The sequence below is a fragment of the Bradyrhizobium sp. SMVTL-02 genome (assembly GCF_051853005.1).
Lineage (GTDB): Bacteria > Pseudomonadota > Alphaproteobacteria > Rhizobiales > Xanthobacteraceae > Bradyrhizobium.
Genome location: NZ_CP182469.1, coordinates 3,914,432 through 3,972,102 on the forward strand (window position 1 = coordinate 3,914,432; position 57,671 = coordinate 3,972,102).

Genomic DNA, 57,671 nt, shown 5'->3' on the forward strand with positions numbered 1-57,671 from the left:
GCACCGATGCGCTCTCCATCCGGTCCGGCGTCATGGGAGGCAGTCCGATCTTGGGAAGGATAGGTCTCGCCGCTATCAGACACAACGCGCGTGCAAAGGAAAAATTATGGCGGGATCGGCACACGATGCGCGACACGGCGCTGTCGCGCGATCGCTTTGAATCCCCTGGCACCGAAACAGCCGGCGACTGCTTCCCCAGGCATCCTTGCGACGTGCTATGCTGTCGCGGGAGGAACCGCAATGAGGGTCCCTACCGCGATATTCGCCCTGCTGCTTGCAAGTCCGGCCGCCGCCCAGGAGTGCCAGACATGCTCAATGGCGGACGCCTGCATGAAGGAATATGCCAAGGCGACGTCGGAGGCCCAGCGGGCCACCAGGCAAGGCATTCGTGACTGGAAGCAGAACCTGGACAGAAAGGCCTCCGCTGAATTGTCCAGCAGGGGCATCCTCGCATTGCAAGACGCCATGGAGGCACAGGTTCGTACCGAGCTGGAGCGCCTGAAGGAGTGCCTCGCGAAGATCAGGTAGGGTGCAAAGGAGGATCCGATGAAATCGCTTTTGCTGCTTACGGCGAGCGGCCCGCTGCTTGTCCTCACCTCGCATCAGTCCCTCGACGATCTGAAGCTTCTCGGGGTGCTCAGGCAGAAAGGTATCGGCAAGTTCGTCGCGTTCGAGGTTCCCTTGTCGCTCGCAAGGGAGCGTTACGGCGGGCACTTTCAGGCGGTTGAGAGCAACCTGCACGAGACCGATGATTTGAGAGTGCTCGACTTCAATGGCCAGCGGGTGTTTCAGCTCTTCCGTTTCGAAGAGCTCGGTTCACCGATGCTGATCGAACCGTCGTGACCGGTTTTGCCTTGCGGCATGATCCGTTTCGAAAACCCGTTCATGTCGTTGCGGCAGCGATAGGGAGCAGTTGCGCCGCGCGGGTCTCACCACGAACGTTCCGCTTGGGGGAACAGGCGCTGGTTCAGTCCGTTTCCTCTGCGGGGCTTGTGAGAGGAGGACGACATGAAAACCAGCATCATTGCGCTTTCAGCCGCCGTGGTCATGGCGACAGCCCCAGCCGTGTTTGCTCAGGGTGTATCGAGCAAGACGCCGGGTCATGAGATGCAGCAAATGGGTTCCAAGACAGGGCAGCCGGGCGCTTCCAGCTACGCTCCCGGACATCAGAAGAAACATCACGCGAAGGCCGCGAAGAGCACCAGCCCCGGGGCGTCGAGCTACGCTCCAGGACAAACCACAGGACAAACCACCGGCGCGAATACAAGGCCGAGCACCGGCTCGACCACGAGGCCGACCGCCGGCTCGAAGTCAGGGTACTGAACTCCAGGCGGTCCTCAGGTCGAGGCACTGATGGGACACAACGGCCGGTCGGACGCAGGATGGGTCGAGCCCCTCGAGAGACCCCACACGTCAAATGGTGGGTAGGGCTTCCGGTCGTCAGTGACGAGTCGCGCGGATTTCGAGCGTGGTCTGGGTGAGCCTGGCCACGAACCCCTCGAGATGCATGACCCTTTGTCTGGCCAGTTGTTCATGCAACACGGCGATCTTCTGGGATTCGGCAACAAAGGAGTCGCACGCCTGTTTCGCGTACTCCATCTGAAGCTCAAAGGCCTCGACGGGTGAGCGCGCCGTCGCGAGCTTTCCCAGGAAGGTCCAGGCGCGCTCAAGCGACGTCTTGATGTAGCCGCTATAGGCATCGGCAATCGCCTGCGTGCCGGCCGGGGAGGGCTCCGCCGGTACGACGGGCGCGCTGGCATCGATCTCTAGCCCGGAGGGCAAGGCTGCAGCCGAGGGCACCTGCGCATCGACCGCTCGGCTCGTCTCTACCTCTTGCTCGGTCTCTTGCCTGTTTTCTTGCCTGTTTTCTTGCCTGTTCTCTTGCGGTTTCTCCTGCTCGTTCTCCTGGCTGATCTCCACCGCGGCATCCGGCAATGGATGCGCCGCAGTTTCGTGTTGCTCGACGGCCCCGGTCCGTTGCCCGGCCTTCTTCTTCCCGCCGCGCCGGCCGGATTTTTTCGTTGGCTTATTTTCTACCGTACTCAACATTGCAAATAGCTCCTGAATATCGCTCAAGCCGCAAGCCTCCGTCGCGTTTGCGCTGAAATCGCGATTGCGGGTTGTCGCTTGCGTGGCGGCCATGTGGTGAGATTTGGTCGGGCATGGGCAGGGCCGCGCGGAGCGCAGTCCCTTGGCGGCGTGCGCAGAGGTGTTGGGTTACGCCGCGCCGGGCCGCGCTTCGCGCGACCGCCAGCTGATCCACCCTGCGGATCTACGGATCCGCCGCCGCAAACCGCAGAAATTGCCGCCTCATCGCGTTGACCTTCCCGACATAGCCCGCGACGAGGTGATCGCCGCAGCGTTCGCCTGCGATCATCTGAAACTTGCGGCGCGCATAGGCCGCGGCGGGACCGGCGCCGCAGAGATGGATGAAGGCGGCCAGATCCTGCCTCTGCTCGCGGCTGGCCTTCACGTCGCCCGCGAGGCCGAGAACCATGGCCACCTGGCGGTCCAGATACACCGACGTCAGCTCGATGGCATGGCTCGGGATCGCGCGAAAGTAGAGGAATGCAGACCCGCATCCGGTCTCCGTGACCGCGTTGCCGCGGACACAGGACCGCGCAGCTTCACGGTAGGCCGGATCGGTCATCTGGAAGAGCCCGACGGCGCTGGAGGCAGGGCGGTAGATCGCGAGCGGATTGAAACTCCATCGCCAGCGCCAATACGTGCGCGCCACCGGATTGCCGGAACTCTCGACCTGCGCAAGTGCTGCCAGCAATTGGGGTGTGATGGTGGCGGTGGAATAGGTGCGGAAGAGGGGGCCGTAGTGACGCCAGGTCTCGGCGGGGTCCTTGTCGAGGGTGTTGCCGATGAGGACGAAGAGTTCGGTTGGCTTGCGGGTGACGTGGTAGGCGATGTTCAGGAGTGCGAGGGCTGCGAGCAGGATGGCTGCGACGGTTGGGATACGAACCAACCGTGGTGCGCGCGAGAATTTCTTTCGTGCCCACCCGGCTCGCCACCTAAAGCTGCGCAGGCGAGGAAAGAGTGGACGATTGAAAACGGACATTCAGGCGGACTGTGCGGGTGTTGGCGGGCGTAGCGGCAGGTTTAACGGCAGTGCGCCCAAAAAATGTCATACCGCAATTGTGAATTACGCCACAGACGGCGGCCGTCCAGTCTGTTTATCTGCCGCCAACCGGCCTCTCATGCGCGCGTTTGGCATTGCGCATCTGGCGGCTTCGCATTTCGAAATTTCTGGGTGATCGCTATGGGCGTTTTTCATCGCACGGCCATGCTTTGCAGCTGCTTCATCGAGTCCACCATGAGCGGGTGTACCGAGAGATTTCGTGTGCGCTGAACAAGTCGCACAGGATTTTGTCGAGGCCCCGCCGGTAACGGACGGGGCTTTTTCATGTTCGCAAGCTACCCATTCCGCCCGGCGGAGCCTTCGCGAGAAGGAGGCAGGGTCGTGTGGGAGTATTTTGGACCCGATTTCGCTTTCGACCTGGTGAAAGGAATGGTCGCCGGAATCGCCTCAATGGCATTCCAGGTCGTGGCACCACGAACTCTTCGTGCCGCGAAGCAGTTTCGCGCGCGCTGGGTTGCGAGGAAAGCGGCGAGGCGACTTGCGAGACGGGCACGCAGCAATGCGGTGGCCGATGATGAGCGGTGAGGAGCGAGTCGCCCGACGCATCAAGCGGATGAGATTGCTGAAACAAAAAGGGCGGCCTTTCGGCCGCCCTTTGCATATGTCATGTCCGGATCCAACGACCCTTGAGACGTTCTACCGCCTCACGAACACCCCGTCGTGCTTCCACACGTATCGCACTTCATGCACGTCCCGTTCCGCACCAGCGTGAAGTTGCCGCACTCCGAGCACATCTCGCCTTCGTAGCCCTTGGCCTTGGCTTCGGCGCGGCGCTCGGCCTTGCTGGGGACTATGGTCTGCGCGGTGCCGGCCTTGCTCCACTGCAGCTGCTCGAGCTTCTCCGTGGGGGAGAGATCGTGCTGGGCCTCCTGCTTCAGGGCGACGGCGCCTTCGATGGCATCGCCGACACGAGCCGATGCGCCGTGCGAGGCGAGAGCGGTGACCTTGTTGCCGCCGGCGGGGGCGCTGTCGTTGCCTTGCGAGACCGCGGTCGAGCCGCCGCGCATCACGACGAGCTTGTCGGTCCGCGAGCGGGTGAGGCCGCGCGAGACCAGCTTGGTGGCATGGTGGCCGCCGTCCTCGTCCGGCTCCTTGCCTTCCTCGACGCCCTTGCCGAGCGCGTCAAAGCCCGTCTCGTTGGGATCGACGTGGGCGAGGTCGAAGCGGGACAGATAGCTCACGGCCAGCTCGCGGAAGACGTAGTCGAGGATCGAGGTCGCGTACTTGATGCTGTCGTTGCCCTGCACGGGGCCCGCCGGCTCGAAGCGGGTGAAGGTGAAGGCGTCGACATATTCATCGAGCGGCACGCCGTATTGCAGACCGAGGGAGACCGCGATCGCAAAATTGTTGATGAAGGAGCGGAGCGCTGCGCCTTCCTTGTGCATGTCGATGAAGATCTCACCGAGACGGCCGTCATCGTATTCGCCGGTGCGCAAGTAGACCTTGTGGCCGCCGACGACCGCCTTCTGGGTGTAGCCCTTGCGTCGGTCAGGCATCTTCTCGCGCTCGCGCATCACGATGATGCGCTCGACCAGCTTCTCGACGATCTTCTCCGAGACCTGGGCGGCGCGCGCCGCCATCGGCTTCTCGTAGAGATGGTCGACCGCATCGTCCTCGTCCTCATCCTCGCTGATGAGCTGCGAATTGAGCGGCTGAGAGAGCTTGGAGCCGTCGCGATAGAGCGCGTTGGCCTTCAGGGCGAGCTTCCACGACAGCATGTAGGCGGACTTGCAGTCCTCCACCGTCGCGTCGTTCGGCATGTTGATGGTCTTGGAGATCGCACCCGAGATGAAGGGTTGGGCCGCCGCCATCATGCGGATGTGGCTCTCGACCGACAGATAGCGCTTGCCGATCTTGCCGCAGGGATTGGCGCAGTCGAACACCGCGTAATGTTCGGCCCTGAGGTGGGGAGCTCCCTCGACCGTCATCGCACCGCAGATGTGGACGTTGGCCGCCTCGATCTCGCGCTTGGTGAAGCCGACGGCCTGGAGCAGGTCGAAGCCGGGAGCCGCGATCGCCTCGGCGCCGATGCCGAGCTGGTCGCGAATGAAATCCTCGCCAAAGGTCCACTTGTTGAAGGCGAACTTGATGTCGAAGGCGGTCGGCAGGGCCTTTTCGACCTTGGCGATGGCTTCATCGGTGAAGCCTTTTGCCTTCAGCGTCGAGGCGTTGATGCCGGGCGCGTTGGAGAGCGAGCCGTGGCCGACGGCGTAGGCCTCGATCTCCGCGATCTCGCTCTCGCGATAGCCGAGCGCGCGCAGCGCGGACGGCACCGCACGGTTGATGATCTTGAAGTAGCCGCCGCCAGCCAGTTTCTTGAACTTCACCAGCGCGAAGTCCGGTTCGATGCCCGTCGTGTCGCAGTCCATGACGAGGCCGATCGTGCCGGTCGGCGCGATCACCGTGGTCTGGGCGTTGCGATAGCCGTGCCTCTCGCCGAGCTCGAGGGCCGCATCCCAGGCGGCCTTGGCATGGGTGACGATGTCTTGTTGCGGGCACGAAGCGTGGTCGAGCGGCACCGGGTTGACGCTGAGCGCCTCGTAACCGGAAGCCTCGCCATGGGCGGCGCGGCGGTGGTTGCGGATCACGCGCAGCATGTGCACCGCGTTCTTCTTGTAGCCGGGGAAGGTGCCCAGCTCGGCCGCCATCTCCGCCGAAGTCTTGTAGGTGATGCCGGTCATGACCGCGGTCAGCGCGCCGCAGAGCGCACGGCCTTCCTTCGAGTCGTACGACAGGCCCATGGTCATCAAGAGGCCGCCGATATTGGCATAGCCGAGGCCGAGCGTGCGGAACTCGTAGGAGAGCTCGGCGATCGCGCGCGAGGGGAACTGCGCCATCATCACGGAGATTTCGAGCACGATGGTCCAGAGCTGGCAGAGGTGCTCGTAGCCGGCGACATCGAACTGCTTCGTGGTGGTGTTGTAGAAGGTGAGCAGGTTGGCGGACGCCAGGTTGCAGGCGGTGTCGTCCAGGAACATGTATTCCGAGCACGGATTGGACGCGCGGATGTCGCCGGACGCCTTGCAGGTGTGCCAGTCGTTCATGGTGGTGTTGAAGTGCAGGCCCGGGTCGGCCGACGCCCAGGCGGCGTAGCCGATCTTCTCCCAGAGGTCGCGCGCCTTCAGCGTCTTCGTCACCTTCTTGGAGGTGCGGGCGTTCAGGTTCCAGTCGCCATCCGTTTCCACGGCGCGGAGGAAGTCGTCCTTCAGCGAGACCGAATTGTTGGAGTTCTGGCCCGAGACGGTGAGATAGGCTTCGCTATCCCAGTCGGTGTCGTAGGTGTCGAACTGGATGTCCTTGTAGCCTTGCTTGGCGAACTGGATGACGCGCTTGATGTAGTTATCGGGCACCAGCGAGCGGCGAGCCAGCTTGATTTCCCGGCGCAGGGCAGGGTTCTTCTCGGGGTCGAAGCAATCGTCGCCCGAGCCTTCGCAGTTCACGCAGGCCTTCAGCACCGACTTGAGATGCTTCTGGTTGATCTTGGATCCCGTGACGAGGGCGGCGACCTTCTGCTCCTCCTTCACCTTCCAGTCGATATAGGTCTCGATATCGGGGTGGTCGACGTCGACGACGACCATCTTGGCGGCGCGGCGGGTGGTGCCGCCCGACTTGATCGCGCCGGCGGCGCGGTCGCCGATCTTGAGGAAGCTCATCAGGCCGGACGAGCGGCCGCCGCCGGAGAGCTTCTCGCCTTCGCCGCGCAGGCGGGAGAAGTTGGAGCCGGTGCCGGAGCCGTATTTGAACAGGCGGGCCTCGCGGACCCAGAGGTCCATGATGCCGCCCTCGTTGACGAGGTCGTCACCGACGCCCTGGATGAAGCAGGCGTGCGGCTGCGGATGCTCGTAGGCCGACTTGGACTTGGTCAGCTTGCCGGTGAAGGGGTCGACGTAATAATGGCCCTGGCCGGGGCCGTCGATGCCATAGGCCCAGTGCAGACCGGTGTTGAACCATTGCGGGGAGTTCGGCGCGACCATCTGCATGGCGAGCATGTAGCGGAGCTCGTCATAGAAAGCCTGGGCGTCTTCGTCGGAGGTGAAGTAGCCGCCTTTCCAGCCCCAATAGGTCCAGCAGCCGGCGAGGCGGTCGAACACCTGCTTTGCCGAGAGCTCGCTGACGAAGCGCTCTTTCTCGGGCAGGAGGCTAAGCGCCTCGGTGTCGGGCACGGAGCGCCACAGGAAGGAGGGGACGGATTCCTCCTCGACCTTCTTCAGGCGCGCGGCGACGCCGGCTTTCCGGAAGTATTTCTGGGCGAGAACGTCGGAGGCGACCTGCGACCACTCGGTCGGCACCTCGACGTTATCCAGCTTGAACACGACCGAGCCGTCGGGATTGCGAATCTCCGACGTGGTCAGGCGGAATTCGATTCCCGCATAAGGTGACTGTCCCGAAGTGGTGTGGCGCCGCTCAATCCGCATGGTCTTGCCCCGTCCTTTTCTTTGACCGGTCCCGCCCCTCGTTGGGAGCGTGCCGGGTCGTCATTTCGCTTCGCGAGTCCTCCCGGGCCATTCGGCCCTTGGGCATCGCAGTTCAGCCGGTGGTTCCGGCCCAGTTTCTCCCGGCGCTATTCATCGATGCGTGCATCGATCATCCGCCGGCATGTCCACGCCCATCCGCCCCAACGGGATGCGCGCGACATGCGTTCAACGCCCCACAACGTCACTTCTTCAACCGATGCCATTCGAGCCTTTTGCCGGCCCGTTCTGGCGCCCGAAAAGTCCGCTTTCACAGGGCAGACAAGCCCTTATTCCGCTGCCTCTGGCTGGCCGGCGGAGTGGTGATTGCGAGACCCTTTGGGGGAGTGCCGGCGGGACGCAAACTCACTCGCGCCGAACGGACCGAAAGCTAGGACTCTCCGTTGCGCCCGTCAAGAACTAGTGCGAGTTCCTGAATCAAATACTAAATATGGTGGATTGCGGGGGATAACAGGGGGCAAGCCCGCGCCTGTTGTTGTGCCAAGTATCAGTGAGTCCTCAGGGATTCCCAACCGAAATAATTTGCATGCCGTGATGATGCGGACCTTCATCCCGCTGTTCACAGGGCAGCTATATTTTCGAGCGATGGGATTGCGTCAGCCGGACTCACGTAGCCCTACGGTGGGCGAGGGCAGGCATGCCTGCCGCGGTGGTGGTCGCCCAGGCGAATCCGGGCCAAGCTGACCTCGATTTTGCCGGACTGCCCACATGCATGATTCGACTCGCCGGGATGCGCGACCGCGCATCGCGCCGGCCGGCCTGATGTTCCTCGCGATCACCTCGATCGGCTGGGGCTTCAACTGGCCGGTGACCAAATTCCTGCTCGCAGAACTGCCGCCGCTGACCCTGCGAGGGGTTACCGGCGTGCTCGGTGCCGTGCTGCTGGCGGCGCTGGCGCTCGTCCGCCGGCAGAGCCTGAAGGTGGAGGGCGCGACCTGGCCGCGCCTGCTCACCGCCGCCCTGCTCAACGTCACCGGCTGGATGGTGCTGATGGGGCTGGCGCTGCTCTGGCTGCCGGCCAGCGAGGCGGCGCTGATCGCCTACACCATGCCGGTCTGGGCCTCGATCATCGCCTGGCCGGTGTTGGGGGAGCGGCCGACCCTGCTGCGCACGCTGGGACTGGCGATGGCCTTTGCCGGCCTTGCCTCGATCATGGGCGGCAACGGCATTGCCGCCAGCGCCGAGAAGCTGCCGGGAATCATCATGGCGCTGGGCGGTGCGTTCGGCTTTGCCGTCGGCACGGTGTTCTCGAAGAAGTACCCAATCCACCTGCCGCCGATCACGGCCGCGGCCTGGCAGATCGGGATCGGCTGTCTGCCGATCTCGGTCATCGGCCTGCTGGTCGAGACCACGCATCTGGGCAAGGTGACGACAGTCGGCTGGTGGCTGCTGGTCTATTCGACCGTGGTGCAGTTCTGCATCGCCTATGTCAGCTGGTTCGCCGCGCTGTCGCGCCTGCCGGCCTCCGTCGCCGCGATCGGCACCATGGCGGTGCCTGTCATCGGCGTCGTCGCTTCCGCGATCGCGCTGGGCGAGCCGCTCGGGGCAGGGCAGATCGCGGGGCTGGTGTTCACGCTGGCCGCCGTGGTGCTGGCGACGCGCTAGCCGTCCGGCCGCCCGGGTATCAGTGGTCCTGAGGCTCTTTCTCTCGCCGGCGTTGTCCCGAGCCCGGCGGTTTCAACGGCAGGTCAGCGGGTGCGACGGCAAAGCCTTCGAGGGCCTGGTCGTAGCCTTTGATGGCCCGCTGTCCGAGCGATACCAACGCAACGCTATCCCTGACCCTTCCAGCGATGGTGGGATCAGCCAGGATCTGCCCGTCCTTCGCGAGATTGCAGAGCCGCGACGCCAAATTCACCGCGGCTCCCATCGCCGTGTAGTCCAGTCGACCGTTATAACCGACCGTTCCTACCGTTGCCGGTCCCATGGCAACGCCGACACCAAAGCCGATCGCGTGGCCGGCGTCGCACCATTTGCCGGCAAGGAACTGCACCGCCCTTTGCAGGTCGATCGCGAGCCGGACCGCTTGAGTTGCCGGCTGTTCGCATACGACCGGGGCGTTGACCAGGAGCATGACTCCGTCGCCATCAAAGCCGATGAGCGTTGCCTCGTGACGGGTCGTCACGGCGCCGACGGCCTCGTAGTACTCGCGCATGACGGCCATGATGACGTCGGGTTCGTTGCGCGTGGAGAACGCCGTGAAGCCGCGCAAGTCGCCGAAAATGACGGCCACTTCACGTCGCTGTCCTTCGAGCAGTTCATGAGAATGCTCGACCAATTCGGCGACCTGTGATGGCAGGAACTGCTTCAGCCGTTCGATCCGCGCAGATTTCTGCTGCGAGATCGCCAGTTCAGAAGCCATTTCGTTGAAGCGCAACGCCAGTTGCTGGAACTCGTCACCGCTGAAGATTTTGATGCGATGCTCGAATTGTCCGGTTCTGATCCGCTCCACGCCCTCTTCCAGTTGCTTGATCGGCCCGGACATTCTGTGCGCGCGCCAATAGGCGAGCGCCAGCGCGATAAGAACACCAAAGGCAATGAGAATTGACGAGCGCCACAACGCCGCGCGAATTGATGCAAAGGCTTCCGAGGCCGGCTGCATCGCGATCACCGTCCATCCCACATCGGCGGCCTGAACGGATAGCGCCACCACCGGGCTGCCTCGATCCCCGGTTATCACCGCCGCTCCGCTCGCCGCGCCAACGAGATGCTTGATCCGCCCGAAACTGCCCGAGCTGGCGCGGCCGCGCAGAACCAGACTGATATCGGGATGAGCGATCAGATGACCGGAGTCATCGACAACAATGGCATAGCCGGTCTCGCCGATTCTAATGGCTGCGATGACATCCCAGATCAGCTTCAGATTGACCTCTGCGATCGCAACCCCCGCAGCCGGCAGGCTCCCGGCAACCGCGATCCTCATGTAGGGCTCTGAATCTTGCTGGTACTGAACCGGTCCGTACCAGACCTTGTTGGCGCGTGCGCCCAGAACAGCGGGATCCATAGACATGTCAATGCCGCGCCCGGTCCTGTTCAGAAGCAGCCTGGACACAAAGACCCGTTCGGTGCCGGTCTCATCCAGAAGCGAAACCGAAACGATTGCAGGCACCTGCTGGAGGAGGCGCAAGGCATCGATCTTATGTTGCGCATCGTCTCCGGCAGACCAGGGAAGCTGCACCATCCAACCCAGCTGATCCCGGATGCCATCGGTGAACGCCTCGATCCTGTCGGACGCCGCGCGAGCATCGGCCTGCAGCACCGCGCTGATCTGGCGGCGCTGGTCTCGGTAACCGAAAGAAGCCTCGACCGCCGCGCCGAGTATCAGAGGCACGACCGCAGCGACAAACAAGGTCGCAAAGTACTTGCAGAACAGCGAGCGACGCGGGGGCATCGTCGAGGAAGAGGACTGTGCAGCACCGTCCGTCATAACTACTCTCAGGAGATCACCTTGCTGGCGCGAAACAGGATCGACGACACATTCAGGTCGATACCCAGAAGCCTGGCTGTCTTCAGATTGACCGCAAGTTCAAACTTCTCGGGGCGCATCACCGGAAGATCTGACGGATTTTCGCCGCGCAGGATGCGATCGGCGTAAGTAGCAAGCCGAAAATAGGTCGTGCGCTGGTTTGCGCCGTAGCTCAAGAGACCTCCTGCGTCACAATATTCAGACCAGCCAAACATCGAAGGCAGCCGGTGCGCGATTGCAAACTCCGCAATCTTCGCACGATGCACCAGCGTCACCGCATCGGGAAACACGAGGAGAGCATCCGCATCCAACTTGCCGGCAGCCATCAACCCATTCTCGATGTCGCCAGCGCCACAGAAGGGAACGTAGGCTGTCTCAATGCCGAGATTCCGGCACGACTCCAAAGTCGCACGCCATTCCAGTGGCTCTCCCGGATGGTCCGTGTTCGATAAGACCGCCAGTTTTCGCAGCTTTGGATAAATGTCCTTGATTAGCTCAACGCGCTTTCCTGCCAGCTCGAGCGACAGGAATGTGCTGCCGGTGAAATTGGTGCCGGGGTGAGCAAGGCTCTTCACCACACCCAAAGCCACCGGGTCACCGCTCAATGCAAACAGCACGGGGATGTCGGCGACCGCAGTCATGACGCGTGTCGCCGGACCGCTCGAGACCACAAGGTCGATATCCCCGCGCTGCAACTCGGAGACGATCTTGCGCAGGGCCTGCGGATTTCCAGGGGCATAATGCGTCTCGAAGGTTACGGTCTTGCCCTCGACATATCCCAGCGCGCGCATGCCCTCGCGAAAGCCGTCCAGGAAGGGATCCGGTTCGGACTGAGTCGAAACCCAGAAGATGCGATGCAGCTTGGCTCCGCCCTGCGCCCGTGCGATCGCAGGCCAGGCCAGTCCTCCACCAATCAACAAGATGAACTCTCGTCGTTTCATGCGAGCACCTGTCGAAGCTGCGCCGTCGATTCCGGCCGCAGACCAAGATCCTGCTGTGCATCTGGTGACTGCGCTCGGTGTCACGCTCCGCCAGCGGACTGTCGCGACACCGGCTCCAACCTTTGTCGCCGAGAGCATGCTCAGAGTTGGGCCTGTGAGACGATTTGTCCTTGAGATGCGCTTGATTTTTGCTTGAGACCGGCCCGATCGAGATCAAAACGGCCTTACTCCTTGCATGGCGCGGTGTCACAACACCTCCGGCACGGATCCGGGGGAGCTACGGCGTCTCAAGAGGACAACCGGAACTCACATCGTGAGCCAGTGCCTCGACCTCCTATATGGTGCGACTGCAATGCGCCTTCGGCAGTTCACGCGCTAGCCCACCGCCATCCCGCCGCCGTTCAGCGCCTTCCGGATCATCTCGGCGAGCTGGTTGCGGCGATAGGGCTTTGTCAGCAGCAGCACGCCGTCGTCGAGCTTGCCGTGGTGGACGATGGCGTTGTCGGTGTAGCCAGAGGTGTAGAGCACCTTCAGCCCGGGGCGGAGCTTGGCCACCTTCTCGGCAAGCTCGCGCCCGCTGATGCCGCCGGGGATGACGACGTCGGTGAACAGCAGATCGAAGGTCTGGCCGGCTTCGATCAATTCCAGCGCCGCCCGGCTGTCGGGCGCGGCGATGGTCTTGTAGCCGAGGCTCTGCAATTGCGCGGTGACGAAGTTACGCACCAGCGAATCGTCCTCGACCACGAAAATGGTCTCGGCACCGCCCTCGGCCTGCGGCACCACATTCGCGGCCGCGTCCGGCGCGCCTTCGCCCGGCGGCAGATAGAGCTTGATCGTGGTGCCGTGGCCTTCCTCGCTGTAGATCTTGATGTGGCCGCCGGACTGCTTGACGAAGCCATAGACCATGGAGAGGCCGAGCCCGCTTCCCTTGCCGACCTCCTTGGTGGTGAAGAACGGCTCGAACGCCATCTGCTGGGTTTCGGCCGACATGCCGGTGCCGGTGTCGCTGACCGCGAGCATCACATAGGGGCCGGGCCGAACCTCCGCATTGGCCTGCGCATAGGCCTCGTCGAGCACGACGCGGTGCGTCTCCAGCAGCAGCTTGCCGCCGTTCGGCATGGCGTCGCGGGCGTTGATCGCCATGTTGAGCACGGCATTGGTGAGCCGCGACGGATCGATATGGGCCGTCAGCGGCCCCTGTTCCAGTACCGTCTCGATCTGGATCTGCTCGCCGAGCGTGGGACGCAGCAATTTGGCGATGTCCGCAATTGCGGCGTTGATCTCGACGTTGCGCGGCTGCAGCGGCTGCCTGCGCGCGAACGCGAGCAGATGCTGGATCAGCTCGGCGCAGCGCTCGGCGGCATCGTCGATCAGGCGCGCCACGCGCTGCAGCTCCGGCTGCTGCTCCAGGCTCGCCACCAGCGTCTCCGTGTTGCCGGAGATGACGGTCAGCATGTTGTTGAAGTCGTGCGCGACGCCGCCGGTCAGCTTGCCGATGGCATCCAGCTTCTGCGACTGGTGCAGCTGCCGCTCGGTCTCGCGCGAAGTGGTCGCGTCGTGATAGACCAGCACCGCGCCCGAGATCTCGCCTTGCCCGTCCAGCATCGGCCGGCCGCTGATCATGAGATGGCGCACCTGATTGCCGCTGTGCGGGCGGACGATCATCTCGAGGTTTTCGAACTCCTCGCCGCCGAGCACGCGTGACGACGGCATCTCCTTGGCCTCCATCGGCGTCACGCCGTCGCCGTGGAAGACGTCGGACAGCGCCCGCAGATTGCCGAGGTTCATGCCGGTGCGGTGCAGCAGCATGCGCTCGGCGGCCGGGTTGGACAGAAGAACGTTGCCCTCGGTGTCGATAACGAGGACCGCCTCGGCCATGCTGCGAAAGGTGCTCTGGAGCACGTTGACCGACAGCCGCAGTTCGTCATGCGCGGTGACCAGGTGCTCGGTGCGCTCGGCGATTGCGGCCTCGAGCTGCTCCTTGGCGGCGGTGGTCTCCAGCAACGTGCTCTTGAGTGCGAACTGGGTGCGCTGGCTCTCGCGCATCACCATCACGACCAGCAGCAGGATCACCAGCGCGCCGGCGACGTCGATGCCGAGCAGCACGATGCCGGTGCGGCGCGAATCCTGGGAGCGCGCGGCGAGGAGGCGTTCCTCCTCTGCGCTCAAGCGGTCGAGATTGCCCATCACCGTGTCCATCAGGCCGCGGCCCTCGGCCTTGTCGTTGAGCGCGGCAATCCCGGCCTGGTCATTTGCGGCGCGCAGGCGCATCGCCTCGGCGGCGATCCCGATCCGGCGCAGCGCCAGCGGCTCGGTGCCCTCCAGCAGCGCGACCTGATCGGGATTGTCGCGCAGGCCGTGCTTGAGATCGGCGAGGGCCGGCGCGATCTGGCCGTGTACCGCCTCGAACTCGTCCTTGAAACCCGGACTGCGATAGAGCTCGTAGCCGCGCGCGGCGCTTTCGGCGCGGCGCAGCAGCACGCGCAGATCGGAGATCTTCTTCTGTACCTGGACGGTGTGATTGACCCATGCGGCCTCGGACCGCGACTTCACGTCGAGGGCGATCGAGGTTGCGGTGATGATCAGGAGGATTGCAAGTCCAGCACCGAGAATGACGCGCTGCGTTGGAATCAAGGGGCTTCTTTCTTGTCCTTTGCGCTCTCGCCGGCGAGACATTCCCGAATGCTGGTCAGCAGCGCTTCCGGCGTGAACGGCTTGCGCAGGCAGCGGCTTGCGCCGAGCTCCAGCGCCATGCGCAGGAAATCGGGAGAGGGCGAGGCGGACGAGGCGAAGGCATAGCCGGACATCGCGATCAGCGGGATCGCCGGCGCGCGCTCGTGAAAGATGCGGATGGATTCGAAGCCGCGCATGTGCGGCATGAAGATGTCGATCAACATCACGTCGTAGGTCTGCGACTCCAGCGCAGCCAGTCCGGTTTCGCCGCCGTCAGCCAGCGTCACGTCGAAGCCCTGACGTTGGAGGAGGACCTCGATGGTCGCGCCGACCATCGGATCGTCATCTACCACGAGGATACGCGGCATGACACTTCCCAGTAGATCGAAGTCCCCACCGGCAATGGTGATATCCGCGAATCGTGGCTCGGGTCAATTTTGGATTGGATCAGGTAGATATGCACGGTGTGGTGAATAGAGGTTCCGTTGCGTCAGATTGTACGCAAGTTGCGCCGCGACGTTCGAACACGCGAAACAGGTGACGGGTGTGACACTCGCGAAAAAGGCGCCGCATCGCTGCGACGCCTCTTCCTTCAAACATGTTCGGTCCACTTACGGGCAGGGATGACGCAGACCGTCATAGCCGAGATAGGTGCCGGAGGCCGGATCATACGATCTGTAAAGCTGCGCGCAGTAGGCTACGGAATCTCCGCCACCGTCGGGCACCACCGCGACTGATGGCTCGTCATAGTAAGTGTTGCCATAGTAGTAGGGGTCATCGTAGTACCCGCCGCCGTAATAGGCATACGAGCCGAGGCCGCCGATCGCAGCGCCCGCCGCGAAGCCGGGCCAGAAGCCGCCACCACGATGATGCCAGCGGCGGCCGCTCCAATTGCCGCTACCGCCTTGCCAGTTGCCCGCCGTCGCAACGCTGCGGGTCCCGCTGAAGGATGGCGAGACGGTAGGACGGCTCGCCATGCCGCCTACGAAAGCGCCGCCGCTCGGACGTACCGCCGTGCCGGCCGCGAAACTGCCGCCGCTCGGGCGCATCGCCGCACCGCCTCCGAAATTGCCGCCGCCGCCGTGGAAGGCCGCCCCGCCGCCACCGATCCGCGCGCCGCCACCGCCGAAGTGAGCACCACCGCCCGCTGCAGGACGATTCTGTGCGAAGCCCGGGCTCGCCAACGGAAGAACCAACGCCACCGCCGCGGCGGCACCGAGAACTTTCAGACTTTTCATGTCAAAACTCCTTTCCCGGGGAGGCAAACCCTGTGCAGGGCGTGGAGTTCCTGGGATCACGCCGGTTTGCGCGTGAGGGAAGCGTCTCACCGGACCGCTGTACCCGGCATGAACGGATCAGGTCCGATTTGCGGCGGGCGGTTCTCCGAGGCAGCCATTTGCGGCGGGTCAGGCCGCACCCGGCGAACTGGACATTTCGCCGCCCGGATGGCATCAGGACCCGACGAAGCAGGGCCCTTGCCGCATGAAACAGTTCTTTCTGAAGTTCTTCACCTGGTGGAATGGCCAGACGTTTGGCACCCAGCTCTGGACCAAGCGGTACGGAGAGCTGGTCGGCCAGGACGAGCAGGGCAACCTCTATTATCGCAGCCGTGGCGGGGCGATCGATCCGACCCTTGGCTTTGAGCGGCGCTGGGTGATCTATAATGGCTATGCCGAGGCGAGCCGCATTCCGCCGGCCTGGCATGGCTGGATTCATCACGTCGTCGATACCCCGCCGACCGAGATCAACTACCAGCCTCGTGAGTGGGAAAAGCCGCACCAGCCGAATCTCACCGGCACGGCCAAGGCCTACCGGCCCTCTGGCTCGACGCTCGCCAGCGGCAAGCGTCCCAAAGCGACCGGCGACTACCAGCCCTGGACGCCCGGCTAGCTGCCTGCGATCTTCCCTCGTTCGACTGGATGCACTTGCATTCGCGCTACGCCGCTGTGGACAACGGGAACAGCGGGGATGTCGTTTGCGCGGTCGTTGCGCCGACCCGGGCGATGCGGCTCAATGATCCCATCTTGCGGAGATGGAAGACCATCGCGTTCGGTTCGGGCCACAGTTCGCGACTGTCCCGAAATGCAGCGGCCGCCGACAAGGACTCGATCGGGAGATAGGCCCCCGGTCCGGAAGGTCCGAAATCGCCCGATGTGAATGTGCAGCCGCCGTGAGACAGGAAAGGCCGCTCGGGAAACCGAGCGGCCTTTTTCTTTTGGTGCCGCGCGGCGCCCGAACCGGAGAAGGCGATTGCCGTGCTCCGCACCCCGACATGCGAGCGCAGCGAGGCAATCCAGACCGCCGGCGCAGAAAGATTCTGGATCTGTTTCGCTGCGCTCGCAATGACGATGCTGAGGCAGCTTGCCAAACTTTGCTGTCGGACCTCGCATGCCATGGCAGCAGCGCAAAGGGCGCTGCTGCGCGTCCGGACACCGAGCCGTCGTGCTCTACGACACCACCCGCTCAGCGGCACGCTTGACTGCATCAAGGCGGTAGGCCTGCAACGGTGCGATGCGCTCCTTGACGCGAGCAAGCACCTCGGCGGGCGCGGTATCGGGCGAGCCGGAATTGAAGGGCGGCGCCGGATTGTATTCGATCCCGAGCTGGATCGCCTCCGCCGTAGTGCGATCGATCAGGGTCGACACCAGCGTCAGCGCGAAATCGATGCCTGCGGTGACACCGCCGCCCGTCACGCGGTTGCGATCGACGCAGACACGCGTCTTGGTCGGCGTCGCGCCGAACTGGCTGAGCATCTCCATCGCGCTCCAATGGGTGGCGGCACGGTAGCCCTTCAAGAGGCCGGCGGCGCCGAGCGCCAGCGATCCCGTGCAGACCGAGGTGACGTATTTGGCGCCCTCGGCCTGCCGGCGCAGGAAGTCGAGCACCTGCTCGTCATTGAGCAGGTCGTCGGTGCCGCGGCCCCCGGGTACGCAGATCACGTCGAGTTGCGGGCAGTCCGCGAATGTCGTGGTCGGCGTCACGATGAGCGCGGAATCGCTGGGCACCGGCTCGATCCGCTTCCAGATCAGGTGCAGCTGGGCGCCGGGAACGGCGGAGAACACCTGCAACGGGCCGGTGAAGTCGAGCTGGGTGACGCGCGGGAACACCAAAAGACCGATCTGGAGCGGTGCCGACATGAGAACCTCCAAGGAAGAGCTTGACGGAGGCAAACTGGCATGATGCCCTTCTGTCCAAAATGGCGTAATTCCCTCACTTTCGGACATTTCGTTTGGAGCTGGCCCATGATCGGCATCCTGATCTTCCCCGACTTCCAGCTGCTCGACGCGGCAGGTCCGATCTCGGTGTTCGAGATCGCGGCGCGTGCGTCCGGCAAGCCGCTTGCGCTGCGGGTGTTGGCGGCGAAGGCGGGGCTCGTACGCAGTTCGTCGGGTGTCGAGATGATGGCGCGGGATCTCAAGTCGGCAAATGCCGTCTCGACGCTGATCATCGCGGGGGGTGCCGGCGTTGCTGAGGCCGCGCGCTGCGAGGTCACGCTGGCCTTCGTGCAACGGCTGGCCAGGCGCGGTGTACGGGTCGCCAGCGTCTGTTCGGGCGCCTTTGTGCTCGCCGAAGCGGGCCTGCTCGACGGTCGCCGCGCCACCACGCATTGGGGCCGGACGCGCGAGTTCGTCGCACGCTATCCCAAGGTGAAGTTCGAGCCGGACCAGATTTTCACCCGCGACGGCAATGTGTGGACGTCGGCGGGCATCAGCGCGGGAATCGACCTCGCGCTGGCGATGGTCACCGACGACCAGGGCGAGGAGATCGCGCAGGCGACGGCGCGGCAGCTCGTGCTGTACCACCGCCGCAGCGGCGGCCAGTCGCAGTTCTCCTCGCTGCTCGAGTTGAAGGCGCCGAACGGCCGCTTCGGCGCGCTGCTGTCCTGGGCCCGCGAAAATCTCGACGCGCCGCTCACCGTGGAGGAGCTTGCCGATCGGGCCGGGATGAGCGCGCGGCATTTTGCCCGCGCCTTCGCGGCCGAGACCGGCACGACGCCATCCAAGGCGGTCGAGCGGCTCCGGCTCGAAGTCGCCCGCGAGCGCGTGCAGTCTTCGCGCGAGGCGATCGAGCTCGTTGCGGAAACGACCGGCTTCCGCGACCCCGAGCGCATGCGCCGCGCCTTCATCCGAGCCTTCGGCCAGCCCCCGCAGGCGCTGCGGCGCGCGGCAAGGGCGGGATAGGGTGTGGACGCGTCATCCTTGAGCGCGTGCAGGAGGCGAGGTCCGCGTCGGCACAAAGGCGGACACCGATGGTGCAGAGGCGAATATCCGCCTTCAGATGGGCAGGAGCACGATTTCCGAATAAAGCCTGTCGAGCTCGCTGGCGGCGGTCAGTGGGGAGCGGAAGCACGTGCTCATCGGAAGTACCACGCCACGTGGCCGGACCGAAAAGAGCCGCGCCTCCGCGACGAGTGCTGCCGTTCGCTGCCGGCGCAGGATCGCCAGCTTGACGCGCTCGAGATGACGCACCAGCAGAGCCGGTGCACTACAATGCAGAATATCCGAATAGGGGATTTGCCGCGGCAGAAACCGTGCCAGCACTCCCAGCCGGCTCGCTGCAGGACGACGTTCGCGGCGTTTCACCACGAGATAGGCATGATCGGGCCCGTCGATGATGACGAGTTGCAGGCAATCGTAGGGCGCGTGATCGTCGAAGATTTGCTTTTGGTGGCTGGTCAATCTATCGCGGACCACGGCTGGATCGAAGCTGATCAGCGGCCGGGTCGAGGCGAACAAGGTCTCGGCCTGCAGCAATGGCGGCATGGCGATGCGCTGCGAGTCCAGCGGTTTGAAGCGTTGCGCCATGAGGGCAGCCCAGGATGACGGCTGTGGGGTGAAGCACGTATATGTGGCGTTCGCGTCATCCAGCATCGAGGCGAGCAGTGCCATGCCCCAGCCGCGGTACTGCGCGTTTACAACCCAGGAGGACAGGTTACGGACGAGGACTACCGCGTCGTTCACCTGCCGCGGGGCCGCAATGGCCCCGATGAACCCGACCAGGGCGTTGCCGTCGAAAAGCATGAAGCCGCGCCCGTGATCCGACCAGCCATGATTGAACAGGCGGCGCCATGTCGTTGCCTCGATGCGCGAGGCGCAAAACGTTTCCTCGAGAAAGTGGCAGACCGGCTCCACGTCCTCCGGGCCCACGGCACGGACATGCAGGCCCGATCGACCAAGCTGCCGGTCCGTCAGAGCCTCCGCGCCGGAGAGGACCGCGGACAGCCCTTCGATCGACGGCGCGCCCAAAAAGGCCGAAAGCGGCACCGGATGACCCGCATAGCTCTCGATCTCGAGGAGCAGGCTCACCACCGCCAGCGAGTCGGCGCCGGAGTCCAGAAGATTGTCGGACCAGCCGATGGGAGCGATGTCCAGCACGCGCTCGCAGATTGCCTGCAGGTCTTTCGGCAGCCGCTCGGCGTCGGGGATCATCCGACTGATGGCGGCCGGCTCCGGCGACGCGCTGACGGTTCGAGGCCCCCGGAGAACCGGATGGTTGCGAATGGCATCAAGGCACTCCGCGTTCTGCAGGGCATCGCGATTCCGTACAGGGCGGCCATTCACCGCATCCCGCGCTGCGAGTTCGGAACGCTTGCCGTTAAAAGTGACGGGAAGCGCCTCGACCTGCGCGATACGCGCCGGCACGAAGGCCGGCGAGCCGCAGCGTGCAAGCTTCGCGCGGATGTGCCCGGCCAGCGCCCTGTCGAGCACCACGTCTTTGCGCAGCACGAGCAACAGAACCATGCGCGTGCCGCCTGGCTCGTCTTCGGCTTGTTGCTCGACCGCCATCGCCTCGACGATCTGCTCGACGTCATCGAGGATGCGGTAGATCTCCGCGGTTCCGATGCGGATGCCGCGCACATTGAGGACGCCGTCTGAACGACCGTGCAAGCGCCAGCCCCCCTGAGGCGTGGCCTCGATCAGATCGCCATGTGTCCAAAAGCCGGGGTTCTGAGCAAAGTAGGCGGCGTGGAAGCGCGTGCCGTCGGCATCGCCGTGAAAGCCGAGCGGGCGCGAGGGGAAAGGATTGGCGCAGACCAGCTCGCCTATGCTTGCCTGCGGATCGTCAGGGGGCGGCAGCGAGCGGACATCGAGGCCGAGGCTGCGGCACTGTACCTCGCCGCGATGGACCGGCAGATCCGGATTGCCGAGGACGAAGCAGCCGATGATGTCGGTGCCACCCGAGATCGACTGCAGCGGGATTGACGTCTTCACCTTGCTGCTGACCCAGTCGTACTGGCGCGGATACAGGATGGAGCCGGTCGAGAGCATGGCGCGCAGGGCAGAAAGGTCGAACACTTGGCCGGGGCAGAAACCCTTCTGCTCGCAAAAGTGCAGATAGGCAGGATTGGTGCCGAAAACGGTCACGTGCTCCTCGGCAACGATCCGCCAGAACGTGTCTGCCGCCGCGAGCGGCCCGTCATAAAGGACAATCTCGGCGCCCGAAGCCAACGCGGACAGTTGCCACTTCCACATCATCCAACCACAGGATGTCTGGAAGAACAGCTTATCGCCAGGCCTGAGATCACAGTGCAGCCGGTGCTCCTTCAGATGCTCCAGCAAGGTGCCGCCGGCGCCGTGCTGGATGCATTTCGGCGGGCCCGTGGTGCCCGAAGAGAACATCGTGAACAGCGGATGGTTGAATGGATGACGGTGCCAGCCTGGCTCATCATTGCCGCCATCTTCATCACAGAGCAGGCCGGTAAGCCTGTGCAGCGGTGCCGTCTCCTCGTCGAGGTCGAGCGAGCCATCATCCAGCGCAATGATCGCCGCGAGGCTCGGCAGGCCGGCCGCCGCTTCGCGGACGCGATCGGCGACGGGGACTCCCGCATCCCATGGCTCCGCGCGAAGGCACCCGAAGAGCACCACGGGCTCGAGAGGGGCGAAGCGTGCCAGGATGGCGGGCACGCCCATGTCTGGCGCGCAGCTGGCGAAAGTCGCGCCAATGGCGGCGGTCGCCAGACACGCAATGACCGCCTCGGCATTGTTGCGTGCGATGGCCACGACGTGGTCGCCAGGGCGCACCCCGAGCCGCTGCAACGACTTCGCCAGTCGAGCAACCGTGAGGCGCAGCGCGCCACGCGTGAACCGGTCGCGGCTGCCGTTAGCGTGGCAGGCGGTCAGCGCCGGCTGGTCGGCAGTGCCGGTGAGGAGACACTCAACGTAGTTGAGACGGAGATCCGGGAAGAAGCGCGCGGTCTCGCAGGCATAACCGACGCAGACGGGCTCGGCTGCACCGTCCCGCGGCAAGTCCGACCACTCGAGGAAGAGGCGCCAGAAGCTGTGGTAGTCCTCGACCGAGAAGCGGTCCATCGCAGCGTGATCGCGCAGCTGTCGCCCCGTGCGGGCCTCGCACCATTGGCGGAAGGCAGTGAGCTGAGACTGTGCGACGCCATGCGCATCGGGACGGAACACTACTTCCTCCAACCCCGCTTTACGTAAGGCACGTGACAACCAAGCCTCTGCCAGCCACTGCGGTGCCTGAACGCCAGGATAGGCTTCGTATCCCGCGAAGAAATCATCCTGATGGGGTATATGGCGGATAGACGCAACGAGCCCCAGGTCGGCGGGAGTACTCCGTAATACCGACAGCAAGCCGCATTCCGGATTTGGTACAATCTTAGGTTGTTCGATTTGCCGCGGCCGCGCTGGCGGCGTCAGCAGCCCGCGCCGTCAGTCGCCGCGCGATCGGCGTCAGCAGATAGGGCGCAAGGTGGATCGGAAACTGCGTCAGCGCGAAATAGAGCCAGGTCCTGGCCGGCAACGCGCCGGCGGTCGCCGCCAGCATCAGGCCGAGATTGCGCTGTGACACCATCAGGCCGATCGCAAACGCACGCTCGGTCCCGGCGCGGCGGAAGATCAGTGTCGTCGCGGCGAGCAGGGTGAAATAGACCGCAAAGGCGAGCAGTGCGACGCCGATCGTGAACAGCGGATCGGCGACGAAGTCGTGCGCGAGGTCGCCCATCACGGCGGAGGCGAAGACCAGCAAAATCAGGATGTTGAAACCGTCGATCGGCCGCTTGTGGCGCCGGATCGCTTCGGCGCCGACGATCCAGCGGATCGCGGTGGCGCCAATCAGCGATATCGCGAGGATGCCGAGCAGCTTCAGGCCGAGCGTGAGCGGCGAGATGCTGAGCATGCCGCCGAGAAACAGGCTCGCGAGCAACGAGGCTGTGAACGGCACGAGCGCGGTCGCGCTGACCAGCGTGACCAGCGGAAGCGTGGCATCGAGGCCGATCAGCGCGGCGAGCGCGGGCGCTGCCATCATCGGCGAAGCCAAGGCCTGGAGCATAAGGGCGAGGAAGAGGCCGGGAGAGCTTCGGTCGAGCCCGCTGCCATGGGCGAGCAGACCGACGACCAGCGGCACGCCGATCGTGGTCCATGCCGTCGCGCCGGCGATCAGTGCGGGCCGGCGGAGATGGCCGTAGAGCGCGGCGAGATCGACCCGCATGAAGGAGATACAGAGCAGGCACAGGATCGCCTCGGTGACGTAGGGACGCAGCAGCGCGCCGAGCGGCGGCACCGCGACCGCGATGAACGCGACGGCCGCCACCGCGCGCGTGCCCTGGTCGCCGAGCCAGGTCAGGGCGCGCAGGGGGAGGGCGAAAGCGTTTCCAAGAGCGGAAGACATGCGAACGGCGTCTCAGCCCAATCCCTTCAACCACGCGCCGATCTCGCCGACGGCGACATTGGCCTGTCGCAACAGCTTGCCCATGGTGAAGAAGCCGTGGAACTGGCCGGGATAGTGCTTGTACGCGACAGGCACGCCGGCCTGCGTCAGGCGCGCGGCATATTCATCGCCCTCGTCGCGCAGGGGATCGGCGCCGGCGGTCAGCACGTAGGCCGGCGGCAGGCTCGCGAGGTCTTGCACGCGCGCCGGCGAGGCGCGCCAGTCGTGGATGTCGGCGGTGCCATTGAGATAGTGATCGCGGAACCAGCGTATCACCGAATGGGTCAGCAGAACGCTGGTCTCGGGATCGCGGTGCGAGCCGTGCGTCATTGCGAAATCGGTCGCCGGATAGATCAGCAGCTGGCCGGCGATCGCGGGGCCGCCGGCGTCGCGGGCGGCGAGCGCGACGACCGCGGCGAGATTGCCCCCGGCGCTGTCGCCGCCGATCGACAGGCGCGAGGCCTCGATGCCGAGCTCGCGCGCATGGGCGGCGATCCATCCGGTTGCGGCGATCGCGTCATCGGCGGCCGCAGGAAACTTGTGCTCGGGCGCGAGGCGGTAGTCGACCGAGATCACGATCAGCGCGCCTGAAACCGCGAGCTGGCGGCAGACGACGTCGTGGGAGTCGAGATCGCCGATCACCCAGCCGCCGCCGTGGAAGAACACCAGCGCGGGCGACAGGCCGTCGTGCCGGCGCGGCTCGTTCGGAACGTAGAGGCGGGCGGGGATCTCCCCGTGCGGCGCCGGGATCGCGAGCTCTGCGATGCGGGCGAGTTCCGGCGGCTCGGGGTTGGTGGCAAAGCGCGCCTGCAGGTAATAGGCGCGGGCCTCCGGTGCAGTCAGCGTCTCGTAGGCGGGGCGGCTGGCCTCCTGGAAAGCCTTGTAGACGGCGGCGGCGTCGGGATCGAGCACAACGGGCATCGGGGGCAACCTCTGAGCTGGTTTTGGTTGGTCTGTCCGGGAGGCGAATGCCCGGCTTCTTACCCGCCTTGCGCCCCGGGGAGGGAGTGTACGACTATCCCATCCGGGTGCCGGTCTGGCCAGATGGCGCCGGGAACGGCAGGGATGCCGCCCTTCCCCCGCCGTATTCGCCGTGTTAACCCGAGGGCCTGCGAGCGGCGGTATCCCCTGTAGAATGTCCAACAAGCCCGATTCGCTGTTGAAGCCGCGCGAGATGTTCAAAACCTTTACCCTGACGGGCCTTGCGGCACTTTTGGCCGCCACCGCGCTGACGGTTGCGACGCCTGCGCAGGCGCAGATCGGCACGATCTTCTCCGATCCGCCGCCGCGGCCGCCGGGCAGCATTCCGCGCGGCCAGCCGCAGCCTCAGATCCCTGATGACGACGAGGAGGTCCCCGAACTCCCGCCGCAGGGCCGCGTGCTGCCGTCGCGCCCCATGGCACCGCCGCCGGGCCGGCAGGGGAACGTCATGCCGGGACCGGTCGAGACCCAGCCTTTGGCACCGCCACCGGGCTCCACCGTCGCTCCGCCCAACCAGCCGCCCTCCGCCGCGATCGCTCCGCCCAGTCCGCAAGGCGCCCCGGCTGCGCCCGGTCAGCGCCAGCCGCAGCAGAAAGGCGGGCCGGGCGGCGCCGTGCCGCAGACGCCGGCGAGCCTGCAGCCGGGCGACGAGGTCGTGACCGAGCCGCCGGCCCAGAAGATCGTGAACAAGAAGGCGACCTTCTCCGGCCTCGACAAGATCACCGGGCGCATCATTAATTTCGACGAGGAGATCGGCGAGACCGTCCAGTTCGGCGCGCTGCGGGTGAAGACCGACGCCTGCTACACCCGGCCGGCGACGGAAGCCGCCAATACCGATGCCTTCGTCGAGGTCGACGAGATCACTTTGCAGGGCGAGGTGAAGCGGATCTTCTCAGGCTGGATGTATGCCGCAAGCCCTGGCCTGCACGGCGTCGAGCATCCGATCTACGACATTTGGCTGACCGACTGCAAAGAGCCGCAGCAGACCATTGCGACCGCGGCGCCCGATCCTGCGAACAAGCCCGCACCGCCGCCGCCACCTCCCGCGCAGAAGAAGGCCGCGCCCAAGCAGGCGGTGCAGCAGCGTCCGCCGCAGCCGTTGCCGCCACCGCCGCAGCAGCAGCCGGCGCCGCCGCCTCCGCAGCCGGAGCAGCGGCCGGGTCTGTTCGGTCTTCCCGGGTTCGGCCGCTAAGGCGCGACGAGATCGGGATGAATCTCATCGCGCTTCAGGTTGTTGTATGCGCATGATCATTTCGGAAAACCGCTACGCACTTTTCCGGATCATGCTTTAGGCGAGCTATCGATTATTGTCGCGAGGCGATGATCTCGAGCGCGCGTGCGCCCGGGATGGCGTCGCCGGACGAGAGCCTCAGGAAGTCGCCGGGATCACCAGCGAGCGCCTTGTCGAGCAGCGCAGTGTAGCGCCGCCGCGAAATCTCGACCGCACCAAAGCTCTTCAGATGCTCGGTGACGTATTGCGTGTCGAGCAGCTCGAAGCCGCCATGGATCAGCCGCGCCACCAGATGCACCAGCGCGACCTTCGAGGCATCGCGCGCGGTGTGAAACATGCTCTCGCCGAAGAAGGCGCGTCCCAGGCTCACGCCGTAGAGCCCGCCGACGAGCTCGTCGCCCTGCCAGGCTTCGACGCTGTGGCAATGGCCGAGCTCGAACAGGCCGCCATAGAGATCGCGGATGCGCTTGTTGATCCAGGTGTCCTCGCGCCCCGCCTGCGGCGCGGCACAGCCGGCGATCGTGGCCTTGAACGCGGTGTTGACGGTGACGCGAAAGGCATCCGAACGCACGGTGCGTGCAAGCCGCGAGGCCACGCGAAAACCGTCGAGCGGGATGACGCCGCGCAGCTCCGGCTCGACCCAGAACAGGGTTGGATCGTCGGCGCTTTCGGCCATGGGAAAGATGCCGCAGGCATAGGCGCGCAGCAGCACGGCCGGCGTGATCTCAGACGAGGCGGAATCGCGCGAAGTCATGGCTTGCGACAATAGCAGGATCGCAAAGCGGTTGCGATGGGGGGCGACTCAGCTCGCGGCGGCGCTGTTGGCCTTGTCCGGCGCGGCGGGGGTACGCTGGAACCGCAGCACGATGCGGGTTCCGGAATGGGTGGGGTCGCGCTCGACCGAGGCGTCGAGCTTGGTCGCCATGGCCGCGACGATGCGCTGGCCCATACCGGTGGAGCGCGGGTCGGCCTTGACGTTGTCGCCGACGCCGTCGTCGGCGATCGTCAGCAGGAGATCCTCGCCCTGCGAGGTCAGCTCGACATGGATCGGGCCGGCGCCGTCGGGATAGGCGTATTTCACCGCGTTCATCACCAGCTCGTTGACGATGATGCCGACGGCGACCGCGCGGTCCGGGTCGATCTCGATCGGCTCGGCCGTCAGTGTCAGGCGCGACATCCGGTTACCTTCGGCCGAGCGGCGCAGATCCTCGAGCAGCGAATCCAGATACTGGTTCATGACCACGCTCTTCAGGTCCTGCGAGGTGTAGAGGCGGCGGTGCACCTGCGCGACCGCAGCGACGCGGCCCATGGCGTTGGTCAGCGCGGCCTTGACCTCTTCCTGCGTGGCGGAGCTGGCCTGCAGGTGCAGCAGCGAGGCGATGATCTGGAGCGAGTTGCCGACGCGGTGATTGACCTCGCGAAGCAGGAGCTCGCGTTCGGCGGCCAGCGCGGCGTAGCGGTCGCGCGAGGCATGAATCTCGGCTTCCGCTTCCTCGCGTGCCTTCTGCAGCTCGGCCTGGCGCAGCGCGCCCTCGACCGCGACGTGGAGCAGGGGGATGAAGTCGCCCTTGACGTCCTTGACGAGATAGTCGGCCGCACCCGCCTTCAGCGCCGTGACCGCGATGCTTGAGTCTTGCGAGGCCGTGACGAACACCACGGGAGGGGCGTCCGGAATCGCCATGATCTGCTCGAGGGTGTCGAGGCCGTCGAGACCCGGCATGTACTGGTCGAGCGCCACGACGTCGATGCACCCACTGGCTCCCGCGCGGCGGATGTGCTCGAGGCCTTCCTCGCCGCTGGCGGCATGGACGACCCTGTAGCCGCGCCGCGTCAGGCCGCGTTCGACCAGGCGCGCCAGCGCTTCGTCGTCGTCGATATACAGCAGTGTCGGCGTTCGCTGTTTCATGGGGTGGCAGGCGGGACCTGGATGACCGAGAAGAACAGCCCGAGCTGCCGGATGGCGTTGGCAAAATTCTCGTAATTGACGGGTTTGATGATGTAGACGTTGCAGCCGAGCTCGTAGCAGCGCTTGATCTCCTGGGAATCGTCGGTGGTCGTGAGCACGACCACCGGTGAGGCCTTGAGATATCTGTTTTCCTTGATCTGCTTCAGGATGTCGATCCCGCTCATGTCGGGCAGGTTGAGGTCGAGCAGGATCAAGAGGGCATTGCCCTTCTGGGAAAGCCCGCTGCCGTCGGCGCCGAACAGGTGCCTCATCGCGTCGGTGCCGTTGGCGAACGAGACGATCTCGTTGTTGACGCCGGAGCGGCGGATATTGCGCTCGATGAGGCGGGCGTGCCCCTCGTCGTCCTCGATCATGATGATGGTGACTGGCTGCGTCATCGATCTGCGTTCCGGGTGCTGGCGTTCCAGGCGAGGGGCAGCGTGATGGTGAACGTGCTGCCCGCGTTGAGTTCCGACGATACCGACATGGTGCCGCCGAGACGGCGCACAAGTGCACGCACATGTGCAAGGCCTATGCCCTGTCCCGGCTTGTCCTGGGTTCCCGCACGGCGGAACAGGTCGAATATCCGCTGATGGTCCTTCGGATCGATGCCGCGGCCGTTGTCGCTGATCTCGAAGATGGCGTAGCCGAGCTTGGTCCGCCCGCGAATTCTGATCTCGCCGGGCACACCGTTCTTCAGGTACTTGATCGCGTTGTCGATCAGGTTGGAGAAGATCTGCTCCAGCGCAAGGCGGTCGCTGACGATGTCGGGCAGCGGCTCGACGTGGATCTCGGCTTGCGCTTCCGCGGCCTGATGCGCCAGCGTCGAGACGATGGCCTCGACGAACTCACGCATGTCGATCTTCTCCGGCTGGAATTCACGCCGGCCCTCGCGGGTGAGGTTGAGGATCGCCGAGATCAGCCGGTCCATCTTGGCGATCGACGATTTGATGAAGCCGAGCGCCTCGGCAAAATCTTCGGAAAGCTGCCTGTCTGGACTTTCGAGCACGATCTCGTCGGTGGGGCCGGCCACCAGAGGCGGTCCGTCGGCCGGGACGTGGGTGAGGCTGCTGACGCGGCGGAAGATGTCGCCGCCGAGCTCTTCGAGCTCGCTGGTGAAGCCCATGATGTTGACGAGCGGCGAGCGCAGATCGTGGCTCACGATATAGGCAAAGCGCTGAATCTCGTTGTTGGCCTCGCGCAGGTCAGCCGTGCGTTCGTCGACGAGGGCCTCCAGATTGGCGTAGGCATCGCGCAGACGGGTCTCGGCCTCGTCGCGCATGCGCGCCGAGCGCCGCAGCAGCCAGATCGAGATCAGCGCCAGCACCACCACGAGGCCCGAGCCGATCCCGGTGAGGGAGGCGGCCAGCGTCTGGCTGCGGTCGGCATTGACGGATCGCTGCCGGAATAGCCGTTCCTCTTCGCGGATCATCGCGTTGCCGAGATTGGTGATCGTGGTGGTGGTGTTGCCTGCAGCGGCCTCGCGCACGAGAGCCTTGGCATTGTCGAACTGGCCCTGTTGGACGAAATCCATCTCGCGCGCGAACTGGTCGAGCCGGACCTCGATCGCGGCACTCAGCTTCTCGACGTTGTCGCGCTGCACCGGACTGTCGCCGATCTGGCGCGTGAGCTTGTCGAGCGCGGGCACGGTGGCTGCGACGGCCCTCTCATGCTCCGACTGGAAATCCGGTCCCTGCGTCAGGAGAAAGCCGCGCGCGCCGCTCTCGGCGCGCCGGATCTCGAGCAACAGCGCGTTGACCTGGTTCTCCACCTCGATGGTGTGGACCACCCATTTGCTGTCGTCTCTCGCCTTGTTGACGAGGTAGACGGAGCCGGCGCTGATCACGGTCAGCACCAAAAGGCCCGCTGCGAACAGCAGGACCTGCCAAAATGCGCGCCGCCGCTGCGCCTCAGCCGTCACGACGGTGTCGCCCAGTCGAGATCAAAGGAAATCCAAGGCCCCTTTCCAAACAGCTACCAGCTGCTCAAAACGCCCGCGAGGGCAATGGGTTCCCGGCGCCGCCGGATTTATTTGGCGGCGGGTTCCGCCTTGCCGGCCAGATACTGTTCCAGCCAGTGGATGTGGTAGTCGCCGTTGATGATGTCGTCCTCGCGCACCAATGCGCGGAACAGCGGCAGCGTGGTCTCGATGCCTTCCACCACCATCTCGTCCAGGGCCCGGCGCAGCCGCATCAGGCATTCGGCGCGCGTCTTGCCGTGCACGATCAGCTTGCCGACGAGCGAGTCGTAATAAGGCGGAATCGTGTAGCCCTGATAGACCGCTGAATCGATCCGGACGCCGAGGCCGCCGGGCGGGTGATATTGCTGGATCCGGCCGGGCGAGGGGCGGAAAGTCTGCGGGTTCTCGGCATTGATGCGGCACTCGATCGCGTGGCCGATGACCTGGACTTCCTCCTGCTTCGCCGGCAGATCGCCGCCGGCGGCGATGCGGATCTGCTCCAGCACGAGATCGATATCGGTGATGCTCTCGGTGACGGGATGCTCGACCTGGATACGCGTGTTCATCTCGATGAAGTAGAACTCGCCGTCCTCGTACAGGAATTCGATGGTGCCGACGCCGAGATATTTCATCTCGCGCATCGCTTTGGCGCAGGTCTCGCCGATCTTGGCGCGCGCGGCGGCGGCCAGTACCGGCGAGGGGCCTTCCTCCCAGACCTTCTGGTGGCGGCGTTGCAGCGAGCAGTCGCGCTCGCCGAGATGGATCGCGCCGCCACGGCCGTCGCCGAGGATCTGGATCTCGATATGGCGCGGCTTCTGGAGGTATTTTTCCAGGTAGACGGAGGCGTCGCCAAAAGCGGATTTGGCCTCGTTGGCCGCCGTCGACAGCGCCAGCTGGAGGTCGGCCTCGCTGTGGGCGACCTTCATGCCGCGACCGCCGCCGCCCGCCGCGGCCTTCACCAGCACGGGAAAGCCGATCTTCTTCGCGATCGCCATGGCGTCATCGTCGGGGCCGACCGCGCCGTCGGAGCCGGGCACCACGGGGATGCCGAGCCTCTTGGCGGTCTTCTTGGCCTCGATCTTGTCGCCCATCAGGCGGATGTGCTCGGCCTTCGGACCGATGAAATGCAGATTGTGCTCGGAGAGGATCTCCGCGAAGCGCGCGTTCTCGGACAGGAAGCCGTAGCCGGGATGCACCGCATCGGCGCCGGTGATCTCGCAAGCCGCGAGCAGCGCAGGCACGTTGAGATAGCTGTCCTTGGACGCCGGCGGCCCGATGCAGACGCTCTCGTCCGACAGGCGCACATGCATGGCGTCGGCATCGGCGGTCGAGTGCACGGCCACGGTCGCGATCCCGAGCTCCTTGCAGGCCCTGAGGATGCGAAGGGCGATCTCGCCGCGATTGGCTATGAGGATCTTGTCGAACATGGTGCCCTTGAGGGACTGGCGCGCGGAAGGCGGTGAGGGCGGGGCTGGCCGCCCTCCACAATTACTCGATGATGACGAGCGGCTCGCCGTACTCGACTGGCTGGCCGTCCTCGACCAGGATCTGCGTCACTGTGCCTGATCGCGGCGAGGGAATCTGGTTCATGGTCTTCATGGCCTCGATGATCAGCAGCGTCTGGCCGACCGAGACCTTGCTGCCGACCTCGATGAACGGCTTGGCGCCGGGCTCCGGCGCCCAATAGGCGGTGCCGACCATCGGCGAGGTGACCGCGCCGGGGTGCTTCGACAAATCGGCTGCGGCGGCTGCTGGTGCGGCGGCACTTGCCGCCGTTGGGAGGGGGGCCGGAGCGGCTCCAAGCGGCATCGGCATCGTCGCGGCAACGCTGATGTTGCGGGCGACGCGCAGGCGCAGGCCCGCACGCTCGATCTCGATCTCGGTGAGGCTGGTCTCGTCGAGCAGAAGGGCGAGCTCGCGGACGAGCGCGGAATCCTCGCTGGAAAACTTTGCGGCTGCTTTGTCGTCTGGCTGGCGCGCCATGTTGTTTGATCCGAATGTTCTGTTGGAAGGGAGCGTCAGGCTTTGGGCTTGATGCCGAGCTTGGCGGCAAGGCCCTGGATGGCGAGGCGGTAGCCTTCGATGCCGAAACCGCACAGCGAGGCGAACGCGGCGCGTGCGGTGTAGGAGTGGTGACGGAAGCTCTCGCGGGCGTGGCTGTTGGTCACATGCACCTCGACCGTCGGGATCTGCACCGCGAGCAGCGCGTCGTGCAAGGCGATCGAGGTGTGCGAATAGCCGCCGGCATTCATGATGATGCCCTTCATCTTGCGCGCATGCGCCTCGTGGATGAAGTCGATCAGCTCGCCCTCGCGATTGGACTGGCCGCAGTCGGCCTTGAGGCCAAACGTCGCCGCCGTCTCGCGGCACAGCGCCTCGACGTCCGCCAGCGTCGCATGACCGTACTTTTCAGGCTCGCGCGTCCCCAACATGTTGAGGTTCGGCCCGTTGAGAACGAGGATCGTGTCGGTTGCTGGTTCTGCCATTCCAATCCCGGAAGAGGTGCTTCGGCGTGGCGGGTTATAGGTAACAAAGCGCCCCAGGGGAAGCCTTGAGGGGCCTCCGAGAGGCCTTCAGGTACCTCATCCAGGGTGCAAAAACCTGTGCGGAAGCTACGGAAATTGCTTGTTAACCAGTCCAAAGCATGGCTGCCGGCCAAACGCAAGGAGGCGGGCATTGCTGCCCGCCCCTTCGATAGTTGTCATCAGCCCTAGACGTCGAGAATCGCGACGATCTCGTAGGTGTTCGGATCCACGATCACGATCTGGTCGCGGACCATGACGTAGCGGTAGCTGCGCCACTCCGGATAGATCGTCGCAACCCGAGACGGCAGGGCGTGCAGCTCGATGCCCTCCCGCGGAATGCGGGTGCCGACCGAGACCGCGAAGTTCGCGTTGGTCACGGGCGCCACGCGCTGCTCGCGGATCACCGAGGTGATCTGGGTCCGCTGCTCGGTCGAGAGCTTGGCACCGGCGCCCGCCTGGCCGACCGTCGTATTCGTGCTGGTCTGGCCCTGGGCGTTCTGGTTGGTGCTGGTGCCGGTCTGACCCTGAGCGTTCTGGTTGGTGCTCGTGGTACCCTTCTGGGTCTCGGCATTGTTGGTCGAGGTGCCGCTCTTGCTGCCCTCAGCCTTCATGTCCTTGTCCCTCTGGCCGGACTTGGTGGTGTCCTGGCTCATGCTCTTGGACTTGTCCTGCTGGGACTTGTCCATCTGACCTTGCGCACGTTCGTCGGTGCGCTGGCCCTTGGTCGCGCCGGACTTGTCCTCGGCCGCGTTCTTGTTCATCTCGCGACCCTGGTGCTCGTCCTTCATCGCACCGGACTTCTCTTCGGAGGCCCGGCCGCCAGCCTGACCCACGGTGCCCTTGTCATGGCTCGAGGAATCGCGGCCCATCGAGCCGCCGCGCTCGGCGGCGCCGCCGGACGGCTGCGAATGCTGCATCTGCTGCGAGCCAGCGCCGCCACTGTCGCGGCCCTTGTCTTGTGCGTTCGCCAGACCGGTGCCGGCGACGAGCGCCAGTGCGGCAACCGAGATCATAAAGCGGTTCAACATTGAATTCTCCTCACGTGTTTCTCTGCGTCATTGCCCGCGCCGACAACGAAAGGAGATTTGAGTTGTTCCGGAACTTCGCTTGTTCCCGGGCATTTGTTTGTTGAATGCCGGATGAACGACCTGGCAGGATCGCGCCAAGGTTTCGCGCAGGAAAAAGGCCGGCTTTTCAGCCGGCCTTTCCGCGTCTTCGATATCCAAAAACGTGAGAATCAGCAGGTCGCCTTGCCGCAGCGGGCAACGCCGATCTTTTCCTTCAGGCCTTCGAGGCCGATCGCGCCGATCACGATCTGCTTGCCGATCACGTAGCTCGGCGTGCCGTTCATGCCCATCGCCTCCGCGAGCTTGAAGTTCTCCTCGATGGTGGCGCGCACTTCGGGGCTGGCAAGGTCCTTCTCGATCTTGGCGGTGTCGAGGCCGGCCTCCTTGGCCGCCTGCATGGCGCGCGTTTTGTCGGCCGCGCCGCGGCCGCCGAGCAGCTTCTGATGGAAGTCGAGATACTTCTTGCCGGAGGGGTCCTGCATGCGCACCGCGACAGCAACCTGCGCTGCTTCCACCGAGCCCTGGCTCAGCACCGGAAACTCCTTCAGCACGACCTTCAGCCTCGGATCGCCCTTCATGAGGTTGAGCATGTCGTCCATCGCGCGCTTGCAGTAGCCGCAATTGTAATCGAAGAACTCGACGAAGGTGACGTCGCCATCCTTGTTGCCGAGCACGACCTGGCGCGGGGAGTTGAAGATCGCCTCCGCATTCTGCGCGATGCTGGCCTCGTGCTTCTGCGTTTCGGCCGCGGCCTGGCGCTTGCTGAGCTCGGTCATCGCCTCCTCGAGCACCTCGGGGTGGGTGACGAGATAGTTCTTGATGATCGCCTCGATGTCGGTGCGCTGGGCATCGGAGAAGCTGTCGGCCGACGCGGGCGCGGTTGCGCCGAACATGGCGAGCGCAAACAGCGCGGGGGCAAGCAGACGCAGCGAAGGCATAGGGAAATCCTCTTATCCAAAGCAGGTTTCGGAAAACGTCCGGCGGACTCAAAGCTCGGTGTCGTGACGTCGTGGTCTTAGGCGTCGTTCTCGTCAGTTGCGCGGCGGCTTGGCCGCCACGATGTCGTCGGCCTTGACCCATCCGGGCGTGCCGACGGCGAAACGGGTTTTCGCGCGCGTTGCAAGCTCGCGGGCGGTCTTGTTGTCGCCGCGCAGGTAAGCGGCCTGCGCCGAAGCCAGATCCGCCTCGGCATAGTCGCCCTTCCGGCCATAGGCCATCGCGAGCTGGGTATAACCGAGCACCGCCTCGGGCTCCCGCGCCACCGCGGCGCGAAGAATCCGAACAGCGTCGTCGGTGTAGGCTTTATTATCGGTTCCAACCAGAGCCTGCCCAAGTAACATCTCGATGAGGGGCGCGTTGTTGGAGAGCTGTACCGCCTTGCGCAGCGGGGCGATCGCCTCGGCGGGCTTGCCGCTTTCCAGCAGGGCCTGGCCGCGCACCTCGTAGAAGTACGGGTTGTTGGGCTGGACCTGGATCAGGGCGTCGATCTGGGCGAGCGCGCTGCGCAGATCCCCGTGCAGATAGGTGCTGATGGCCCGGGCATAGCGCGCCGGCATGCTGTCGTTGGTCTGCGGATAGCGGCGATACACCGTCTCCGGCCGTTCCATGAAGGCCGAGATCTTGGCGCGCACCATGTCGTGGCGGAGCTGGAGCGCGGGATCGTCCTTCTTGTCCCAATAGGGACTGCTGCTGGCGAACTCCTGCAATGCGGCGACGCGCTCGGCCGGCATCGGATGCGACTGCAGATAGGGGTCGGCGCCGCGCGCGGCGAACAGGCTCTCGCTGGTGAAGCGCTTGAAGGTCTCGTACATGCCCCTCGGCGACTGCTGGGTGGCGGTCAGGAATTTCACGCCGGCACGGTCGGCGTTCTCCTCCTGCTGGCGCTGGTAGGACAGCAGCGTGCGGCGGATCATCTCCTGGGGACCTGCGATCGCGGCAGCGCCCGCATTGGCAAGGCCGTTGTTGCCGGCGCTCGAGCTGCGGGTGCTGCCGGCTGCGATCGCGCCGGCGCCGAGCAGCATCGCGATGATCATCTGGGTCTGCGCGTTGGCGAGTTGCTCGCGCAGCTTGGACAGATGGCCGCCGGCCAGATGCCCGGTCTCGTGCGCGAGCACGCCGATGATCTGGTTGGGGGTCTCCGACTGGAGGATCGCGCCGTAATTGACGAAGATGCGGCGGCCATCCGCGACGAACGCGTTGAACGCGCCGTCGTTGATGATCACCATCTGGATGTTCTGCTTTTCCAGCCCGGCGACGCGCAGGATCGGGCGGGTGTATTCGCGCAGCAGCTGTTCGGTCTCGGTATCGCGCAGGATCGGCGGCCCCTTGCTCTGCGCCCGTGCCGCCGGGAGCGGCGCCAGGGCGATCGCCGCGGCCGTGACGAGGGCGGTGAGGGCGGAGGCCTTCTTGCGCAATGCGGTCTGGAGCAACATCAAGCGGTCTGGGTCAAACGGTCTCGACAAGGGACCTGAAAAGCAGTTGTTTGGCGATTGGCGGCGGACCGGATACGCGATATGGCCTAGGAGCCGTACCCCTTATGAGCCGTACAATGCGGCCAGTCTGGGGCGCAAGCGCCCCGTTTTGAAGGACCGGACGGAGCCGGTCCGCCAGCGAAATAGCAGAAATCGATGCAGGATGCGACATTGAGGAACCGGTTGGGGCAGTGGCTCGCGCCCTCCCGCCGCAGCGACGTTCCCCCCTTCATGGTGATGGACGTGATGGCCGCCGCGGCCCGAATCGAGGCCGCCGGGGGCCATGTCATCCACATGGAGGTTGGCCAGCCCGCGGCCGGCGCGCCGAAAACCGCGATCGCGGCCGCCCATGCGGCGCTCGAGGCCGGCCGGATCGACTATACCTCCGCGCTCGGCATCCCCTCCTTGCGCGAGCGGATCGCGCGGCACTATCGCGACGTCCATGGGTGTGACGTCAGCCCCGAACGGATCGTGGTGACGACGGGCTCGTCCGGCGGATTCATCCTGGCCTTCCTGTCGATGTTCGAGCCCGGGGACCGCGTCGCCGTGACGGTGCCGGGCTATCCGCCGTACCGCCACATCCTGACTGCGCTCGGCTGCGAGCCGGTGCTGATCGAGACCACGAACGAGACCCGCCACGCGCTCACCGGCGAGGCGTTGCTTGCCGCCCATCGCAAGGCACCGCTGAAGGGCGTGCTGGTCGGCAGTCCCGCCAATCCAACGGGAACGATGATGTCCCGCGAGGCGCTCTCCGGCCTGATCGCGGCGGCGGAAGACGCCAGGATCCGCTTCATCTCGGACGAGATCTATCACGGGCTGGACTACGCGTTTCCGGCGGTGACGGCGGCGGCACTGTCGGACCACGCCCTCGTGATCAACTCGTTCTCGAAGTATTTTTGCATGACGGGCTGGCGCGTCGGCTGGATGGTCGTGCCGGAGATTTTGGTGCGCCCGATCGAGCGGCTGCAGCAGAACCTGTCCATCTCGGTGCCGGCCCTGTCGCAGATCGCCGCCGAGGCCGCCTTCGACGGCACCGCCGAGATGGAGGAGATCAAGCACGGCTATCAGGAAAACCGGCGCATCCTGATCGAGGGACTGCCGAAGGCCGGCCTCACCAGGTTCCTGCCGGCCGACGGCGCGTTCTATCTTTATGCCGACGTCTCCGATTTCACCTCGGACAGTTTCGAGTTCGCCAAGCAGATGCTGGAGCAGGCTCGCGTTGCGGCGACGCCCGGCCTCGATTTCGATCCCATCCATGGCCGCTCGTTCATTCGTTTTTCCTATGCGCGCTCGCCGGACGAGATGCGGGAGGCAGTTGACCGGATCGCTCACTGGCTTAAATAGCCGCCAGTTTTCGCCAGCCTTTTCGGAGTGCAACTTGTCTGACCGTTCCGTCCCGTCCTCCCCGCATTCTCCTCTCGCCGCATTGATGTGGCCGACCCGTCCGGGCGAAACAGTCGGTGCACTGCGTGCATTCGTGCTGATTGGGCTCGGCACCGCCTTGATGGCGCTGTCAGCCAAGGTGAACCTGCCGCTGCCTTACGTGCCCATGACACTGCAGACGCTGGTGGTGCTGATGATCGGCGCCGCCTATGGCTGGCGCCTTGGCAGCGCAACCATGATCGCCTACCTCGCCGAGGGTGCGCTTGGCCTGCCGGTGTTCGCCGGTCCCGTGGGTGGGATTGCACCGCTGGTCGGCCCGACCGCGGGCTATCTGTTCGGCTTCGTGCTGGCTGCCTTCGTCACCGGCTGGCTCGCCGAGCGCGGCTGGGATGGCAGCATCGCGCTGCTGTTTGTGGCGATGGCGATCGGCCATGTCGTCATCCTGGCCGCGGGTTTCGGCTGGCTGGCCTACGGCATCGGCCTTGGCGCGGACAAGGCCTGGCAGGTCGGCCTTGCGCCGTTCATCGCGGGGTCCGTGGTCAAGAATGCGCTGGGGGCGACATTGATGCCGGCAGCCCGCCGGATCGTCGATCGTCGCGGGTAAAGCGCGCCATTCCGAGCGGTTCCAATTGACAGGGCCGGCCAAGTTGATCTTGGCTGGCCCCAATGTTCGAGGGGGAGTGAAACGATGACGACGACAACGATGGCGGCGGCGCCGGTCGCGCCGGCCGCAGCCAAGCCGTGGTACAAGATTCTCTATGTCCAGGTGCTGATCGCCATCGTGCTCGGCGCCATCGTCGGGTGGCTCTGGCCGACGCTCGCCACCAACGACTGGATCAAGGCGATGGGCGATGGCTTCATCAAGCTGATCAAGATGGTGATCGCCCCGATCATCTTCTGCACCGTCGTCTCGGGCATCGCGCACATTCAGGACGCCAAGAAGGTCGGCCGCATCGGCGTGAAGGCGCTGGTCTATTTCGAGGTCGTCTCCACCTTCGCGCTGGTGATCGGCCTCATGGTCGGCAATCTCGTGAGGCCCGGCGCAGGCTTCGGCAATGCGGCGGCGAGCGAGGCGGCCGTTGCGAACTACGCCAAGCAGGCCGCCGGGCAGAAGTCGGTCGACTTCGTGCTGCACATCATTCCGGACACCGTGGTCGGCGCCTTCGCGCAAGGCGAGATCCTTCAGGTGCTGCTGTTCTCGGTGCTGTTCGGCTTCGCCATCATGAGCCTGGGCGAGCGCGGCCACACCATCCGCAGCTTCATCGACGATGCCGCGCATGCGGTGTTCGGCGTCATCTCCATCGTGATGCGCGCGGCGCCGATCGGTGCGTTCGGCGCGATGGCCTACACCATCGGCAAGTTCGGCACCGGCGCGATCCTCAATCTGATCGGCCTGATCGCGACGTTCTACGTCACCGCTGCGCTGTTCGTGTTCGTCGTGCTCGGCATCATCGCGCGCATTGCGGGTTTCTCGATCTTCAAATTCCTGGCCTATATCAAGGACGAACTGCTGATCGTGCTCGGCACCTCCTCGTCGGAAAGCGCGCTGCCGTCCTTGATGGAGAAGCTGGAGCGGCTCGGCTGCTCCAAGTCGGTCGTCGGCCTCGTGGTGCCCACGGGCTATTCGTTCAACCTCGACGGCACCAACATCTACATGACGCTGGCGACGCTGTTCATCGCGCAGGCGCTCGGCGTCGATCTCACCTTCGGCCAGCAGCTGACCATCCTGGTGGTCGCGATGCTGACCTCGAAGGGCGCCTCCGGCATCACCGGCGCCGGCTTCATCACGCTGGCGGCGACGCTGGCGGTGGTCGACCCGCGCCTCGTGCCGGGCATGGCGATCGTGCTGGGCATCGACAAGTTCATGAGCGAATGCCGCGCGCTGACCAATCTCTGCGGCAACGGCGTCGCCTGCGTGATCGTGGCCTGGTGGGAGGGTGAGCTCGACCGCGACAAGCTCAACGCGCGGCTGAGCCAGCAGATCGATCCGACGGACATGGAAACCGCGCTCACGACGGACTGATCCGGATCCAACGGCGCGGTGCGCCGTTTCCGGGCGCGAGCAGCGCGACCCCGCCTGTGACGATCGAGGGACGATCGGAGCCTTGAGCTCCTCGCCGAGTGCGAGAATGGCGCGGTGGTCGAGCTCGCTCGCGCGGTCGCGGCCTTCCGGTGCTCGCCGCGAACGTCGACCGCTAGAACCGCTCCGGCCGGTACGGCACAGGATCGATCGACGGCGTCTCGCCGCTCATGATCTCGGCGAGCAGGCGTCCCGTCGCGGGTCCCAGCGTAAAACCCTGGTGGCCGTGGCCGAAATTCATCCAGAGACCGGGATGGCGCGGGGCGCGGCCGAGCACCGGCAGCATGTCGGGCGTGCAGGGGCGGGTGCCGAACCACGGATCGGGCTCGACGCGTTTGCCGAGATCGATCAGCTCGCGGGCCGATGCTTCGGCGCTGGCGAGCTGCACGGGTGTTGCGAGCGCATCGGGACCGGTCAGCTCGGCGCCGGTGGTGATGCGGATGCCCTTGGCCATCGGACCCATGGCGTAGCCGCCGCCCTTGTCGACGAGGGGCAGATCGAGCGAGGCGCCGCCGCTATAATGCATGTGGTAGCCGCGCTTGCGCACCAGCGGGATGCGATAGCCGAATTTGTAGAGCAGATCCGGCGACCATGGCCCGAGTGTCACGACGGCATGGGCGGCATCGAGGCGCCCCTGATCGGTGTCGACCGACCAGCCGGTCGCGGTCTGTTGCAGGCTCTGCGCATCACCGAGCATGATCCTGCCGCCGAGCCGCGTAAACAGCTCGGCATAGGCCGTCACCAGTGCGCCCGGATCGGACACGGTCCAAGTGTCGAGCCAGTGGATCGCGCCGGGCAGATCATCGCGCAGGATCGGCTCGGCCTTCGTCAATTCGCTGCCTGACAGCACGCGAAAGTTCACGCCGAATTCGCGCTGGTCCTGCTCCGCGTCCCTGATCGAGTGCTCCAGGGCGGTGGCATCGCGATAGAGCGCGCGATAGCCGGCGCGGCGGATCAGATTGCCGGCATGGGCCTCGCGAATGAGGATGTCGTGCTCAGGCGTTGCGTAGGCAATCAGGCGCGCCCAGCCGACGATGGCTTCGCGATGCCGCTTCGGCGCCGAATGCCACCAGTAGCGCAGCAGCGGCTCGATGTGACGATGAAGCGAGGACAGGCTGTAGCGCACGTCGTTGGTACGGCCGGTGGCGATCTTCACGAGAGAGGCGAGGTCGCGGGGCATCGGATAGGGGCGCACGGCTTCGGCCTGGATCATCCCGGCATTGCCATAGCTGGTCTCGCGGCCCGGCTCCCTGCGGTCGACGAGCGTGACGGCCCAGCCGCGCCGCTGCAGGTGCAGCGCCGCACCCACACCGACCATGCCGCCGCCGAGAACGATCGCGCTTTGCATCGGACGAAGTCTCCTGTCAGGCCCGGGTCATTCCCAGGTGAGAAAATCGGGTGCGGCCGACAGCGGCGGCGCTGCGGCGAGGCGCGCGAGGTCGGGCACGGGCCGGCACAGTTGTGCATCGCTTGCGAACGCCGCCTCGATGCTCGCGGCGATCGAGAGCACGATGGCGTCGCCGCCGCGCGGGCCGACGATCTGCAGGCCGAACGGCAGGCCGGCCTCATCGAGACCGAGCGGAATGCTGATCGCCGGATGGCCGGGAAGCGTGACGGCATAGGCGAGCGCGAGCCAGTGGAAATAGGATCTGGTCGGCACGCCGTCGATCTCGGCGGGATAGAGTTCCGACCAGGGCCGCGGGGTGAGCGTGATGGTCGGGCTGACCAACACGTCGCAGCTGGCGAAGAAGCTCTGATAGGCGCGATAGATCCGCGTCTGCGTCGTTGCCGCGCGCGCGTAATCCTCCAGCGTGTAGCCGAGGCCCTCCTCGACATTGGCGCGGACGTTGGGGCCGAGCATTTCGGGACGCTCCTTGTAGTTCTTGCCGTGCGTCGCCAGGAACATGCCGGCGCGCAGCACCGCGAAGGCGTCGTCCGCGCCGGTGCAGTCGGGCGTTCCCTCGCGGCTTTCGGCGAACAGCGGCGCGAGCTTGCTCACGCGATTGCGGAACACGCGGCGGATCGCCTGTTCGGTCGGCGCGAAGCCGAAATCTTCGGTGAAGGCGAGACGCAGCTTGCCGAGCTCGGCGGGGCGCGGCGCGGCCCAGCGCTCGGCACGCGCGCGCAACGGCTCGCCGGGCAGGGTGTAGGCGAGCGGGTCGCGGGCGTCGTCGCTCGCCATCACCGACAGCATCAGCGCGGTGTCGGCGACGTTGCGCGCCATCGGCCCGTCGGTCGACAGGTTCGACCAGCCGAAGATGCGCTTCTCACTCGGGACGAGTCCGTAGGACGGACGCATGCCGACGATGCCGGAAAAGCCGGCCGGATTGCGCAAGGACCCGCCGGTGTCGGAGCCCGAAGCGAGCGGAGCCATGCCGCAGGCGAGCGCCACCGCCGAGCCGCCGGAGGAGCCAGCCGCCGAGCGCATCGGGTCGAACGGATTGCCGGTGGCGCCGAACACGGGGTTGCGGGTGTTGCCGCCGGCCGCCCATTCCGGCGTGTTGGTCTTGCCGAAGATGATGGCGCCGGCTGCGCGCAAGCGGGCGACCGAACCCTGGTCGGCGGCCGGTACGTTGTCGCGCAGCAGCGGGCTGCCATAGGTGGAGCGCATCCCGGCGGTGTCCTGGGTGTCCTTGATCAGGACCGGCAGGCCGTGCAGCGGGCCGCGATCCTCGCCGCGCATGATCTCCGCCTCGGCCGCCTGCGCAGCAGCGCGCGCGCCAGCTTCGTCCAGTGTCACGACGGCGTTCACGGCTGGATTGATCGCGCCGATGCGCGCGAGGCAGGCGTCGAGCAGCTCGACAGGCGAGATCGTCCGCGCGGCCAGCAGGCGGCGCAGCTCGACGGCACTGGAATCGCACAGTTCGGACAACGCCCGCTTCCTTTCAGATTATGAAAACGTTTTAGCATATCGGAAAGCGAGGCAACGAACCAATAGTCGTCATCGAGTTATTTCGAGCGCAAATGTGCCTTGAGCTACCGCAGTCGGTGCCAAATAGGGCCGTCATCGGCGAAAAAGAATAGGCCGATCGATCAACTATTTTTCGTTGGTCGTGCTAGCATTCCTCCATGAGCGAGATTACGACGTCCGAAACTGCCAATTCACAGCTCGGCCAATGCCTCAAGGCCGCCCGCCAGGCGCGCGGCCTGACGCTGAAGCAGGTGGCGGAGCGGACCGGCATGGCGCTCTCGACCCTGTCCAAGGTCGAGAACGGTCTGATGTCGCTGACCTACGACAAGCTGCTCCAGCTGACCTCGGGCCTGAAGATGGAGATCGCCGAGCTGTTCAACCCGGCGGTCGCGACGCCCGCGCAGGGCCGGCCGGTCACGGCGCGGCGGAGCATCAGCCGGGCCGGGCAGGGGCAGGTGATCACCACGAAGTTCTACACCTACACCTATCAATGCACCGATTTGATCGGCAAACGCATGGTGCCGATCGTGGCCGAGGTGCGCGCACGCTCGCTGGAGGAGTTCGGCCCGCTGCTGCGCCATGGCGGCGAGGAGTATTTCGTGGTGACGCGCGGGCGCGTCGCCGTCCACACCGAGTTCTATGCGCCGGAGATTTTGGGCGAGGGCGACGGCATCTATCTCGACAGCACCATGGGCCACGCCTACCTCAACGCCGGCGAAGGACCATGCGCAACAGGCGTCTGCCTCTGCACCAGCGAGGCGCCCGATCTCTACGACCAACTCCGCCAGATCGCCGCGCGCGATGTCGCGCCGCTCGGGAATGACGAACTGGCATCATAGCGGTGGCGCCCTGGAACGAAAAACGCCCGGCTTGGCCGGGCGTTTTTTATTGGGCGCCTGTATGGGGCCTACTCGCCGCCGCCGAAGCGGCGGGACCACCAGCCGGCGCGTCGTGGGGCAGCCGGCGTCTCGCTGGCCGCTTCAGGCGTGGGCTCAGGTGCTGCCGGCGGGGCGACCGGCTGCGGCGCCTCCGCAACCGGCGCAGCCGGCTCACTCGGGTTGCTGAGCAGGAAGCTCACCTTTTCGCGGACCGTGGAGCGCCGCCGCGCGGACTTGTCGTCGGCGGGCTCTTCTTCCGCGATGGCAGGAGCCGGCTCGGGCTGCGCGGGTGCCTCAGCCTGCACCTCGGCGCGGGGCTCGGGCTGGGCGAACTGTTGAGCGACTTGCGGCTCGGCGCTGTGTTCGGCCTGCGCGATCGAAGGTGCTGCCTCGCCGCTGGCGCCGTCGAAATCGGCGACCGCATCGCTGGCTTCCGGCGGCGCACTCGCCGCGAGCTCGTCGCTGATGGAGCCTGCCAGACCTTCTTCGCTTCCGCCGCGACGACGGCGTCCACCACGGCGACCACGCCGGCGCCGGCGCTCGCCGCTGCCCTGCTGCTCGCCACGGGCGGCCTGCTCCTCGCCTTCCTCACCGTCCTGCTCGGACTCGGCATCCTCCTCGCCTTCGCCGGCTGCCATGGCCGGCTCGGGAAGCGTGGGCGCGCTATCCTCGCGCAGTTCGCCATCGCGCTGGCCACCGCGGCCGCGCCGGCGACGGCGGCGCTTGCGGCGCTGACCGTCCTGCTCCGAGGCCGCTTCGCCAGCCTGCTCTTCAGTGAGACCTTCGGTCTCCTCGGTTTCGATCTCGGATTCCAGCTCCGGATCGAACTCCTCGTCGTCATAGGCTTCTTCAGCCAGCGGCGGCGGGCTCGCAGCAGCCTGCGCCGCGAGCAGCGCCTTGGCGGCTTCGAGCGTATGCACCTGCTCGCCGCGATCGATGACGTAGGCCTGCGGACCGCTGACGCTGGGGTCGGCGATGACAGACAGCGTGACCTTGAAGCCGTTCTCGAGATCGCGCAGATGGCCGCGCTTGTGGTTCAGCACATAGAGCGCGACGTCGGTGCGGGTGCGGACCACGAGGTTGTGGGTCGCGCCCTTCATCAGGATCTCTTCGAGGCCGCGCAAGAGCTGCAGCGCCACCGAGGACACCGAGCGGACATGGCCGGTGCCGCCGCAATGCGGGCAGGGATCGGTCGAGCTCTCGAGCACGCTGGCGCGGATGCGCTGGCGCGACATCTCGAGCAGGCCGAAATGCGAGATGCGGCCGACCTGGATGCGCGCGCGATCCTGGCGCAGGCAGTCGGACAGCTTGCGCTCGACCGCACGGTTGTTGCGCTTCTCGTCCATGTCGATGAAGTCGATGACGATCAGGCCGGCAAGGTCGCGCAGGCGGAGCTGGCGGGCGACCTCTTCGGCCGCCTCCAGATTGGTCTTGAGCGCGGTGTCCTCGATATGGTGCTCGCGGGTCGATCGTCCCGAGTTGACGTCGATCGAGACCAGCGCCTCGGTCTGGTTGATCACGACATAGCCGCCGGAGCGCAACTGCACGGTCGGCGAGAACATCGCATCGAGCTGGCTTTCGACGCCCATCCGCGAGAACAGCGGCTGGCCGTCGCGATACTGCTTCACCGCGCTGACATTGGCGGGCATCAGCATCTTCATGAAGTCGCGCGCTTCGCGGTAGCCGGCTTCGCCGGCAACCTGGATCTCGTCGATCTCCTTGTTGTAGAGGTCGCGCAGCGAACGCTTGATCAGCGAGCCTTCCTCGTAGACGAGGGTCGGGGCCTGCGACTTCAGCGTCAGGTCACGCACCGTCTCCCACATCCGGATCAGATATTCGAAATCGCGCTTGATCTCCGGCTTGGTGCGGGAGGCGCCTGCGGTGCGCAGGATGATGCCCATGCCCTCGGGCACGTCGAGATCCTGCACCACTTCCTTGAGGCGCGAGCGGTCCTGCGCGCTTGTGATCTTGCGGCTGATGCCGCCTCCACGTGCGGTGTTGGGCATCAAGACGGCGTAACGGCCGGCGAGCGAGAGATAGGTCGTCAGCGCCGCGCCCTTGTTGCCGCGTTCTTCCTTGACGACCTGCACCAGCATCACCTGGCGCCGCTTGATGACTTCCTGGATCTTGTACTGGCGGCGCGGACGGAAGGTGCGCTCCGGCACTTCCTCCAGCACGTCGTCGCCGCCGACGGATTCGACGACGTCCTCTTCGGCTTCCTCGCCGTCCTCGTCCTCGTCGTCCTCTTCTTCACCGGCTTGGCCGGCCTCATGCGGCGCTTCAACGCTCTCGCCGGCGGCGTAGACGGCCTCGGCCGGCTCGGTGGCCGACGTCACGGCTTCGGCGAGAGCCTCGGCATGCGCTTCGAAGGCGTGCGCTTCGACGGTCTGGGTCTCCCGCGGCTCGGCAACGGGCTCGCTCGCCACGACGGGTTCTGCACCAACCGCGGCGACGGGCGCGGGCGTCTCGTCGGCATGATCACGGTCGTGATGATCGTGTTCGCGGTCATGACCATGGTCGTCACGATCGTGAGGGTGATCGTCATGGGCGTGGTGATGGTCGTCATGCTCGTGATCGTCGTGAGCGTGTTCGTGGTGATCGTGCTCGCCGTGCTGCTCCGCCTCTGTGTGCAATTGCTCGCCTTCGAGCGGAGCGCCTTCGGTGTAGTCCGGCCGCGGCGCGCCCTCGACCGGCTGGGCGGCGGGATCGGCGCCGGCGTCGAGACCTTCGACGATCTCGCTGCGCACGCGTTCGCCGTGACCGCGGCGGCGGGCGTTGCGGTGGCGCGAGCGGCGGCGGCCGTGGGAGCGGTTCTCGCTCTCTTCCTCGGCTTCGCGATGGGCCTGTTCCTCGGCCTCGATCAGCGCCTGCCGGTCGGCGACCGGGATCTGGTAGTAGTCGGGATGGATTTCGCTGAAGGCGAGGAAGCCGTGGCGGTTGCCGCCATATTCGACGAAGGCGGCCTGGAGCGAGGGTTCGACCCTTGTCACCTTGGCGAGGTAGATGTTTCCGCGCAGTTGCTTGCGTTGCGCAGTCTCGAAATCAAACTCTTCGACGCGATTGCCGCGGACCACGACGACCCGGGTCTCTTCCGGGTGGGTGGCATCGATCAACATCTTGTTGGGCATGTCTTAACTCTTGGCGGCGGCGGGCGCGATCGACCGTGGGCGCAATGTGCGCTGCCGGGTGACGCGACGGTCCACCTGATTCGGGGGTGAGGGGAAGGCCGAAACGCCCTCTTTCGCGCCTTGCCGAACCGGAAGCTTCAGGACCAAGGCGGCGCGCGGGATTGTCACTCCGCAGCGTCGCGAATGGTCCTTCAGAGTTCGTCGGCACAGTCTGGCGCATCAAGCGTCGGCCCGTATGAAACATTGGGCGGCGGGGCCGCCCCTCAATCAGTTGCTGCTGGCCAGGCATGGCGCGAGCGCGCTCGCCCTTGGGGATCACGAACCGTCCCCTTTGGATCAAGGGAGCGGGTAATGGGTTACGTCGCTGTCAGAACCGTCCCGGAAACGTGGTAACCGGGAACTGTCCGCCGCCGGGGCTTGGCCCGCTCCGCCTCGCTGCCGCGCACCGCGCTGGTCTTAGAGGGGAACGGAAAACGCTGGAATTCCCAAATCTTGGGAGCTCCGGCGCTGCACCGGGAGGCAGAATGCGACACAACCGGAAATATCGGCCGTCAGCATTCCGTACATACGAGGAATGGACCATTGGTGCAAGGGAGCGTCGCACGGCGGTCACAGTCCGCGAGTTTCGCGACGACGTCATTAAGGATCGATTAACCCTGTGGTTCTATTGCGTTAAAAAGCTGCTCGGAGGCACGGAAATCGGTGGCGAGCCGCGCAAAACAAAGGATCTTGCTGGGATGCGCGCTGTTTTGCGTTGCGGCATTGCCGTATGCCGATTTCTCGCGTCTGAGCGCGGCGGAGAGCCGGTCGCAATCCGCTGCTGCGGCAGGAAATTTTCCAATCGCCTCAGGCGCCCGGCTGGCTGGTGACGGCAAGCAGACCCGCTTCATCCTCGACATCGACCAGACCGTGACGTTCCGCGCCGTGACGCTCGCCGACCCCTACCGGGTGGTGGTGGACGTCCCGCAGGTCAATTTTCGGCTCCCCGCGGGCACCGGGACGGCGGGACGGGGTCTGGTCAAGGCCTTCCGCTACGGGCTGGTCATGCCTGGCGGCTCGCGAATCGTGTTCGACCTGGCCGGGCCGGCTAAAATCGCCAACTCCTATGTTGTCGAGGCGGCCAACGGCCAGCCCGCCCGGCTCGTGCTCGAGCTGGAGGAGATTGACCGCGCGGCCTTCGTGCAGTCGCTCGCCCCGGAGAACCGCCCCGAACTGCGGCCTACGGTCGCCGACGCGCCGCCCGCAACCGTTCCCCCCGCGGCGGCCCCGGAGACGGTGCAGCAGAAGGCCGACGGCCGGCCCGTCGTCGTGATCGATCCCGGCCATGGCGGCATCGACAACGGCACGCAGTCCAGCGGCGAGAGCGAGAAAAACCTGGTGCTGGCCTTTGCCCGGGCGCTGCGCGACCGGCTGGACAAGGCCGGCAAGTACCGCGTGGTGATGACGCGGGACGACGACACCTTCATCCCGCTCAATGACCGGGTCAAAGTCGCACGCAACCTCAAGGCCGCGCTGTTCGTCTCGATCCATGCCGATGCGCTGCCGCGGGCCGAGGGCGATGCGCAGGGGGCCACCATCTATACGCTGTCCGACAAGGCCTCCGACGCCGAAGCCCAGCGTCTGGCCGACGCGGAAAACCGCGCGGACGCGATCGCCGGCTTCAACCTCGCGGAGGAGCCGACCGATGTCGCCGACATCCTGATCGACTTGACTCAGCGAGAAACCCGTACGTTTTCAAACCGTTTTGCCCATTTGCTGATGGCCGAAATGAAGTCCACGGTACGGATGCACAAGCATCCGCTGAAATCGGCCGGTTTCCGAGTGCTGAAGGCCCCTGACGTGCCCTCGGTGCTGGTCGAGATCGGCTACGTCTCCAACAAGGGCGACCTCGAGCACCTGGTGTCCGAGGGCTGGCGGTCCAAGGCCGTGGGCTCGATGGCCCAGGCGATCGACGGGTTCCTAGCCAAACGGCTGGCGACTGCCGGATCATCAAATTGACGGCCCGGGATCGTCGATTGACGACCCCGGGATCATCAAATTGACGACCGGGGGAGCGTCGAATTGAAGAAGAAGGGTCGTTTTTCCGTCCCGCCGCAAAGGCCCTAGTTTGGCCACAGCGGACGCTTTATAAAAATGCCGAGGGGCCCCGGAATCGGAGAGAATCCCGCTCGGCAAGCGTCTTTAGGCCCAGCTTGATGTGATTGCGTAGGCCGGTGCATTCGCGACGTGAGGTTGGCGCCAGTTTGGGGCGCCAGTTTTTAGGTCCAACGGGGCTGTTACTGGGCTGATCCAGAGTTTGAACGGATAAACACATAATGCGTTTGCTGGTGCGGTTCATGGGCTTCCTGTTCGCCGCGGGAACAGTGGTGTTCCTTGTCGGTGTCGGGGCCGTGGCAGGCCTGATCTGGCATTTCTCCAAGGACTTGCCGGACTACTCTCAGCTTCAGGATTACGAGCCGCCGGTGATGACGCGTGTGCACGCTGTCGACGGTTCGCTGCTCGGCGAGTACGCCAAGGAGCGGCGGCTGTATCTGCCGATCCAGGCGGTGCCGAAGCTCGTGATCAACGCCTTTCTCGCGGCCGAGGACAAGAATTTCTACGAGCACGGCGGCATCGACTACACCGGCATGGCGCGCGCGGGCGTGCTCTATCTGCAGAACTTCGGCTCCAACCGCCGTCCGCAGGGCGCTTCCACGATCACCCAGCAGGTCGCCAAGAACTTCCTGCTGACCAACGAGGTCTCCTTCGCGCGCAAGATCAAGGAAGCCTTGCTGGCGATGCGGATCGAGAAGACCTATTCCAAGGACAAGATCCTCGAGCTGTACCTGAACGAAATCTATCTGGGCCTGGGGGCCTACGGCATTGCGGCCGCCTCGCTGGTCTATTTCGACAAGTCGGTGAACGAGCTGACCGTGGCGGAAGCGTCCTATCTGGCGGCGCTGCCGAAGATGCCGGCGACGCTGCATCCGGTGCGCAACCGCGACCGCGCCGTCGAGCGACGCAACTACGTCATCGACCGTCTCCTGGAGAATGGCTGGATCAAGCAGGCCGACGCCGAGAAGGCGCGCAAGGAGCCGCTGGCCGTCACCAACCGTTCGGGCGGCGCCCACACCTTCGCCGGCGAATATTTCGCCGAGGAGGTCCGCCGCGACATCTTCGAGCGCTACGGCGAGAAGAAGCTGTACGAGGGTGGTCTGTCGGTCCGCACCACGCTCGATCCGAAGATCCAGGTCATGGCGCGCAAGACCATGGTCTCGGGCCTCGTGAACTATGACGAGCAGCAGGGCTATCGCGGCGCCATAAGCAAGCTCGATGTCTCCGGCGATTGGGGCGTGAAGCTCGCCGAGATCAAGTCGCTGTCCGACATTTCCCCGTGGCGGATGGCGGTGGTGCTGGAGACCAGCGACCAGTCGGCGCGCATCGGCTTCCAGCCGAGCCGCGAGCTCGGCGGTGCCGTCAGCAAGCAGCGCGAGACCGGCCTCGTCACCCTCGACGGCGTGCGCTGGGCGAGGGCGGCGCAGGGCAACGCCAAGGGCAAGACGCCGACCTCAGTGGCGCAGGTGCTTGCGCCGGGCGACGTGATCTATGCCGATCCGCTCTACAGCAAGGAAGGACAGCCGGTCGAAGGCCAGTACCGGCTGCGCCAGATCCCCGAAGTCTCCGGCGCGATGGCGGTGATGGATCCCTGGACCGGCCGCGTGCTCGCAATGGTCGGCGGCTTCTCGTTCGACCAGAGCCAGTTCAACCGCGCGACGCAGGCCTACCGGCAGCCGGGTTCGTCGTTCAAGCCGATCGTCTATTCGGCCGCGCTCGACAACGGCTACACGCCTTCGACGGTCGTGCTCGACGCGCCGATCGAAATCGACCAGGGCCAAGGCGCCGGCGTGTGGCGGCCGGAGAATTTTGATGCCGGCAAATACAATGGTCCGATGACGCTGCGTAATGCGCTTCGACTGTCGCGTAACACCGTGACGGTGCGGCTTGCCCAGGACATCGGGATGCCGTTGATTGGCGAGTATGCCAGGCGTTTCGGCGTCTATGACGAGCTGCCCAATTACCTGTCGTACTCCCTGGGCGCCGGCGAGACCACCGCGATGCGGATGGTCACGGCCTATTCGATGCTCGCCAATGGCGGCCGCCGCGTGAAGCCGACCCTGATCGACCGTATCCAGGACCGCTACGGCCACACCATCTACAAGCACGACCAGCGCGAATGCCGCGGCTGCGACGCGCCGGGGGGCTGGAAGAACCAGCCCGAGCCGCAGCTGATCGACCGCCGCGAGCAGGTGCTGGATTCCATGACCGCCTACCAGATCACGGAGCTGTTGGAAGGCGTGGTCCAGGCCGGCACGGCCACAGTGCTCAAGGAAGTGGGCAAGCCGATTGCGGGCAAGACCGGCACCACCAACGAGGCCAAGGATGCCTGGTTCGTCGGCTACTCGCCGGACATCGCGGTCGCGGTCTATATGGGCTATGACAAGCCGCGTCCGCTCGGCAGAGGCAATGCGGCGACCGGCGGCCATCTCGCCGCGCCAATCGTGCGTGATTTCCTCAAGCTGGCGCTTGCCGACAAGCCCGCCGTGCCGTTCAAGGTGCCGGCCGGCATCAAGCTGGTGCGGGTCGTCGCCAAGACCGGCATGCGCGCCGGCCCTGGCGAGACCGGCGGAACGATTCTGGAGGCCTTCAAGCCGGGCACGGCGCCACCGGACAACTATGCAGTTATCGGGGTCGCCGACGCCGACGCACGCGGCGGCATGCCGGCCTCGCAGCAGCAGCAGCCGGATTCCGGCTTCCTGATACGACCGGGCACCGGCGGGCTGTGGTAGCGGATAACGCCTGATACCGGCGAGGGGGCCGGTTGCGCTTTCGCGCCGCCGCCGCCACATCCCCGTTGCAAATCGAACGCGGACCAATTCCGCGAGACCAGAGAATGACATGCGCGCCGAGATCGAACGGTTGGTAGAAGAGATCAAGCAGTCAGTCGGGCTGCTGAGGAGGCATCTTTGACGTCGAGAAATCGACGGCACGCCTCGCTGAGCTGAACAAGCTCGCAGAAGATCCCAACCTCTGGAACGATCCCCAGAAGGCCCAGAAGCTCATGCAGGAGCGCACCGCGCTCGAGGATTCGCTCTCGGGCATCGGCAAGGTCGAGCAGGAGCTCGAAGACGACATCGGCATGATCGAGCTCGGCGAGGCCGAGGGCGATGACGGCGTCGTTGCCGAAGCCGAAGCTGCGCTGAAGAACCTGAAGAAGGAAGTCGCGCGGCGCGAGCTCGAGGCGCTGCTGTCCGGTGAAGCCGACCGCTTCGATTCCTATCTCGAAGTCCATGCCGGTGCCGGCGGCACCGAGAGCCAGGACTGGGCGCAGATGCTCTTGCGCATGTACACGCGCTGGGCCGAAACGCACGGCTTCAAGGTCGAGTACCTCGAAGAGTCCGAGGGCGAAGAAGCCGGCATCAAGTCGGCGACCATCCAGGTCTCCGGCCACAACGCCTATGGCTGGCTGAAGACGGAAGCCGGCGTGCATCGGCTGGTGCGCATCTCGCCGTTCGATTCCAACGCGCGGCGGCACACCTCGTTCTCGAGCGTGCAGGTCTTCCCCGTCATCGACGACAGCATCAAGATCGACATCAAGGAATCCGACGTTCGCACCGACACCATGCGTTCGGGCGGCGCCGGCGGCCAGCACGTCAACAAGACCGAATCCGCGGTGCGCCTGACGCACATCCCGACCGGCGTCGCCGTGGTCTGCCAGGCCGGCCGGTCGCAGCACAAGAACCGGGCCCAGGCCTGGGACATGCTGCGCGCGCGCCTCTACGAGATCGAGTTGAAGAAGCGCGAGGAGAAGGCCGCCGCCGACCAGGCCGCCAAGACCGACATCGGCTGGGGCCACCAGATCCGCTCCTACGTGCTGCAACCCTACCAGATGGTGAAGGATCTGCGCACGGGTGTGCAGACCTCCGACACGTCGGGCGTGCTCAACGGCGAGCTCGACGAGTTCATGGCCGCGACTCTGGCGCAGCGCGCCTTCGGCACGACCGCGGGCGACGTCGAGGACGTGGACTAGCGATGACACGCGTCGCCTTCATCGGGCTTGGGCGGATGGGCCGCGGCATGGCCGGCCGCTATCTCGATGCCGATTTTACTGTGACGCTGTGGAATCGTGGCAAGGCCAAGGCAGAGGACCTGATCGCGCGCGGCGCGCTTTGGGCGACCTCGCCGGAAGATGCTGCGATCGATGCCGACGCGGTCGTGACCATGGTTGCCGACGACGAGGCCTCGCGCGCGGTCTGGCTCGGGCCGATGGGCGCGGTCAAGACGGCGAAGGCCGGCACCATCGCGATCGAATGCTCCACCGTCTCCTATGACCACGCCCGCGAGATGGGCAGCGACCTCAATGCGCGTGGGCTGATCTACATCGATTGTCCCGTGACGGGTCTGCCGGATGCGGCGGCCGCCGGAAAGCTGACGCTGCTGGTCGGCGCCGACACCGCCGATCTCGAACGTGCACGCCCGTTCCTCGAACCGATCGGTTCGACCATCCGCCATTTCGGTGCGGTCGGCTCCGGCACGGTCTATAAGCTCATCAACAATCTGATGGGGGCGATCCAGATCGCCGGCCTTGCGGAAGGGCTCGCGATCGCCGAGCAGGCCGGGCTCGACATGAACCTGGTGCTGGAATCGATCCAGGCGGGCGTCGCCGCAAGCCCGCAGGTGCAGCGTCATTCCAAGCGCATGGTCGCCCGCGATTTTTCCGGCGCGACCTTCACCGCAGCGCTGCGGCACAAGGATGCCGCCTATGCCGTCAAGCTCGCCGAGAGCCTCCTGGCCGGCAAGCCGCTGGTCGCACGTGCCGCGGTCGAGGCCTACGCGCATGCCAAAGCGGCGATGCCGGATGACGATGAAGGCAGGATGATCGAGCTGGTGTCGCGGCCGAAATAGGCGATGAGCTGCCGACGTCGCTGAATTGATCGCTCATTGTGAGGCGATATGTCGAGGGGACTGGAATTTCGGAAACTGAACGAGGAGTGAATGCGGAGCCGAATGCTCCGTTGCCGCGCGTGAGTGTATCAGGCCACGATGTGCTTCTCCGGTTCTTGTTGAATCCTTTTCGCTTCAAATCCTTTGCCGAAGATGACCAAGGCATCCTTCGTTTCGTGAATTGCGGACGGTGTCGGCTTGGAGCAACCAACGATGAGGGATGGTGGCGCGGGCAATGCCGTTACAGTAATTTGGCACCTGCTTGGGGTGAGTTTTACGAGATTGCCGGTCCAGACCCGCATGCGCTGGACCCGGTAGATTGGAAGGGCATAAGCGCGATTTCAACGGAGTGGCGTCACTTCCTGTTCTATTTTCGCGATGAGACATTTGAGTGCCTCGCTGAAGCCTGGACTTTCGAGCCCGTTCCGGAAAATGCGCTGATCCGCAAGCTGCCTGCCAACTGAGGCGAGCGGCTCAACTTCCGCCGATTCGGCCGCGCCCGGCTTGCCGCGTCGCGTTGCGTAAGTTCCGTAGCAACGTTTCACCCCGCGGAAAATCGTGGTGCTTGCCAGCCACGAGTCTCCTTGCGACACTCCCGACAAAACAAGACTACAAAACAGGGGAGAGACCAATGCCGGGTCGTCGCAAGAATCTCGCTGCCCTCGCCATCCTTGTTGCCGGAGCGCTCGCGGCGACATCGGCCGTGGCGCAGAAGAGATATGACCCGGGCGCCTCCGACACCGAAATCAAGATCGGCAACATCATGCCCTATAGCGGGCCGGCGTCCTCCTATGGCGTGATCGGCAAGACCGAGGCCGCCTTCTTCAAGATGATCAACGACCAGGGCGGCATCAACGGGCGCAAGATCAATTTCATCAGCTATGACGACGCCTATTCGCCGCCGAAGGCGATCGAGCAGGCGCGCAAGCTGGTCGAGAGCGACGATGTTTTGTTGATCTTCCAGGCGCTCGGCACGCCCTCGAATTCCGCGATCATGAAATACATGAATGCGAAGAAGGTGCCGCAGCTCTTCGTCGCCTCCGGCGGCACCAAGTTCGGCGACCCCAAGAACTTCCCCTGGACCATGGGCTTCCAGCCCAATTACCAGAGCGAGGGGCGGATCTACGCAAAGTACATCCGCGACAATTTTCCGAACGGCAAGATCGCGGTGTTCTGGCAGAACGACGATGCCGGCAAGGACCAGTTCAAGGGCCTGAAGGACGGGCTCGGCGACAAGGCGAACATGATCATCGCCGACAAGTCCTACGAGGTCAGCGACCCCTCGATCGACTCGCAGATCGTGGCCCTGCACGATTCCGGCGCCGACATCTTCTTCTCATGGGCCGCGCCGAAAGGCTCGGCGCAGGCGATCCGGAAAGTCGGCGAACTCGGCTGGAAGCCGAAATTCTTTCTGGCCAACACCGCGACCTCGGTCGCCTCGGTGCTCAGGCCCGCCGGGCTCGAATACGCCAAGGACATCATTTCGACGGTCTATTTGAAAGACCCGACCGATCCGACCTGGGACAAGGACCCGGCCGTGGTGAAATGGCGTGGGTTCATGGACAAGTATTATCCTGACGGCGACAAGGCCAACGCCAACAACATTTATGGCTACGTCCAGGCCGAGGCGATGGTGCAGGTGCTGAAGCAGTGTGGTGACAATCTCACCCGCGAGAACGTCATGAAGCAGGCCGCAAACCTGAAGAACTTCCATACCGACCTGATGCTGCCGGGCATCATGGTCAACACCTCGCCCGACGACTATTTCCCGATCGAGCAGATGCAGCTGATGCGCTTCAACGGGCAGGCCTGGGAGCTGTTCGGCGACGTCATCACCGGCGAGGTCGGCCACGAGCGCAGCCAGTAGTCACGGCTGGGTGCGCGGGCTTAGCCCGCGCTGAGGCGCACGCCCGCGCGCAAGAACTTCTGCGGGTCGACGGCTTCGCCGTCGATGCGGGTCTCGTAGTGCAGATGCGGACCGGTGGAGCGGCCGGTCGAGCCGACGAGACCGACGACCTGGCCGATCTTCACGATCTCGCCGACCTTGACGCTGATCTCGGAGAGGTGGCCATAGCGGGTCGACAGCCCGTTGCCGTGATCGACCTCGACCATGCGGCCGTAGCCGCCGGACCAGCCGGCCGAGACCACCTTGCCATAGGCGGTAACGCGGACGGGATCGCCGGTCGCGGCGCGGAAGTCGAGGCCGGTGTGCATCGCGGGCCGTCCCAGGAAGGGGTCGCTGCGCACGCCGAAGCCGGAGGTGAACTCGACCTCGCCGATGACGGGCTTGCGATAGGGCACCAGCGCCAAGGTGCGATTGAGCCGGTCCAGTTCGGCGCGGGTCGTGTTGATGCGGTTGAGCTGCTTCTCGAACGGTCCGGCACTGGCGGTCAGCTTGACCGGGACGAACGGTCCACCCATCGCGCTGCGCGGCACGGCGGCTTCGAGACTGGCGAGATTGAGACCGAGATCGCTGACGACGCCGCGCATCCGGCGCATGCGCGAATCCATGCCTTCCTCGACCGCGCTGAGCGCCGCCATCTGGCGCCGCTCGACCTGGTCGAGCGAGGTGGTGAGCCGGACCAGGACATTGTCAAAACCCTGGTTCTTGGCGAATTGGCTGGTCGGCGGAGCCAGCACGGCAGGTGCGCGCGATTCGAGGCGGGCTTCACGATCCGGCGGTGCCACGAAGATCACGGTGTCGCTGATCGGCGACGGCTTTGGCGTGCCCTGCGTCGCGCTCTGGCCGGCATCGCTGCGCTGAGGAGCCGTACGGGGAATCGATCCGGTCACGTCAGGCATGGCGCCCAGCGCCGTTGCCCGGGACTCCAGCGCCGTCTGGCGCTTCATGATCTGGTCGAGCTTCTGGTCGAACTGCTCCTGGTCGAGCAGCTGGCGGCTGGTGGCGCGGTCGACCTTGGCGCGCAGCTCGGCGATGCGGTCCTCATAGGCGTACTGCATCTCGGCCTGGCGGGCGATCAGCCGGGTCAGGACGTCGTCCCGGAAGGCGAAATAGGTGGCGGTCGCGGCCGACCACAGTCCGAGCAAAACGATCGTGCCGACGACGATCCAGAACACGACCGGACCGAGGCGAACCTGCTTGCCGTGATGGACGATGGTGTAGGCGTCGTCGACGTCGGGAAGGGTAATCGCGGCGGCCGCTGCAACCGTGACGGGACGCCGGTGGAACGCCCGTCCGTGGTCGTGGGGGTGATGCTGGGGGTACTGCGAATATTGGGCAGAACTTTTCGACATCGGCACTCCCGGCGCCGGTCGGATGGGTTCCTTGCGGCTTAATTGCCGCAGCAATCTGGGCTCGTCATGGTTAATTTTCCGGAAACGGAACCGCGAGAACTTAACGGGCTGGTTGCAGACTTCTTGCCGCTTCCAGCACCTGATCGGCGTGGCCGTCGACCCGGACATTGCGCCAGATCCGCGCCACCTTGCCATCGCTCCCGACCAGTACCGTGGTGCGAAGAATCCCGAGGAAGCTCCTGCCGTACATGGACTTTTTGCCCCAGGCGCCATACGCCTCCAGCATCTCGTGCCTCTCGTCCGAGATCAGGGGAACGCCGAGCCCGTGCTTGTCGCGGAACTTCTCCTGGGCCTTTAACGAATCCGCGGAGACGCCGAGCACGGCGGTCCCGGCGTCGGCGAAGGCGCCTGCAAGCCGGCTGAAGTCGATGGCCTCCCGGGTGCAGCCGGGCGTGTCGGCGCGCGGATAGAAGAACAGGACGAGCTTCTGGCCGGCATAGTCCGACAGTGTCGCCACGCCGCCGCCATCGCGGCGCAGGCGGAAGGGGGGAGCCTTCTGCCCTTCGGTCAGGACCGGCTTCGCCGTAGACCGTGCTGATTTGGAGGATTTTAACTGTTTCGATGCGGCCTCGTGCAATGCTGTCTTTGCGATGGTCGCGATTGATTTGCTGGCCGGTGGCCGCTGTGTTTTCGCGGTCTTTGTTTGAGTCGTTGCCCTGGTTTTGGGGGCCTTCTTTTTAGCTGTCGGACTGCCGGAGGGCGTTTTGGACGATTTCTTTCGGGATTTCTTGGACATACGCCTTCCTTTCGACGCTTTCGGCGGGTCAACCGAAGCGGTATTGCAGGTCTCGTCCGGTGTGCCGGAATCGCGCCCTTGGCTGGGCAAGTCTGATGACACCGGAGTATGGTTACAAGGAATTCCACGCACCACCCCACTGCTCGTTGAACGCGCTCCCGGGGCGAAATGACGAACAGCAGGAATATTCGAGGTATGGCGGCAGTGCCGGCGCAGGGGTCTTCGCGTCCCGTGGACGGCTGCGGTCCCGGCGGCGCGCAATCCCACGATGGGCGCCTGTATCGAGAGGCAATGGCAAGGAATACGTCGCCACAGGACTACAATCGGGATTTCGATCGGCGCGGCGTTCAACAACAGCCGCAGGAATGGGACGAAGCCGACTGGGATCCGGATCAGGAAGCGGCGGCGGGCCATCGGGCGCGCCGGCTGTTGTCGCGTTCCCATTCGGGCTTCCATCGCTTTGATGACGGCTTCGGCTCGCTGCGCCGATGGCTCGGCGGCGGCCGCTGGCTGAAGCGGCTGGCCCTGGTGGTTGGCGCCCTCATCGTCATCTTTGTCGGCTGTTTCGGTGCGCTGTGGTGGCGGCTCGGCGCGGGACCCATCAACCTCGATATCGCGACGCCCTGGCTTGCCGCCGCCATCGAGGACAACATCGGCCACGGCAACACGGTCGAGGTCGGCGGCACCCAGATCGAGCGCGCCGGGCGGGTCCGCA

Annotated in this window: 47 protein-coding genes (2 of these 47 running past the window's edge); 18 read left to right on the forward strand and 29 right to left on the reverse strand. The window is 65.2% G+C overall.

Annotated features, from left to right (window positions below; genetic code table 11):
• On the reverse strand, window positions 1-19 hold the 5' portion of the coding sequence (locus tag ACNJYB_RS18395) for a hypothetical protein (RefSeq protein ID WP_439375592.1). It extends 965 nt beyond the left edge of the window; the window shows 19 of its 984 coding nt (coding positions 1-19); its start codon is at window positions 17-19; its stop codon lies beyond the left edge, outside the window.
• Window positions 20-240: 221 nt separating this feature from the next.
• Between ACNJYB_RS18395 and ACNJYB_RS18400 the strand changes: the two genes are divergently transcribed.
• The 3 genes from ACNJYB_RS18400 to ACNJYB_RS18410 all read left to right on the forward strand — a co-directional run bounded on the left by ACNJYB_RS18400 (window position 241) and on the right by ACNJYB_RS18410 (window position 1,323).
• Complete coding sequence (locus ACNJYB_RS18400; RefSeq protein ID WP_439375210.1) at window positions 241-528, forward strand: hypothetical protein; 288 nt, start codon at window positions 241-243, stop codon at window positions 526-528.
• 18 nt (window positions 529-546) lie between these two features.
• Window positions 547-843, forward strand: a complete 297-nt coding sequence (locus ACNJYB_RS18405; RefSeq protein ID WP_260384165.1) for a cytosolic protein — start codon at window positions 547-549, stop codon at window positions 841-843.
• Window positions 844-1,008: 165 nt separating this feature from the next.
• The gene (locus ACNJYB_RS18410) at window positions 1,009-1,323 is read left to right on the forward strand and encodes a hypothetical protein (RefSeq protein WP_439375211.1); all 315 of its coding nucleotides are present in this window, start codon (window positions 1,009-1,011) and stop codon (window positions 1,321-1,323) included.
• A 117-nt stretch (window positions 1,324-1,440) separates the two neighbouring features.
• Here the strand turns inward: ACNJYB_RS18410 and ACNJYB_RS18415 are convergent, their stop codons facing one another.
• The 3 genes from ACNJYB_RS18415 to ACNJYB_RS18425 all read right to left on the reverse strand — a co-directional run bounded on the left by ACNJYB_RS18415 (window position 1,441) and on the right by ACNJYB_RS18425 (window position 7,563).
• A complete protein-coding gene (locus tag ACNJYB_RS18415; protein WP_439375212.1) occupies window positions 1,441-2,076 on the reverse strand; it encodes a phasin family protein in 636 nt (211 codons plus the stop codon).
• A 196-nt stretch (window positions 2,077-2,272) separates the two neighbouring features.
• Complete coding sequence (locus tag ACNJYB_RS18420) at window positions 2,273-3,067, reverse strand: transglycosylase SLT domain-containing protein (protein WP_439375213.1); 795 nt, start codon at window positions 3,065-3,067, stop codon at window positions 2,273-2,275.
• Between the two features lie 725 nt (window positions 3,068-3,792).
• Window positions 3,793-7,563, reverse strand: coding sequence for a vitamin B12-dependent ribonucleotide reductase (locus tag ACNJYB_RS18425; protein WP_439375214.1), 3,771 nt, complete (start codon window positions 7,561-7,563; stop codon window positions 3,793-3,795).
• 765 nt (window positions 7,564-8,328) lie between these two features.
• On the opposite strand from ACNJYB_RS18425, the gene ACNJYB_RS18430 reads away from it, so the two are divergent.
• Window positions 8,329-9,225, forward strand: coding sequence for a DMT family transporter (locus tag ACNJYB_RS18430; RefSeq protein WP_439375215.1), 897 nt, complete (start codon window positions 8,329-8,331; stop codon window positions 9,223-9,225).
• 19 nt (window positions 9,226-9,244) lie between these two features.
• Here the strand turns inward: ACNJYB_RS18430 and ACNJYB_RS18435 are convergent, their stop codons facing one another.
• From ACNJYB_RS18435 to ACNJYB_RS18455, 5 genes are all read right to left on the reverse strand, one after another.
• Window positions 9,245-11,044, reverse strand: coding sequence for a cache domain-containing protein (locus ACNJYB_RS18435; protein ID WP_439375216.1), 1,800 nt, complete (start codon window positions 11,042-11,044; stop codon window positions 9,245-9,247).
• An 8-nt stretch (window positions 11,045-11,052) separates the two neighbouring features.
• Window positions 11,053-12,024 carry an ABC transporter substrate-binding protein gene (locus ACNJYB_RS18440; protein ID WP_439375217.1) on the reverse strand — a complete coding sequence of 324 codons (972 nt, stop codon included), beginning with the start codon at window positions 12,022-12,024 and terminating at the stop codon, window positions 11,053-11,055.
• A 375-nt stretch (window positions 12,025-12,399) separates the two neighbouring features.
• Window positions 12,400-14,658, reverse strand: coding sequence for a CHASE3 domain-containing protein (locus ACNJYB_RS18445; RefSeq protein ID WP_439375218.1), 2,259 nt, complete (start codon window positions 14,656-14,658; stop codon window positions 12,400-12,402).
• Entirely contained in the window at window positions 14,655-15,065 is a 411-nt protein-coding gene (locus tag ACNJYB_RS18450; RefSeq protein WP_439375219.1) for a response regulator, read from the reverse strand. The genes ACNJYB_RS18445 and ACNJYB_RS18450 overlap by 4 nt, the downstream gene beginning before the upstream one ends.
• A 243-nt stretch (window positions 15,066-15,308) precedes the next feature.
• On the reverse strand, window positions 15,309-15,935 hold the full coding sequence (locus ACNJYB_RS18455) for a BA14K family protein (RefSeq protein ID WP_439375220.1): 627 nt from the start codon (window positions 15,933-15,935) through the stop codon (window positions 15,309-15,311).
• 244 nt (window positions 15,936-16,179) lie between these two features.
• Between ACNJYB_RS18455 and ACNJYB_RS18460 the strand changes: the two genes are divergently transcribed.
• A complete protein-coding gene (locus tag ACNJYB_RS18460; RefSeq protein WP_439375221.1) occupies window positions 16,180-16,587 on the forward strand; it encodes an NADH:ubiquinone oxidoreductase subunit NDUFA12 in 408 nt (135 codons plus the stop codon).
• A gap of 46 nt (window positions 16,588-16,633) precedes the next feature.
• Here the strand turns inward: ACNJYB_RS18460 and ACNJYB_RS18465 are convergent, their stop codons facing one another.
• Window positions 16,634-17,065 (reverse strand): hypothetical protein, encoded by a 432-nt coding sequence (locus ACNJYB_RS18465; RefSeq protein WP_439375222.1) that lies wholly within the window; start codon window positions 17,063-17,065, stop codon window positions 16,634-16,636.
• Between the two features lie 79 nt (window positions 17,066-17,144).
• Entirely contained in the window at window positions 17,145-17,834 is a 690-nt protein-coding gene (locus ACNJYB_RS18470) for a DJ-1/PfpI family protein (RefSeq protein WP_439375223.1), read from the reverse strand.
• A gap of 105 nt (window positions 17,835-17,939) precedes the next feature.
• Between ACNJYB_RS18470 and ACNJYB_RS18475 the strand changes: the two genes are divergently transcribed.
• Entirely contained in the window at window positions 17,940-18,878 is a 939-nt protein-coding gene (locus ACNJYB_RS18475) for a GlxA family transcriptional regulator (RefSeq protein WP_439375224.1), read from the forward strand.
• A gap of 93 nt (window positions 18,879-18,971) precedes the next feature.
• Here the strand turns inward: ACNJYB_RS18475 and ACNJYB_RS18480 are convergent, their stop codons facing one another.
• From ACNJYB_RS18480 to ACNJYB_RS18490, 3 genes are all read right to left on the reverse strand, one after another.
• Window positions 18,972-22,109, reverse strand: a complete 3,138-nt coding sequence (locus ACNJYB_RS18480; RefSeq protein WP_439375225.1) for an acetoacetate--CoA ligase — start codon at window positions 22,107-22,109, stop codon at window positions 18,972-18,974.
• Between the two features lie 205 nt (window positions 22,110-22,314).
• Entirely contained in the window at window positions 22,315-23,325 is a 1,011-nt protein-coding gene (locus ACNJYB_RS18485; protein WP_439375226.1) for a Na+-dependent transporter, read from the reverse strand.
• A gap of 12 nt (window positions 23,326-23,337) precedes the next feature.
• The gene (locus tag ACNJYB_RS18490; protein WP_439375227.1) at window positions 23,338-24,285 is read right to left on the reverse strand and encodes an alpha/beta hydrolase; all 948 of its coding nucleotides are present in this window, start codon (window positions 24,283-24,285) and stop codon (window positions 23,338-23,340) included.
• 214 nt (window positions 24,286-24,499) lie between these two features.
• On the opposite strand from ACNJYB_RS18490, the gene ACNJYB_RS18495 reads away from it, so the two are divergent.
• Window positions 24,500-25,537, forward strand: a complete 1,038-nt coding sequence (locus ACNJYB_RS18495; protein WP_439375228.1) for a DUF2155 domain-containing protein — start codon at window positions 24,500-24,502, stop codon at window positions 25,535-25,537.
• Window positions 25,538-25,649: 112 nt separating this feature from the next.
• Here the strand turns inward: ACNJYB_RS18495 and aat are convergent, their stop codons facing one another.
• The 10 genes from aat to ACNJYB_RS18545 all read right to left on the reverse strand — a co-directional run bounded on the left by aat (window position 25,650) and on the right by ACNJYB_RS18545 (window position 35,505).
• Complete coding sequence (gene aat, locus ACNJYB_RS18500; protein WP_439375229.1) at window positions 25,650-26,330, reverse strand: leucyl/phenylalanyl-tRNA--protein transferase; 681 nt, start codon at window positions 26,328-26,330, stop codon at window positions 25,650-25,652.
• Window positions 26,331-26,378: 48 nt separating this feature from the next.
• On the reverse strand, window positions 26,379-27,482 hold the full coding sequence (locus ACNJYB_RS18505) for a sensor histidine kinase (protein WP_439375230.1): 1,104 nt from the start codon (window positions 27,480-27,482) through the stop codon (window positions 26,379-26,381).
• Window positions 27,479-27,919: a response regulator gene (locus ACNJYB_RS18510; protein WP_439375231.1), complete on the reverse strand. Its 441-nt coding sequence runs from the start codon at window positions 27,917-27,919 to the stop codon at window positions 27,479-27,481. The genes ACNJYB_RS18505 and ACNJYB_RS18510 overlap by 4 nt, the downstream gene beginning before the upstream one ends.
• Complete coding sequence (locus ACNJYB_RS18515) at window positions 27,916-29,442, reverse strand: sensor histidine kinase (RefSeq protein WP_439375232.1); 1,527 nt, start codon at window positions 29,440-29,442, stop codon at window positions 27,916-27,918. Before ACNJYB_RS18515 ends, ACNJYB_RS18510 begins: the two co-directional genes overlap by 4 nt.
• 107 nt (window positions 29,443-29,549) lie before the next feature.
• Window positions 29,550-30,908 carry an acetyl-CoA carboxylase biotin carboxylase subunit gene (gene accC / locus ACNJYB_RS18520; protein ID WP_439375233.1) on the reverse strand — a complete coding sequence of 453 codons (1,359 nt, stop codon included), beginning with the start codon at window positions 30,906-30,908 and terminating at the stop codon, window positions 29,550-29,552.
• 61 nt (window positions 30,909-30,969) lie between these two features.
• Window positions 30,970-31,464, reverse strand: coding sequence for an acetyl-CoA carboxylase biotin carboxyl carrier protein (accB, locus tag ACNJYB_RS18525; protein ID WP_439375234.1), 495 nt, complete (start codon window positions 31,462-31,464; stop codon window positions 30,970-30,972).
• Window positions 31,465-31,499: 35 nt separating this feature from the next.
• Window positions 31,500-31,967, reverse strand: coding sequence for a type II 3-dehydroquinate dehydratase (aroQ, locus tag ACNJYB_RS18530; protein ID WP_439375235.1), 468 nt, complete (start codon window positions 31,965-31,967; stop codon window positions 31,500-31,502).
• 224 nt (window positions 31,968-32,191) lie between these two features.
• On the reverse strand, window positions 32,192-33,034 hold the full coding sequence (locus tag ACNJYB_RS18535; RefSeq protein WP_439375236.1) for a DUF1236 domain-containing protein: 843 nt from the start codon (window positions 33,032-33,034) through the stop codon (window positions 32,192-32,194).
• Between the two features lie 209 nt (window positions 33,035-33,243).
• Window positions 33,244-34,011 carry a DsbA family protein gene (locus ACNJYB_RS18540; protein WP_439375237.1) on the reverse strand — a complete coding sequence of 256 codons (768 nt, stop codon included), beginning with the start codon at window positions 34,009-34,011 and terminating at the stop codon, window positions 33,244-33,246.
• 93 nt (window positions 34,012-34,104) lie between these two features.
• Entirely contained in the window at window positions 34,105-35,505 is a 1,401-nt protein-coding gene (locus tag ACNJYB_RS18545) for a M48 family metalloprotease (RefSeq protein ID WP_439375238.1), read from the reverse strand.
• A 195-nt stretch (window positions 35,506-35,700) separates the two neighbouring features.
• Here ACNJYB_RS18545 and ACNJYB_RS18550 point away from each other — a divergent pair, with 195 nt between their 5' ends.
• The 3 genes from ACNJYB_RS18550 (at window position 35,701) to ACNJYB_RS18560 (ending at window position 38,950) form a co-directional block, all read left to right on the forward strand.
• On the forward strand, window positions 35,701-36,888 hold the full coding sequence (locus tag ACNJYB_RS18550) for a pyridoxal phosphate-dependent aminotransferase (protein WP_439375239.1): 1,188 nt from the start codon (window positions 35,701-35,703) through the stop codon (window positions 36,886-36,888).
• Window positions 36,889-36,973: 85 nt separating this feature from the next.
• On the forward strand, window positions 36,974-37,531 hold the full coding sequence (locus ACNJYB_RS18555) for a biotin transporter BioY (protein ID WP_439375593.1): 558 nt from the start codon (window positions 36,974-36,976) through the stop codon (window positions 37,529-37,531).
• Between the two features lie 84 nt (window positions 37,532-37,615).
• On the forward strand, window positions 37,616-38,950 hold the full coding sequence (locus ACNJYB_RS18560; protein WP_439375240.1) for a dicarboxylate/amino acid:cation symporter: 1,335 nt from the start codon (window positions 37,616-37,618) through the stop codon (window positions 38,948-38,950).
• Window positions 38,951-39,122: 172 nt separating this feature from the next.
• On the opposite strand, the gene ACNJYB_RS18565 is transcribed toward ACNJYB_RS18560, so the two are convergent.
• Both ACNJYB_RS18565 and ACNJYB_RS18570 read right to left on the reverse strand, forming a co-directional pair.
• Window positions 39,123-40,355, reverse strand: a complete 1,233-nt coding sequence (locus tag ACNJYB_RS18565; RefSeq protein WP_439375241.1) for an NAD(P)/FAD-dependent oxidoreductase — start codon at window positions 40,353-40,355, stop codon at window positions 39,123-39,125.
• A gap of 27 nt (window positions 40,356-40,382) precedes the next feature.
• The gene (locus ACNJYB_RS18570; protein WP_439375242.1) at window positions 40,383-41,879 is read right to left on the reverse strand and encodes an amidase; all 1,497 of its coding nucleotides are present in this window, start codon (window positions 41,877-41,879) and stop codon (window positions 40,383-40,385) included.
• A 197-nt stretch (window positions 41,880-42,076) separates the two neighbouring features.
• Between ACNJYB_RS18570 and ACNJYB_RS18575 the strand changes: the two genes are divergently transcribed.
• A complete protein-coding gene (locus ACNJYB_RS18575) occupies window positions 42,077-42,757 on the forward strand; it encodes a helix-turn-helix domain-containing protein (RefSeq protein ID WP_439375243.1) in 681 nt (226 codons plus the stop codon).
• Between the two features lie 68 nt (window positions 42,758-42,825).
• On the opposite strand, the gene ACNJYB_RS18580 is transcribed toward ACNJYB_RS18575, so the two are convergent.
• Complete coding sequence (locus tag ACNJYB_RS18580) at window positions 42,826-45,924, reverse strand: Rne/Rng family ribonuclease (RefSeq protein ID WP_439375244.1); 3,099 nt, start codon at window positions 45,922-45,924, stop codon at window positions 42,826-42,828.
• A 702-nt stretch (window positions 45,925-46,626) separates the two neighbouring features.
• On the opposite strand from ACNJYB_RS18580, the gene ACNJYB_RS18585 reads away from it, so the two are divergent.
• The 6 genes from ACNJYB_RS18585 to ACNJYB_RS18610 all read left to right on the forward strand — a co-directional run bounded on the left by ACNJYB_RS18585 (window position 46,627) and on the right by ACNJYB_RS18610 (window position 54,772).
• Window positions 46,627-47,922, forward strand: coding sequence for an N-acetylmuramoyl-L-alanine amidase (locus ACNJYB_RS18585; protein ID WP_439375245.1), 1,296 nt, complete (start codon window positions 46,627-46,629; stop codon window positions 47,920-47,922).
• Between the two features lie 317 nt (window positions 47,923-48,239).
• Window positions 48,240-50,750: a penicillin-binding protein 1A gene (locus ACNJYB_RS18590; RefSeq protein ID WP_439375246.1), complete on the forward strand. Its 2,511-nt coding sequence runs from the start codon at window positions 48,240-48,242 to the stop codon at window positions 50,748-50,750.
• Window positions 50,751-50,859: 109 nt separating this feature from the next.
• Window positions 50,860-51,991 (forward strand): peptide chain release factor 2 gene (prfB, locus tag ACNJYB_RS18595; RefSeq protein ID WP_439375247.1). Its coding sequence is split into 2 segments (ribosomal slippage): window positions 50,860-50,928 and window positions 50,930-51,991, totalling 1,131 coding nucleotides; the frame shifts between segments, so codons are not numbered across the junction.
• A gap of 2 nt (window positions 51,992-51,993) precedes the next feature.
• Window positions 51,994-52,866, forward strand: coding sequence for an NAD(P)-dependent oxidoreductase (locus tag ACNJYB_RS18600; protein WP_439375248.1), 873 nt, complete (start codon window positions 51,994-51,996; stop codon window positions 52,864-52,866).
• Between the two features lie 86 nt (window positions 52,867-52,952).
• Window positions 52,953-53,369: a hypothetical protein gene (locus ACNJYB_RS18605; RefSeq protein WP_439375249.1), complete on the forward strand. Its 417-nt coding sequence runs from the start codon at window positions 52,953-52,955 to the stop codon at window positions 53,367-53,369.
• A gap of 167 nt (window positions 53,370-53,536) precedes the next feature.
• Complete coding sequence (locus ACNJYB_RS18610; protein ID WP_439375250.1) at window positions 53,537-54,772, forward strand: ABC transporter substrate-binding protein; 1,236 nt, start codon at window positions 53,537-53,539, stop codon at window positions 54,770-54,772.
• Window positions 54,773-54,792: 20 nt separating this feature from the next.
• On the opposite strand, the gene ACNJYB_RS18615 is transcribed toward ACNJYB_RS18610, so the two are convergent.
• Window positions 54,793-56,160 carry a peptidoglycan DD-metalloendopeptidase family protein gene (locus tag ACNJYB_RS18615; protein WP_439375251.1) on the reverse strand — a complete coding sequence of 456 codons (1,368 nt, stop codon included), beginning with the start codon at window positions 56,158-56,160 and terminating at the stop codon, window positions 54,793-54,795.
• Window positions 56,161-56,260: 100 nt separating this feature from the next.
• Window positions 56,261-56,956 carry a peroxiredoxin gene (locus ACNJYB_RS18620; protein ID WP_439375252.1) on the reverse strand — a complete coding sequence of 232 codons (696 nt, stop codon included), beginning with the start codon at window positions 56,954-56,956 and terminating at the stop codon, window positions 56,261-56,263.
• 195 nt (window positions 56,957-57,151) lie between these two features.
• On the opposite strand from ACNJYB_RS18620, the gene ACNJYB_RS18625 reads away from it, so the two are divergent.
• On the forward strand, window positions 57,152-57,671 hold the beginning of the coding sequence (locus ACNJYB_RS18625; RefSeq protein WP_439375253.1) for a YhdP family protein. The gene runs 3,302 nt beyond the window's last position; 520 of the gene's 3,822 nt are visible here — the first part of the coding sequence; the start codon lies at window positions 57,152-57,154; its stop codon lies beyond the right edge, outside the window.

Excerpts from the sequence above, each read along its gene's own strand:
- ACNJYB_RS18400 (WP_439375210.1), top strand. The coding sequence starts at position 241 with ATGAGGGTCCCTACCGCGATATTCGCCCTGCTGCTTGCAAGTCCGGCC.
- ACNJYB_RS18405 (WP_260384165.1), top strand. The coding sequence starts at position 547 with ATGAAATCGCTTTTGCTGCTTACGGCGAGCGGCCCGCTGCTTGTCCTC.
- ACNJYB_RS18410 (WP_439375211.1), top strand. The coding sequence starts at position 1,009 with ATGAAAACCAGCATCATTGCGCTTTCAGCCGCCGTGGTCATGGCGACA.
- ACNJYB_RS18420 (WP_439375213.1), bottom strand. The coding sequence starts at position 3,067 with ATGTCCGTTTTCAATCGTCCACTCTTTCCTCGCCTGCGCAGCTTTAGG.
- ACNJYB_RS18425 (WP_439375214.1), bottom strand. The coding sequence starts at position 7,563 with ATGCGGATTGAGCGGCGCCACACCACTTCGGGACAGTCACCTTATGCG.
- ACNJYB_RS18430 (WP_439375215.1), top strand. The coding sequence starts at position 8,329 with ATGCATGATTCGACTCGCCGGGATGCGCGACCGCGCATCGCGCCGGCC.
- ACNJYB_RS18435 (WP_439375216.1), bottom strand. The coding sequence starts at position 11,044 with ATGACGGACGGTGCTGCACAGTCCTCTTCCTCGACGATGCCCCCGCGT.
- ACNJYB_RS18440 (WP_439375217.1), bottom strand. The coding sequence starts at position 12,024 with ATGAAACGACGAGAGTTCATCTTGTTGATTGGTGGAGGACTGGCCTGG.
- ACNJYB_RS18450 (WP_439375219.1), bottom strand. The coding sequence starts at position 15,065 with ATGCCGCGTATCCTCGTGGTAGATGACGATCCGATGGTCGGCGCGACC.
- ACNJYB_RS18455 (WP_439375220.1), bottom strand. The coding sequence starts at position 15,935 with ATGAAAAGTCTGAAAGTTCTCGGTGCCGCCGCGGCGGTGGCGTTGGTT.
- ACNJYB_RS18460 (WP_439375221.1), top strand. The coding sequence starts at position 16,180 with ATGAAACAGTTCTTTCTGAAGTTCTTCACCTGGTGGAATGGCCAGACG.
- ACNJYB_RS18470 (WP_439375223.1), bottom strand. The coding sequence starts at position 17,834 with ATGTCGGCACCGCTCCAGATCGGTCTTTTGGTGTTCCCGCGCGTCACC.
- ACNJYB_RS18475 (WP_439375224.1), top strand. The coding sequence starts at position 17,940 with ATGATCGGCATCCTGATCTTCCCCGACTTCCAGCTGCTCGACGCGGCA.
- ACNJYB_RS18485 (WP_439375226.1), bottom strand. The coding sequence starts at position 23,325 with ATGTCTTCCGCTCTTGGAAACGCTTTCGCCCTCCCCCTGCGCGCCCTG.
- ACNJYB_RS18490 (WP_439375227.1), bottom strand. The coding sequence starts at position 24,285 with ATGCCCGTTGTGCTCGATCCCGACGCCGCCGCCGTCTACAAGGCTTTC.
- ACNJYB_RS18495 (WP_439375228.1), top strand. The coding sequence starts at position 24,500 with ATGTCCAACAAGCCCGATTCGCTGTTGAAGCCGCGCGAGATGTTCAAA.
- aat (WP_439375229.1), bottom strand. The coding sequence starts at position 26,330 with ATGACTTCGCGCGATTCCGCCTCGTCTGAGATCACGCCGGCCGTGCTG.
- ACNJYB_RS18505 (WP_439375230.1), bottom strand. The coding sequence starts at position 27,482 with ATGAAACAGCGAACGCCGACACTGCTGTATATCGACGACGACGAAGCG.
- ACNJYB_RS18510 (WP_439375231.1), bottom strand. The coding sequence starts at position 27,919 with ATGACGCAGCCAGTCACCATCATCATGATCGAGGACGACGAGGGGCAC.
- accC (WP_439375233.1), bottom strand. The coding sequence starts at position 30,908 with ATGTTCGACAAGATCCTCATAGCCAATCGCGGCGAGATCGCCCTTCGC.
- accB (WP_439375234.1), bottom strand. The coding sequence starts at position 31,464 with ATGGCGCGCCAGCCAGACGACAAAGCAGCCGCAAAGTTTTCCAGCGAG.
- aroQ (WP_439375235.1), bottom strand. The coding sequence starts at position 31,967 with ATGGCAGAACCAGCAACCGACACGATCCTCGTTCTCAACGGGCCGAAC.
- ACNJYB_RS18535 (WP_439375236.1), bottom strand. The coding sequence starts at position 33,034 with ATGTTGAACCGCTTTATGATCTCGGTTGCCGCACTGGCGCTCGTCGCC.
- ACNJYB_RS18540 (WP_439375237.1), bottom strand. The coding sequence starts at position 34,011 with ATGCCTTCGCTGCGTCTGCTTGCCCCCGCGCTGTTTGCGCTCGCCATG.
- ACNJYB_RS18545 (WP_439375238.1), bottom strand. The coding sequence starts at position 35,505 with ATGTTGCTCCAGACCGCATTGCGCAAGAAGGCCTCCGCCCTCACCGCC.
- ACNJYB_RS18550 (WP_439375239.1), top strand. The coding sequence starts at position 35,701 with ATGCAGGATGCGACATTGAGGAACCGGTTGGGGCAGTGGCTCGCGCCC.
- ACNJYB_RS18555 (WP_439375593.1), top strand. The coding sequence starts at position 36,974 with ATGTGGCCGACCCGTCCGGGCGAAACAGTCGGTGCACTGCGTGCATTC.
- ACNJYB_RS18560 (WP_439375240.1), top strand. The coding sequence starts at position 37,616 with ATGACGACGACAACGATGGCGGCGGCGCCGGTCGCGCCGGCCGCAGCC.
- ACNJYB_RS18565 (WP_439375241.1), bottom strand. The coding sequence starts at position 40,355 with ATGCAAAGCGCGATCGTTCTCGGCGGCGGCATGGTCGGTGTGGGTGCG.
- ACNJYB_RS18575 (WP_439375243.1), top strand. The coding sequence starts at position 42,077 with ATGAGCGAGATTACGACGTCCGAAACTGCCAATTCACAGCTCGGCCAA.
- ACNJYB_RS18580 (WP_439375244.1), bottom strand. The coding sequence starts at position 45,924 with ATGCCCAACAAGATGTTGATCGATGCCACCCACCCGGAAGAGACCCGG.
- ACNJYB_RS18590 (WP_439375246.1), top strand. The coding sequence starts at position 48,240 with ATGCGTTTGCTGGTGCGGTTCATGGGCTTCCTGTTCGCCGCGGGAACA.
- ACNJYB_RS18600 (WP_439375248.1), top strand. The coding sequence starts at position 51,994 with ATGACACGCGTCGCCTTCATCGGGCTTGGGCGGATGGGCCGCGGCATG.
- ACNJYB_RS18610 (WP_439375250.1), top strand. The coding sequence starts at position 53,537 with ATGCCGGGTCGTCGCAAGAATCTCGCTGCCCTCGCCATCCTTGTTGCC.
- ACNJYB_RS18615 (WP_439375251.1), bottom strand. The coding sequence starts at position 56,160 with ATGTCGAAAAGTTCTGCCCAATATTCGCAGTACCCCCAGCATCACCCC.
- ACNJYB_RS18620 (WP_439375252.1), bottom strand. The coding sequence starts at position 56,956 with ATGTCCAAGAAATCCCGAAAGAAATCGTCCAAAACGCCCTCCGGCAGT.